The following is a 53,833-nucleotide window of genomic DNA, read 5'->3' on the forward strand; positions in this document are numbered from 1 at the left end:
CGATACCGAGCCCCGGGGCCTCGGGGACGCGCATCCGGCCCTCGCGCACGGGTGCCGGGTCGACCGCGAGGTCGGAGTCGAGGAGCGAGGCGGTCGCCAGCCCGTGGGCCCGGTCGCCGGGGAGCGACGCCGCGACGTGGAGCGCGCCGAGTCGGGCGACGACGGCGTCGATGGTGGTCGTGACGACGACGTCGACGCCGGCGTCGTGAGCGCGAGCCGCGAGGTCGCGGACGCGGTCCGGGCCCCCGAGCGCCATCGGCTTGCAGACGAGCACGTCCGCCGCGTTCGAGGCGAGCGCGCGTTGCGGCGGGACCGCCGCCAGCGACTCGTCGAGCGCGATGGGCGTGTCGTGGAGCCGCCGGAGGACGGCGTGGCCGTCGAGTTCGTCGGCCGGGAGCGGCTGTTCGAGGTAGTCGAGGTCGAGGTCACGTTCCTCGACCGAGTCGAGAAAGCGGTCGGCGGTCCAGCGGTCCCACGCGGCGTTCGCGTCGGCCCGCAGCGACACGTCGGGACCGACCGCCTCGCGGACGGCCCGGAGACGCGCCACATCGTCGGTCGGGTCGCGCGCGCCGACCTTCAGTTTGAGGCAGTCGTACCCCGATTCGACGGCGGTCTCGGCGGCCTCGACGGTCGCCTCGGGACCGTCGTCGCCGAGGGTCGCGTTCACCGGAAGCGAGGTGTGCGAGTCGGTGGCTAGGGACGCGGCGAGCGGTCGGTCGGCGGCGCGAGCGCGGGCGTCGGAGACGGCGAGCGAGACGGCGTGTCTCGCGGCGGGCGCGTCTGCGAGTGTCCCGTCTTCCAGTGCGGACTCGGGATTGGCGTCGGCCACGGCGTCGCCTTCGGCGAGGTCGGCGAGCGCGTCGCGGCAGTCGGCGAGCGACTCGGTCCAGCCCGGAAGCGGCGTCGCCTCGCCGACGCCAGTCTCGCCCGCAACGTCGACCGCGACGAGAAGTCCCTCGCGGCGCTCGATGTCGCCCTTGGCGGTCGAAAGCGGCGTTTCGAGGTCGACGGCGAACTCGCGGAGACGCATCGTCACGCGAGGACGAGGCCGACCGAGAAGAGGACGGCGTAGAGGGCGAGGAGTTTGCCCGTGTCTTCGAGCGCGGGGTTGAGCTTCTCGCCTTTCGTCTCGGTCACGACGGTCCGCGCGATGCGGGCCGCGACGGGCATCGAGAACATGGGCAGGAGGACGAACCAGTCGAAGCCCGCGCGGGTCCACAGGTAGGCGGGGACGACGTAGGCGAGCGCGAGCATGGCGACGTACTCGGCGCGGGCGAAACCGTAGCCGAACCGGACCGCGAGGGTCCGCTTGCCCGTGGTCGCGTCTTCCTCCTTGTCGCGGACGTTGTTCACGACGAGGATGTTCGTGGAGATGGCCGCGATGGGGAGGCTGGCGAGGACGGCGACGGCCGTGACGGTCCCCTCCGGAATACCGACGGTGAGCGGGGCGGCGAGGACGCTCGCGGCCTGCACGTAGAAGGTTCCGACGACGGCGACGAGGCCGAAGAAGACGAAGACGAACAGGTCGCCGAGACCGTGGTAGCCGAGGGGGTACGGGCCGCCGGTGTAGGCGATGCCCGAGGCGACCGAAAGCAGGCCGATGACGAGGATGGGCACGCCGCCGACGTAGACGAGGGAGGTGCCGAGGAGGACGGCGGCGGCGAAGGTGAGGTACATCGCCCGCTTGACCTCGGCCGGCGGGATGAGCCCGCCCGCGGTGACGCGGGTGAACCCCTCGCGGGCCTCGGTGTCCGCGCCCTGCACCGCGTCGTAGTAGTCGTTGGCGAAGTTGGTCCCGACTTGGATGAGAAGCGCGCCCACGAGCGCCGCGAGCGCGGGGAGCGGGGCGAACAGGTCGGCGTGGACCGCGACCGCGGTGCCGACGACGACCGGCGCGGCGGCCGCCGGGAGCGTCTGCGGCCGCGACGCCATCACCCACGCCCGCCTGCGAGAGATGTCCTGCGTGCTCATTGTCTGCATACGAGGGCCGAAGCAGTGAGTAAGTTCCTATCCGAAAGCGCGCGACGCCGAGGCGGTGGGTGGGAGACGGCGGCCCCCCGGCGTGCGCGTCGGCCCCGACGAGGGAGAGCGCCCCGACGTCGGCGACGACGTGGTCATCGCCGTCGCCGACGGTGAGGTGTCGATGACTCGCTATTCGGAGTCGGAAGCGGAATCAGCGGCGGGACCGGAATCGGCGGCGACGCCGAGATGATCGGCGAGTCGCTCGCGACCGCGCTCGGCCCGAGCTTCGACCGCTTCCTCGGAGATGTACATCTCGCGCTGACGCTCCACGTCGGCCTCGCGGAGTTCGCGGAGTCGCTCCTCGGCGAGGTCGCAGTCGTCGGGGACTCGGCTGTCGAACCGCTCGCGCCAGTCGTCGCGGGCGGTCTCCTCGCCGGCGAGTTCCGATTCGGGACGTATCCAGTCCCAGTGATGCGCGAGGGCCTCGGGATACCCCCGTTCGAGGCGGTGGTCGGTGATGACCGACCGGCCGACGCGCGCGCCCTGTCCGGCCGACATGATGGCCTGCACGTTGACCTCGCTCACCGGCGCGGCGACGTACAGCCCGTCGATGGCTGTCCGGCCCTCGATGTCGGCGTAGTCGCGGTCGAACTTCGTCCGCGTCTCGCCGTCGTACTCGTAGGTGACGAACATCTCGTCGTCGTCGAGCGGTTCGAGGAAGTCGCCGCCGTAGCGGGCGGCCGCGATGACCCGCCTCGCCGTGACGGTCTCGCCGTCCTGCGTCGTGACCTCGAAGCCCGGCCCGGCGGCGTCCGCGGTCTCGGTCCCGTCGCCGCCGGCGGGTTCGACCGCCTCGACGAGCTCCGGAACGAGGTCGCAGCCGGCCGCCTCGACGTGGTCGTGGATGAGTCCGTAGAACGTCTCGACGTCGACGCCGCCGGGGAAGCCGAGGTAGTTCTCCAGATAGGCACAGCGCTGGAGCGACGACCGGCCGCGGTCGAAGACGACGGTGTCGAGACCGTACCGACCGGTGAAGACGCCCGCCGAGCAGCCCGTCGGCCCGCCGCCGACGATGGCCACGTCGTAGTCGAACGCCGCCGTTTCGGGGTCGGTCGCTGTCGTCGTCGCCGTCCCCTCCGAGCGCTCGGCGTCCGCCATCTCAGAACTCCCCGTTGACGATGTCCGCGACGCGTTGGCGGTCGAACAGTTCGGCGTCGCCCGTCACGTCGCCGAACACGTCGGGGTACAACTGCTTCGCGGCGCGCTCGGTCAGGAACAGGTTGTGAATCGGCCCCTGGAACAGGTAGCCGCCGCGGTAGACCCGACCGTTCTGGACGGCCGCCAGTTCGCCGCCGACGGGGTGGTCCTCCATGTACGCGAGGACGGTGTCGCGGAACTCCTCGGGCGTCTTGCGCTCGTGGCCGCGGACGAGAATCACGTCGGGGTCGATTTCGAGGAGGTTCTCGTAGTCGAGTTCGCCGCGGTTGGTCGTGCTGAGGTTCTCGATGTTGGTCCCCGAGAGCGCGTCGGTGACGCCGAGGTCGTTCCACTGCTTTTTGCTCGTGCCCTTGTCGTTGAGGCGGTACGGCGAGAACGTCTCGGGTTCGGTCGTCCCTTCGAAGGTGAGAAAGACGTTCGGGCGCTCGTCCGCGGGCGGCAGTTCCGCCTGTATCTCCGCGATGAACTCGTCGTGGAACGCCTCGAACGCCTCGTAGCGGTCCTCGCGCTGGAACACCTGCGCGACCTTCTCGAACGCCTCGTAGAGCGTGTAGTAGCGGTAGTCGTGCCAGCCGTCCGACCGGCGGAAGACGAGGTTGCCGACGAACGGGGCGACGTTCTCCGCGATTTCGTCCACGTCGGCTTGGTCCCAGTCGAACCAGTTGATGAGCATGTTCGGGTCGTAGAGGTGGACGTCGTTGTCGAGTTCGTAGAACTCCTCTTTCGTCCGGACCTCGGGGTACGCCTCGATTTGCTCGCGGTCGACGCTCACGCCGGGGAGTTCGTCGTAGACGTAGGTGTAGTACCGGCCCGCGCCGCCGACGCCGGTCAGCCCGTCGCCGACGCCGAGCGCGACGGCCATGTCCGCGTAGCCGCCGTCGTAGGCGGCCCACGACTCGGGAACCGAGTCGAACGTGACCTCGCCCATCGGCTCCATCGTCACCGAGTACGAGGAGTCCGCCTCGGTCGTCTGGGTCTCCGTCTCGGCGCTCGTTTCGGTGGCTGCCTCGGTCGTCGTCTCGGCCGCCGTGGTCGTCTCGTCACTCCCCGACGAGTCCGACGTACAACCGGCCAGCATCCCGGCACCGAGAGCCGTGCCGCCGTACCGAATGTAGTTGCGTCGCGTGAGTCCCTCCTGCCCGGTGGATTTCTCTTCCATGGGGTTTAGGCTAACCTAAATGTATAAGAGCGTTCCTATTTTTCGGCCGGCCTAAACCTTGGCGAGGCGACGTGTTTCGGCCCGACGGGAGGGGCCGCATCGCGGTTGCGGGTCCGGCGTCCGGCGAGAGCCGGGGTCAGGCCCTCAGTAGTGCCACGGGTAGTCGCGGAAGCGGGGTTCGCGCTTTTCCAGGAAGGCGTCGCGGCCCTCTTGGGCCTCCTCGGTCATGTAGGCGAGCCGGGTCGCCTCGCCGGCGAACACCTGCTGGCCGACCATGCCGTCGTCGGTCATGTTGAAGGCGTACTTGAGCATGCGCATGGCCGTCGGCGACTTCTTCGTCATCTCGTCGGCCCACTCCAGCGCCACGTCCTCTAGCTCCTCGTGGGGAATCGCCTCGTTCGCCATGCCCATGTCCACGGCCTCCTCGGCGGAGTAGGTCTTGCCCATGAAGAACACCTCGCGGGCCTTCTTCTGGCCGACCTGCTTTGCGAGATACGCGGAGCCGAAGCCGCCGTCGAAGGAGGCCACGTCGGGGTCGGTCTGGAGGAACTTCGCGTGCTCCTCGGAGGCGAGCGTCATGTCGCAGACGACGTGCAGGGAGTGGCCGCCGCCGACGGCCCACCCCGGCACGACGGCGACGACGGGTTTGGGCATGAAGCGAATGAGCCGCTGGACTTCGAGGATGTGCAGGCGACCGGCTTTCGCCTCGCGGACGAGCGGGTCGTCGGAGGCGCCGGCCTCGTCGTCGTCGCGGTACTCGTAGCCCGAGCCGCCGCGGACCGACTGGTCGCCGCCGGAACAGAACGCCCAGCCGCCGTCCTTCTCGGAGGGACCGTTGCCGGTCAGGAGGACGCACCCGACGTTCGCGCGCTTTCTGGCGTCGTCGAGCGCGGCGTAGAGTTCGTCCACGGTTCCGGGTCGGAAGGCGTTTCGGACCTCGGGGCGGTCGAACGCGATACGGACCGCCGGCACGTCGACGGCGCGGTGGTAGGTGATGTCGTCGAACTCGTCGGACCCCGGGACGGGCTCCCAGCGGTCGGGGTCGAAAATCTCCGAGACCATACCGAGTGGCGGCGCGGGCGGCGCAAAAAGATTCGCTTGCGGCGATGGTTCGGGGCCGAGTCCCGCCGCGTTCTCCGCTCGGCCCGGAACTATTTGTCAGTCGGCGAACTACTCTCGCGCATGTCGGCCGCGACCAGCCTTCTCGTCAGATTCGTCCACATCGTCGGGATGGCGCTCGTCTTCGGTGGCGCAGTGTTCGCGTGGACGACGCTCAGAGCGCCCGGTTCCGGGACCGAGGTCGCGGGTGACTCGGCCGGGGTCGTCGGCGACCCGTCGACTCTCGCGACCACCTACGAGTGGGTTTTCTGGGCGGCGATGGGCGCGATGGTCGTCACCGGCGTCGGCAACCTCGGCGCGCTCGGTCCGCCCGGCCCGTCCGGCCGCTGGGGAACGATACTGACGGTGAAGCTCCTCGCGGTGACCGCGTTCGTCCTCGGGTCGTTCGTCCGGACGCTCGTCGCGCTCAGGCTCCGACGAGACCACCCGGTGGGTGCCGGGCGCTCGCTCCTCGCGAAGAGCTACGGCGCGACCGCCGCCGCGCTTCTCGTCCTCGTCGCGCTCGCGGAGGTGTTGGCGCATGGCTGAGACCGCCGCCGGCCGCTTCGAGGCGTGGGTCGTCTCGTCGTTCAATCTCGTCGTCCTGAGTCTCGTCGGACTCCTCGCGGCCCACGCGAGCGGCGCGCTGGAAGGCGAACTCGCCAACTTCGGGACGCTTCCGGGCGTCGCCGCCTTCGCCTACCTGTGGCTCCTCACCGCGGCCGCGACCCGGTGGGCGCTGGCGGGCGGCGGGCTGGCCGACCTGCAGGACGGCCTCCGCGGACTGTGGCGACTCGTCCTCCGCGGGTTCGCGGCAGGCGCGCTCATCGGGGCGGCGTTCCTCCTCGGGGTGCTCCTCGTCGGCGCGATTCTGAACGGAGCCCCGCTCCTCTCGTTGGCGTTCATCGCGCTCATCGGCGTCGCGGCCGCGAGCGTCGTCGGCGGAGTCATCGGCGGCCTGTCTGTCGTCCTCGACGCCGGCTGTTACTGGGCCGCCGGGCGACTCGTCGGGCCGTGGGCGAAGTCAGATGTCTCGGACGACGCTTCCGACGCGGGGGGCTAGTCTCGAAGCGGACCGCGCGGACTCGTCAACCACGACGCCAGTCCGACGAGTACCGCGGCCGCGATGCCGACGAGAAAGGCGGTCGTTCCGGCCACGGAGCCGTAGGCGACGAGCCCCGTCCCGACGACCGCGGTCGCGAGCGACCGGCGGCGACCCATCGACTCGGGGTAGCCGCCGGCTTTGAACCGCGCGAGCCCCCACGCCACCACGGCGACGAGCGGCGCGAGGCCGAGGCCCGTCAGGGGCCGCTGGACGACGAACCAGAGGACGGGAAAGGCGACCACGACCGCGACGAGCGCGAGCGTCCCGCGGCGGCCGAGCGCCGGGGGATAGCCGCGCTCGGCGAGGTCCGAGAGAAGCACCACGCCGAAGACGACGGTCGCGCCCGCGAAGACCCCGGCGAGGGGTTCGTACGCGACGACGGTCGCGTAGGCGAACGCGAGAACGCCGAGGAACCCGGCGACGGCGTAGACGCTGCCGCGGTACTGGCGGAAGAGTGCGGAGGACATGTCGCCACGATTCGGAGCGCGGGGGAAAAGTCAGTCGGTCGACTGGTTCGGTCGGTCAGTCGGACAGTCGCTCTCTGGCGCGCTCGGCGATACGCTCGCGTACGCGGTGCGAGTCCTCGGCGTCGGTACGGACTTCGATAACGTCGGTGCCGTCGGTGGCGACCGACTCGGCGTAGGCGTCGCGGAAGTCGTCCGGGTCGACCGACGCGAACGAGAGGTCGTAGAGGTCCTCGGTGGCCGCGAAGTCGAGGCCGTGGGGCGTCTTGAACTGGTCCGTGAAGGGCGGTTCGTACTCCTCGATGGGGAGCATGTGGAAGATGCCGCCGCCGTCGTTGTTGACGAGGACGATGGTCGCGTCCACGCCGAGGCGACCGAGCGCGAGCAGGCCGTTCATGTCGTGGTAGTACGCGAGGTCGCCGGTCAGGAGCGTCAGGTGGTCGGTCGCCGCGGAGCCGGCCCCGAGCGCCGAGGAGACGATGCCGTCGATGCCGGACGCGCCGCGGTTGCCGAGGACCGTCCGGGACTTCGTCGAGGGTCGCGCGAAGCGGTCGAGGTCGCGGACGGGCATGGAGTTCGAGACGAACAGCGTCGAGGGCTCGGGCGCGAGGTCGGCCACGTCGGCCGCGAGCCGGCCCTCGAAGGCGTCGGTCTCGTCGTCGACGAAGCTCCAGTAGGCGTCCTCCGCGTCGGTCCACCGCGCGTTCCAGCCCTCGTCCGGGCGGTTGCGGATGAGTTGCGAGAGCCGCCACGCGAGCACCGAGGGCTCGGCCTCAACGAGGTCAGTCGCGCCGAACTCGGCCTCGCGCCAGCGGCCCGTCGGGTCGACGAGGTACTGCCGGGCGTCGGTGCGCGCGAGGTACTTCCGGAGCGCCTTCGAGGTCGGCGACGCGCCGATGCGGACGACAACTTCGGGGTCGGGCCAGTCGGCGGTGACGCGCTCGTCGAGGTAGGCGTCGTAGCCGCCGAGGACGGTCGTCGTCCGGGTGTGACCGCCGAATCGGAGCCCCGAAAGCGGGTCGGCGACGACGGGGAAGCCGGTCGCGTGGGCGAACGCGGCGACGGCCTCGGCGTTGAATCCCGGCGGGTCGGCGGGACCGGCGACGATGAGTCCGCGGTCGACCGCGAGGTCGTCGGCGAGCTTTCGGAGGTGGTCCTCGGAGAGTTCCGGCGCGCCCGCGGTCGTCTTGACGTAGGGTCGGCTCCCGCTCCGGCCGTCGAGCGCCTCGGGGTCGAGGTCGGCGGGCACGTCGCCCTCGACGTACGTCGGTTCGAGCGGCTTTCTGAAGGGGAAGTTGAGGTGGACGGGACCGGCGTCGACGCCGGTTGCCTCGGAGACCGCGCGGCCGGCGGTGGTTCGGAGGCTCCGGAGCTTCCTGTCCGTGGCCTCCGGTTCGGGCATGTCCTTGTACCAGCGGACGGCGTCGCCGTAGAGCTTCTCTTGGTCGACGGTCTGGTTGGCTCCGCTGTCGCGGAGTTCCGGCGGTCGGTCGGCCGTGAGGACGAGCATCGGCACGCGGGCCTGCGACGCCTCGATGACCGCGGGGTGGAAGTTGGCGGCGGCGGTGCCCGAAGTGCAGAGAATGGGCGTCACCTCGCCCGTGCGCCGGGCGCGGCCGAGCGCGAAGTAGGCCGCCGAGCGCTCGTCGAGGTGCGAGAACGTCTCGATGTCGTCGTGGCGGTCGAACGCCTCCGTGAGGGGCGTCGAGCGACTGCCGGGTGCGATGCACACCGCGTCGATGCCGGTGCGTGCCAGTTCGTCGGCGAAGGTCCGTGCCCAGAGGGCGTTTCGGTTCGGTGCTGTCATCTCGTCTGGGTCGTCAAATCGGATTGAATCGAGTCGAGTCGAAGTCGGTCGTCAGCTACGATGTCGGTCGCCGGCTACGGCGTCAGTCGTCGCGTTCGAGTTCGTCGAGGATGGGTCGGTACTTCAGTTGCACCTCGTCCCACTCCGCGTCGGGGTCGGAGTCGGCGACGAGGCCGACGCCCGCAAAGAGCGTCGCCAGCGTCTCCTCGACGATGGCCGAGCGGAGGGCGACCGCGAAACTGCCGTCGCCGTCGGCGTCGAACCAGCCGACCGGCGCGGCGTACCAGCCGCGGTCGAACGGTTCGGTGTCGCGAATCACGTCGAGGGCGGCTTCCGGCGGGAGGCCGCCGACCGCGGGCGTCGGGTGGAGCGCGTCCACGAGCGAGAGGACGTGTTCGTCGCGTTCGAGCGTCGCGTCGATGGGCGTCCAGAGGTGCTGGACGGTCGCCAGCTTCCGAATCCCGCGGTCGCCGACGCGAATCTCGGCCGAAAGCGGGGCGAGCTGTTCCCGAATCGTCTCCGCGACGAGTTCGTGTTCGTGGTTGTCCTTCTCGCTTCCGAGCAGTTCGTTCGCGAGCCACTCGTCTTCGTCGTCGGTGTCGCCGCGGCCGGTCGTCCCGGCGAGCGCGCCGGTCTCGACCTCGCGACCGCGGAGCGAGACGAGTCGCTCGGGCGTCGCGCCGAGGAAGCTCGCCCCGCCGTTCGGCTCGACGAGGAAGCGGTGGCAGTCGGGGTACGTCCGACCGAGGCGGGCGAGCAGGTCGGGCGCGGCGGCGGGGCGGTCGAGTTCGACTTCGAGCGCCTGCGCGAGGACGACCTTCTGAAGGTCGCCGGCGCGGATGCGAGAGACCGCGGCGTCGACGCTCTCGTGCCACGCCTCGACCGAGGTCGTCCGGTGGCGGTTCGAGACGCCCGGCGGTCCCTCGGGGGGAGCGTCGTCGAGCGATTCGAGCGTCTCGCGGACCTCGTCGAGTCGGTCGCCGACGGCCTCGGGGTCGGCGTCCGCGCCGACGGCGGTGACCGTGAGCCACGCGTCGTCGCCGTCGAAGGCGACCTGCACCTCGGGGACGACGAAGCGCGCGGCCGGGAAGTCGGCCCACGGGTCGCGGCCGGTCGCCTCCTCGTGGAAGGCGAGGCCGCCGAAAAATCGCGGGCGGGCGACGTCGGGGGCGTCAACGTCAGCGCCGTCGAACAGCGACGTGGCCGACTCGCGGACGCGCGCGAGTCGCTCGGGGCCGTTGGCCTCGACGGCCACGGCGACGCCGCCGCCGACGACTGTCGGCTCGTCGGGGGCGGTCCACAGCGCCCGCGGGCGGCGCATCGTCGCGAGCGACGCCGAGACGGGCGGCGCAGACAGTCGAACCGACCTGCTGACGAGATGGGTCCCCATCTCGTCTGTCCGCAACGGTTCCATCGACCGTGGGTCAGGACCGGGGACGCTTGAAACTCTCCCTTCTGTCCCGCGCGCCGCCCCGGGGAGTCGGCGGAACGCGCACATCTGTCCACCGAACGACAACGCTGGTGGCTCGGACGCGAAGCGACCGCCGAAAACGCTGGAAATCAGCTCAGTTGTACCGCTCTTCGTTCCACGGGTTCGCCGTGTTCGAGTACCCGCGTTTCTCCCAGTAGCCGCGTTCGGGCTCGGTGAGGAATTCGACGCCCGAGACCCACTTCGCGCCCTTGTAGGCGTACTTGTGCGGGGTGACGACCCGAAGGGGGCCGCCGTGGTCGGCTGGCAGGTCCTCGCCGTCGTAGCCCCAGACGAACATGACCTCGTCGCGCATGCACTGGTCGAGGGGCAGGTTCGTGGTGTAACCGTCCATGGCGTGGAACATCACGTGGACCGCGTCGTCGTCGACACCGACCGCGTCTGCGAGCGTCGGGAACGTGACGCCCTCGAACTCGCAGTCGAACTTGCTCCAGCCGGTGACGCAGTGGAAGTCCTGTACCTGCGTCTCGGAGGGGAGGTCTCGGAACTCGTCGAACGAGAGATCGAGTTCGGTCTCGACCGCGCCCCACGCCTCGAACGACCACGTCTCGGGGTCCCACGAGGGCGTGCCGCTCTTGGAGAGCACGGGAAACCGCTGGGTCTCGCGTTGGCCCGGCGGGAGTCGGTCGTCGCCGAACTCCTCGTAGAGGTGGGTCACGTCGTTGGCCATGGTCGAATCTTCGGCCCGACGCACCTATCACTAACGACTCCGGACACCCGTCGGCGACAGGGGCGGCAGCCGCACTAACCGAACGTAAACGGAGATTCGCGTTCGCCGGAACGACCTTCGGAAAACCCGATTATTTCCCCGGTAGAGTTATATACGGCCCTTCCAAAGCGACGGACGTTCAGATGCCCAAAGTAGAGATTACCGTGCCGGAACACCTGGAGATGCAGATCGTCCAACTCGTCGAACAGGGCGAGTTCGTCAACCGCGACGAGGCCATCGAGGACCTGCTGTCGACCGGTATCCGCGCGTACAAGACCAGCGGTCCGATGTCCGACGAGGACCGCGCGTACGAAGACGACGGAATGATGGGCCACGAAGACGAGTACGTCTTCTGAGCCGAGTGACAGTATCCCCCAATAACGCTTAAACCGCCCTCGCGCCTAACCAACGCTCATGCACAAGGACGAACTGCTGGAGCTGCACGAACAGATGGTTATCATCAAGGACCACTTCTCGGCCCGCGACCACGTCGATTCGAGCCTGTTCGACCCCTACGACGAGCTCGCCGTCGAGCCCTCCCACGTCCACAAATCGAAAAGCGAGCACAAACACGCCGTGTTCGTGCTGGGGAACGCCCTCGCGACCGCGATGAGTGACGACGAGTTCTCCAGCGCGGGCCGCGTCGGCAAGCGCATGGAGGAACTGGCCGACGACGCCGAAGGGAAAATCTGAGCGGCCGTCCGCCGCAGCGCGCCCCGCGACCGACCGCCCGACGCTGAGCCGTCATCCGCCGTCGGATTCGTGTCGCCCGCTAGCACTTCTCAAGCAGTTCTCCGCGGGTTTCTTTATCACCCGTTCGCACGACACAGGTAGCTAATGCTAGAGATACCGGGCTGGATACCGTTCCAGCGGCTCGCCGCGCTCCTCGCGCTCCTCGCGGCCGCCGCCGCGCTCGCCGTCGTCGACAGGCCGACTCGCCTCTCGGTGGCCCTCCGGCGGCGCTTCCTGTTCGGCCTCCCGCTCGGAACGCTCGTCAGCGTCGGCGGCGTCCTCCTCGTCTATCTCGTCGTGCAGGACGGCTGGTCGTCGTGGTACCGGCCCGTCGTCATCCCGTTCCGGGCGTGGTCGTACTTCTACCCGACCGGGATGCTGACCGCCGCGTTCGCCCACTCCAGCGCCGGCCACCTCGTCGGCAACCTCGTCGGCACGCTCACGCTCGCGCCGGTCGCGGAGTACGCGTGGGGACACTACCCGACGCGCCGCGGGTCCACCTCGTTCGGGTCGGCCCGCGAGAACCCCTACGTCCGGTCGCTCGTCGTCTTCCCCGCGGCCGTCGCCGGCGTGGGGCTTCTGACCTCCGTCTTCGCACTCGGCCCGGTCGTCGGTTTCTCCGGCGTCGTGTTCGCGTTCGCCGGCTTCGCGCTCGTCTTCCGGCCGCTGGCGACCATCTTGGCGTTCGTCTCCGGGCGCGTCGTCAGCCTGTTTTACAACGCGATGCTGTCGCCCGAAGTCGTCTCGTCGGCCCGCCCCATCTTCTCGACGCCGTGGTGGTCCCAAATCGCCATTCAGGGCCACGCCATCGGCTTCCTGTTCGGCGTCCTCCTCGGCGTGTGGCTGTCTCACCGCCGCGAGGGGTCGAACCCGCCCGCCCTCCGGAGCTTCGCCGGCGTCCTCCTGTTTTCCGTGAGCGAGTCGCTGTGGGCGGTGTACTGGTACCGCGGCGGCGAGACCTACGTGCTGTTTCGCGCCGTCGGCTTCGCGCTCGTCGTCGCGCTCGCGACCATCGTCGCGCTGACCGTCGCGGCCTCCGACAAGCCGCTCCGCGAGTACGCGCCCGACAACTCGGTATTTTCGGCCCGCCGCTGGCAGGCCGGCCTCGCCGTTCTCCTCGTCGTCGTCGCGGCCCTGTCGGGACCGGCGATGCTGTACAACACGTTCACCGCGAGCGGCGACGATCTGCCGGGCGAGAGCGTCTCGGTCAGGGACTACGACGTGACCTACGCCGAGGACGTGCCGAACGGCCTGACCGCCGTCTTTGACATCGAACTGTTCGGCGAGTCGACGACGACCAACACCTCCGGGGTCATCGTCAGAAGCGAGCGGCGCGGTATTTGGACGACGGCCGTCTCCACGAGTCGGCTGGCGTTCGACGGGGAGTCGGCGGTCAGGCTCGGCGGCCTCGGCTGGCGCGACCAGGTAACGGCGGTCCGCGACGGCTACGTCGTCTCGGGCGCGGGAACCGCCTACCGGGTGTTCCTCGTCGCCGACGGCGAGGCGCGACTGGCCTACGAGACCGGGCCGGTCCGAGCCGAACCGGTCGTCGCCCGGCGGAACATCTCGGTCGTGCCGACGGCGGCGGGCTACGACATACAGGTGTCGTCGGACAGCGGGACCGTCAGGGGACCGATGCCGACGAAGAATGCGAGCACGACGCTCGACGGCATTCGATTCGTCCGCGAGAAGTCGTTCGTCTTCGCCGAGTCGCGGGGGACGAAAGTCCGCATCGCGCGACAAGAGACGTACAATTAGGCTGGGTCGGGGGTCGACGCGCGCGCTGACGACGGCGCGGTCACGGCCGCCTCACCACTCGATGCGGAACACTTCGGCGTCGAGCTGTCGGCGGTCCTCGTCGTGGAAGTCGAACTGGCGGTCGAGGTCGAACGTCGCCCGGAAGGCGTCGGTGAGGTCGCCGCCCGCGTCGGCGACGAACGACTCGACGAACTCCTTGCTCCCCTCGTTGTGGACCGAGTAGGACACGTCGGCGACCGACGCGACCGATTCGAGGAACGCGCGGTCGGCGTGTTCGTTGCCCCGCTGCGCGCCGAACGGCGGGTTCATGAGCACCGTGACCTGCCGGTCGTCGGGGAGACAAAGCGGCAGGCGGGTCGCGTCGGCGCGAATCCAGTCGATGGGGGCGCTCGCGCCGACGCGGCGAGCGTTATCGGTCGCGGTGTCGAGCGCCGCGTCGTCGAGTTCGACGCCGACGACGCGGGCGGGCGAGCGGAGCGCCGCGCCGAGTCCGAGCATGCCGGTTCCGGAGCCCAAATCGAGGACCGTCGCGCCCTCGATGTCGCCGCGGAGGTCCGCGAGGTGGACGAGGTGCGCGGCGAGGTCCGGCGGCGTCGGGTACTGTTCGAGCGAGACCTTCGGGTTCTCGAAGCCGGCGACCACCGCCAACTGCGCCTCCAGCGCGGCCTTGGTTGCCATCAGCCGTCGATGGAACCTCGAAGCTCAAAAGCGACACCCTCGCGCCGGGCGCGCTCGCCGAGCGCCGCGAGCGCAGACTCGGCGTCGTCGGGGCGACAGCACTCCGCGACGTCGACGGCGACGCGCCCGACGCCGAGGAACGCGGCGGCGCGGACGTACTCGCGGAGGCGGTCGGACTCCGACTGCACCGCGAGGGGGTCGTCCTCGCAGAAGCGGGCTTCGACGGTGAGTTCGGCGGGGAGGTACCCCTCCTCGGCGAGTTCGGTCTTCAGGTCGCGGAGGTGCGCGGGAGCGGTCGACTCCAGACCCGCGGCGTCGAGGACGACGGGGGTCAGGTCGGCGGGACGGCCGGCGACGAGTCCGGCTTCGACGGACGAGGATTCGAGCGTGCTCATGTTGCACACACATTTCCTTTGGTTATGTATATATCTTTGTAAATGCCTAGTAGTAATTTCTGTGCGTGAAATCCGCTGATGGCACGGGGGTTCGCCGCGCAGATATGACAGCCTAGAGAGTAATGTCCGTTGGTACCGTACTGCTCGTGGGGGCACACGCTCCACCCCCATTCCCCCTGACCCCGCGGGGCGGTTCCGCCCGGAGCCGGCGACTCTACTCGTACGTGTACGCGAGCACTTCGGTTCCGGCGGCGTCCCGAATCGTGACCGTGTCGCCGCCGTTGTTCCACACCGCGCCGCCGCGACCCCAGTAGACGTCTTCATCGGTGTCGGTTCCCGAGCCCGTGTGGAGCGTCAGCGACGCGCCGGGGTCGAGTGCGGTCCCCTCGGCGAACGTGTAGGTCGCGCCCGCCGCGTCGGAGACGGTCCACCCCGAGAGGTCGACGGGGTCGTCGCCGTCGTTCCGGAGCGTGACGTACTCCTCGTTCAGGTTGTCGTTGTCGTTGCCGGGCGCGTCGGCGACGACCGAGACGGAGAGGCCGTCGTCGGTGGTCGCGTCCGCACCGCCCGCGGCCGCGCCCTCGGTCGCGCAGGACCAGAGGCCGACCCCGCGCTCTCTGGCGTCGCGCTCGGCGCGCTCGTAGCGCTCGCGTTCCTCGAACGAACTCTCGTAGAACCGGGCGTGGCCCTCGGCGATGAGGTCGTAGTTGAACTCCGCGCCGTCGACGACGACGTACGCGAGGAGCCGGCCGTAGTAGCCGCGCTCGCCCGCCTTCTCGTCGTACCGGAGTTCGACGGTCCGGTCGGCGAGCCGGGACTTCGCGTAGGCGCTCGCGTCCTCGCCGGCCGCGCGGAGGCAGGTCCGCCCGGCCTCGGTCTCGGGGACGCCCTCGAACTCGTCGGGCGTGTTCTCGGCGTGGACCTCCGGCGTGTCGACGCCGAGGAGCCGAACCGTCTCGCGCGCGCCGTCCGGCATGACGACCTTGATGGTGTCGCCGTCGACCACCTCGACCACCTCGACTGTCACGTCGCCTTCGGCGGCCGCGGTCGTCGGCGACCCCGACTGCGCCGTCGGCGATGCCGTCTCTGTCGCGGTCGATTCGACCGTCGTCGCCGCCCCCGCGCCGCCTCCACCGAGACAGCCCGCGAGGACCGCGAGAACGACGACAACGAGTGTCGCGGTAGCACGTCTGACCATTCGATTCACCGTTAGTCAGGGAACTGTATAAGTAGCTGCGTCCGAATCCCCCGAATCCGAGCTCGTCGAATCGCCAGACAGCGGCCTTTATCATATTTCTGTTACAAAGGTTTAAATTCACGCTCCACCAGAAACCTTTTAATGGAACGTCCGAGCCGGCAGCGTCAGCGAGAGGAGGAGGCAACGGCACAAGAGGACGAGCAAGTCAACTGTCCGGAGTGTGGCTCTGACCAGATCGTCACGGACGCAGACCAGGGGGAGCTGGTGTGTGACGACTGCGGACTCGTCCTCGACGAGCGACAGATCGACCGCGGCCCGGAGTGGCGGGCGTTCAACCACTCCGAGCGGCAGTCGAAGTCGCGCGTCGGTGCGCCTATCACGGAGACGATGCACGACCGGGGGCTGACGACGACCATCGACTGGAAGGACAAGGACGCCTACGGTCGCTCGCTTTCGTCCGAGAAACGCTCGCAGATGCACCGCCTGCGCAAGTGGCAAGAGCGCATCCGGACCAAGGACGCCGGCGAGCGCAACCTCCAGTTCGCCCTCAGCGAAATCGACCGCATGGCCTCGGCGCTCGGCGTCCCGCGGTCGGTCCGCGAGGTCGCTTCGGTCATCTACCGCCGCGCGCTCAACGAGGACCTGATTCGCGGGCGCTCCATCGAGGGCGTCGCCACCTCGGCGCTCTACGCCGCCTGCCGTCAGGAAGGTATCCCGCGCTCGCTCGACGAGGTCGCGGAAGTGTCGCGCGTCCCGCAGAAAGAAATCGGTCGCACGTATCGCTACATCTCGCAGGAACTCGGCCTCGAACTCAAGCCCGTCGACCCCAAGCAGTTCGTCCCGCGGTTCGCCTCCGCGCTCGACCTCTCCGAGGAGGTACAGGCGAAGGCGACCGAGATCATCGACGTATCCGCCGAGCAGGGCCTGCTGTCGGGCAAGTCGCCGACCGGCTTCGCCGCCGCCGCAATCTACGCCGCCTCGCTTCTCTGCAACGAGAAGAAGACCCAGCGCGAAGTCGCCGACGTCGCGCAGGTGACGGAAGTCACCATCCGGAACCGCTACCAAGAACAGATCGAAGCGATGGGCTTCCGCTGAGCGTCGGCCCGCCGCCCCGGCTCACCATCACCGACTGACGACGTCGACGACACTCAGTTTTTCACGAACACCACGACCGGCCGTCCCCAGAGGCCGGTGTCGTACTGGTGTGCGACGTAGCCGTCGAGGAGCGGCGCGACCGTCCCGCGCTCGTCGGCGGGCGCGATGACCACCGGCGGAATCGACGACCGGGCTTCGAGCGCCTCGGGCGTCGCCGCCGACGTCGAGTCGGCGCCGATTCGCTCGACGTACCACGCCATCGGGAGCTGTTCGCCCCACGAGTCGGGGACCGGCGGATAGTCGGCCGCGCCGTCGGCGACGTACATCGAACTCCCGTAGTAGAGCACGTCAGGCCCCTCGTCGTCGGTCGGGCCGACCCACGCCGAAAGGTTGTCACGGAACGACGAGAACTCGCTGGACGGCTGTGCGAAGTGCGCGAGTTCGGTGTCGCGGTCGCTCGGGCCGTACACCTCGGTCGTCGCCACCGCGCCGGTCTGGGCGACGAGCGCGAGTAGGACGATGACCGCGGCCGCGACGCGGGGCACGTCCCGCGAGTCGAACGCGCTGCGACCCCAGCGGACGAGCGCCGCGAGGCCGATACCCGCCGGGAGCGCGAGCGGGACGACGACGTAGACGCCGAGCCACGGCGCGGACACCTCGGTCAGCATGGGGACGAACACCAGCGACGCGCCGGCCCAGTAGACCGCCGCCGACACCTCCGACCGCGGCCCGCCGGCCGTGTAGCGGTCGACGAGGAAGACCGCCGCACCGAGGAGGACGACCGGGAGCGCCGCGAGCGCGAGCGCGCCGAGGAGGTCGCCGAAGTACGGGAGATACTCGTGGGTCCCCTCCGGGTAGCGGTCGACGACGCGGACGCCGACGAAGCGGCGAACCGAGTCGAACAGCGCCGCGTCGATTGCGCCGAGAATCGTCCCCGGCGCGTAGAGGCCCGCGCCGTCGGTGTCGCCCGCGCGCGGGGCGAACGCGAAGACGTGGAGCGCAACGAAGACGAGGAGCGCGCGGGCCGCGGGGGTCGCCGCGCCGCGGAGTCGGGCGGCGTACTCGCCGAGGCGCATCGCGGCCGGGCGCGCCGACGAGAGGAGCGCCGCGTGGTCGAACACCAAGAGCCCGGCGACGGCGAGACAGCCGAGCGCGACGAGACCGAGCCCCGACGAGGCGACGGCGAGCGCGACGGCCGCGGCGAGTCCGTAGGCGTTTCGCCGCCCCGCGCCGTCGACGAGACGGACCGCGAAGCCGAAGGCGACGAGCGCGAAGCCGACCGCGAGCACGTCGCCGCGGGCGAACCGGCCGTAGTAGACGAGAATCGGGTTCGCCGCGAGGACGGCCGCGAACCCGAGTGTCTCGTCGTCGGCGAGGCGGCCGCGGAAGAGGAGCGCGGCGAGCGGGAGGGCCGCGCCGAAGAGCGCAAAGGGGAGGCGGAGCGCGAAGTCGGTCGCGCCGAACAGCGCGAGCGACGGCCGCGAGAGGTGGTAGACGAGCGGCCCGCCGGCGACGGGGCGGTACGAGAAGAAGCCGGTTTCGAGCGACCGGAGGCTCCAGTAGCCGACGCGGGCCTCGTCCCAGTGGAGCGGCCGGTCGCCGAGTCCGACGAGGCGGACGACGAGCGCCGCGGCGGCGAGCGCGACGACGGCGAGCGTCGTTCGGTCGGGTCGCCGCCCGACGCGGGAGGGAATCATGGGATGACGTGGCGCGCCGGACGGCAGAAAGGTTACGACTTGGAAGGCCGGCGGCCCGCCCCTTCGAAAGCGTCATCCCCGCCGACCGGTAGCACTCGGATATGTCGCTCATCGAGTCGCTACCCGCTCGCCCCCTCGAACCGCAGGAGCTGACGTCTTTGAACCGCGCCGACGCGTTCGAACTCGTCGTCGCCGTCGAGGACGACAGCCCCGCCCGAAGCCTGCTTTTCGCCACCGAGGCGTGGGTCAAGGCCGCCGCCTACGAGGACGACGCCGGCTGGTCGGTCGTCGAGACGGTCGAACTCGACGAGGAGACCGAGCGAATCGACGGACTGCAGGCGTGCGAGGAGGCCATTCTGTCGTTCCGAGACGACGGGAACGAGGAGTAGTATTAACCGCGTTCCGAACTAAGTATAATTTGTCATGTACCGCGAAATCCTCGTCCCGACCGACGGAAGCAGGGCCGCCGAACGCGCCATCGACCATGCGCTCGACCTCGCGAAGACCTACGACGCGCGGATTCACGCGCTGTACGTCGTCGACACCAGCATCTACACCTCGCTCGACGCCGGCGCGGACGTGGTCATCGACGCCCTCGAACGGGAGGGCGACGCCGCGACCCGACACGTCCGCGAGGCCGGTGAGGAGGCCGGTATCGACGTGCAGGCCGAGGTCGTCACCGGGACCGCCTACCGCTCCATCCGGGAGTACATCGACGACCACGACATCGACCTCGTCGTCATGGGTACCCACGGGCGCACGGGGCTGAGTCACTACCTCCTCGGGAGCGTCACCGAACGCGTCGTCCGCACTTCGCCGGTCCCGGTGCTCACCATCCGGTTGGACGACGAAGACGAGGATGACGCCGCGGACGAAGAGACGGACGCCGAGGCCGAGGCCGAGGAGTAACTCGACCACGTCGGAGTCCGAACTCGGGTGCGGGCACGGGTCGCACGTTCCCGCCTTGCTCGGCAGCCTGCTTCGACCGCGCGGTCGGCGACGAGGTCGCCGCGACTTTGATAAACAGTTTTGGTGCGGTCGCTCATACGCCGCGGTATGACCGAGTACACCGTCGAGTTCGTCGGCACGGGCGAAACCATCACCGTCTCCGACAAGCAGACCATCCTCAAGGCCTGCATCGAGGAAGGAATCGCACAGGAGTACTCCTGCCGCGTCGGGATGTGCCTCGCCTGCTCCGCCGAGATTCTCGAAGGCGACGTCACCCAGCCCGCCGCCCGCGGGCTGACCGACGAGGAGGCAGAGCGGTTCGCCCTCACCTGCATGGCCCGCCCGCAGAGCGACCTCAAACTCGACCGCGGCGTCTACCCGCCGAGCATCGAAGGCGACGCCGCGGCCGCCGGCACCGCCGCGGACGACGACTGACGACGGGTACTCTCCGGGGCCGGCGCGCCGGCCCGCGTTTCTCCGTTTCGAACCGAGTCGCCGAGCTGACGCGCCGGACCGACGCGTCGGACCGACGCACTCGCTCGGCCCGCGGACCGCGCCTCACGCCTCGCTCGTCGCCGCGCAGTTGTTCGGCCCCAACTCGACTTCGAACGCCTCCTCGTCCGATAGCGAGTCCCGACCGAGGTTCGTCTCGATGATTCGCTCGTAGTTTGCCGGCCGCGGCGGCATGTCCGAACAGACGAACGAGACGAACGTCGCCTCGTCCATCGAGAGCGCCCCGAGTCGGTCCCGGAGCGTCCCGATTTCCGCGACGTACGCGCCGTTTTCGTCCGGGACCGTCCGCGGGCCGTGGTGGGCGGGCGCGACCAGCGTGTCGTCCGCGAACTCGCCGTACCGCTCCGTGAGCGTCGCGTGGAGCCGCCTCGCGGCGGCGGGCGCGCCCTCGTCGCCGTCTTCGAGGTCCGGGCGCGCGACGCTCTCTAGGAGGAGGCTGTCGCCCGCAAAGAGCAGGTCGCCGAGTCGGAACGCCGTCATCTCGGTCGTGTGTCCCGGCGCGTGGACCGCGACGAGTTCCGCGTCACCGACGCTGATGGTCTCGCCGTCCGCGACGAGTCGCGCGTCGAAGTCGAGGCCGCGGTCTGTCGCGCCCGCCGGGAGGACGACGGTCGCTCCGGTGCGCTCGGCGACGGCGCTGACGCCGCTGACGTGGTCGGCGTGGACGTGGGTGTCGACGGCGGCGACGACCTCAGCGCCGCACTCGCGTGCGTCTTCGACGTACCGCCCTGCGAACGCCCGAAGCGGGTCGATGACGACGGCCTCGTCGCCGGCGACGACGAGATAGGCGAGACAGCCGCTGGAGGGGCGGTCGTACTGGAGAACCGTCGCGTCCGCGGTTCCGACGGGGAGTTCGCGGGCGCGGTAGACGCGCGCCCAGCCGTCCATTCCCGTTTCGAGATTCTCCGCGGGGACGCCGGCCTCGGAGAGCACGTCGGCGACGTGCGCGCTCGACCGGCCCTCCGCGCAGACGACGACCACGGGCGAGGGAGCGTCCTCGAACGCCGCCGCGAGCTCGGAGACCGTCCCGCGAATCTCGGCCTGCGTGAAGCGAATCGCCGGAATCTGCGTCGCGGTCACGGCCGCGCCGTCGACGCGCCACGCCTCGAACTCGTCGCGGTCGCGCACGTCGAGAATCGCCGTCGGGTCGCCGCGGGCGAGTCGGGTCGCGAGTTCCTCGGGAGTCATACGCACACGGTACGCGCGCCGGCCGCAAGAACGCTACGCGGACCGAAGAGAGAACAGTGACGCGCTACTCCGACGTTCCGCCGTCGTTGCTCAGGCGTCTCGATGGCGGTTCGTCGAAGCCGGATTCGTCGCGGACGCCGGCCGGCGGGCCGTCGACACCACCGGTTGTCGGAGTGTCGGAGTTCGGTTCGAGGGGCGTTCCCGCCCCGCCAGCGCCGCCCGTTTCGCCGCCGCCGAGTCGCGCGGCCGCGTCGCGAATCGAGAGCACCTGTTCGGTCTGCGAGCGGTTGGCGTCGGCGATTTCGCCGATTTGGTCCGACACCGCGGTCGCGCGCTCCGTCGCGTCGTCGACCATGCCGGCGATTTGCTCGGCGCTCTCGGCCTGGTCGTCGGTCGCCGAGGCGACCTCGCCGACGCCGACGGTCGCCTGCTCGACCGCCGCCGAGATGTCCGAGAGACTGCGCATCACGTCCTCGCCGCGGTCGATGCCGTCGTAGAGTCGGCCGGTCGTCTGCGAGAGGCTCTCGATGGTCTCCCGCGCCTCGGACTGGATGTTGCCCACCGTGCCCTCGACCTCGGCGGCCCGGGCCTGCGACTCCTCCGCGAGGTTCTTGACCTCGCTGGCGACGACGGCGAACCCCTCGCCCGCGTCGCCGGCGCGGGCGGCCTCGATGGAGGCGTTGAGTGCGAGCAGGTTCGTCTGCTCCGCGATGTCGTTGATGGCGTCGAGCACCTCGTCTATCTCCGCGATTTGGTCGTGGAGTTGCTGGACGTCCTCGGAGGCCGTCTCGGCGGCCTCGCTCACGTCGCGCATCACGTCGATGGCCTCGTCGGCCGCGTCCTCGCCCTCGGCGGCGCGCGTGGCGGCGTCGGCGCTGGTCCGCTCGACCTCCTCCGCGGTCGCCGCAATCTCCTCGACGGTCGCGCTCATGTCCGACACCTCGGCGGCGACCGTCGCCATGTCGTCGGCCTGCGCCCGCGCCGTGGTCTCGATATCGTCGGTTCGCTCCGTGACCTCCTCGGAGGTCCGCAGGAGCGACTCGACCGGCTCGCTCACGTCGGCTTCGACCTCGTTTGCGAGGGCGCGTCGGCGCTCGGCCGCCTCCCGCGCTGCCTGACTGTACGAGTGGATGTACGTCTCCATCGCCACCTGCTGGTCGAGAGACAGGAGCTTCAGCACGGGGAGGATGCGCGCGACGACCTCGTCGACGGCGTCTTCGACCCGGTCGTCGCCGCCGCGGAGCCCACCTGAGACGCCGGCCGCGCCGCCGAAGAGCCCGGAAAGCAGACCGCCACCGTCCTCAGCGTCGCCCGCACCGTCGCCGTCTGCGCCGAACTCGTCGCCGACCGTCCGCCCGCCGCCGGTGAACTCGGCTTTCACCTCGTCCGCGACGGCACCGAGAATGCCCTCGTAGTAGACCGAGTACGCGCCGAGGTAGAACTTCGGCCCGAGGTCTATCATGTCGTGTAACTTCCCGATTCGCGCCCGCTTCGCGAAGTAGTCCTCGCCGTACTCCCCGCGGCCGAGTTCGCGGAGGTACGTCGCCTGGTCGGCCTGCAGCATCTCCGTGTTCTTCGTCGAGCGACCGAAGAACGTCGTCGCCGCCGCGTGCTCGCCGAGGTGGTCGTAGAACTCCGCGGCGAACTCGTCCGCGAACTCGTCGAAGAGCGGTTGGAGGTCGCTCAATCGTCGCTCGTCCGCCGCCGAGAGGCGGACGAACGACTTCCGGCGGTCGATTTCCGCCGCATCGATGTCCAGTTCTGAGAGTAGCGCATCCCCGTCGACACGCGCTCGCGCGTTGGCGTCGACTGGTGCCGAGGAGTTCGTCATACCCGTTCCCAATAGGTTCCAGTATTTCAAGTCTCACCGCGGAGTATCACGAATGATACCGGAGCTGATTGCCGTGAGAACCCCGCATTCGTGGACCGGTCCGAATGTTCAGGTGACTGGCGGACCGATGGGCGGTATGGACGCCGATTCGTTCCGCGAGTCAGTCGAGGCGGCGAAACGGACGCAACTCGACCGACTCGGCTCGTCGAAGCTCCTGTTGGCGCTGACCGATGCGGACCTCTCCGAACCGGCGGTGCTCCGCGCCGCCGCGTACTCCGAGCACGCGGCCCGCGGGACGTTCGAGGCGTGGGCCGACGACGAGCCCGACGACGACGCGAGAGCCGCCTTCGAGGCCACCGCGGCCCAAGAAGCCGAGCACCTCGACCGCGTCCTCGACGCGCTCGACGAGGAGGTCGATCTCCCGGAGGAACCGGGCGTAATGCACGCGTACCTCCGCGGGCGCGAAGACACGGTCGAGCGGGCCGCCGCCGGGATGGTCGGTCGCGGCCTCGTCTCGGTTCGGACCCACACGCAGGTCATCGGCTTCTTCGTCAACGAGGCCGACGAGCCCCGCGCCGACCTCTTCCGCGAGCTGAAAGCCGAGACCGAAGAGACGCTTGCGACCGGGCTGGACCTCCTCGCCGACCGCTGTGAGACCGACGACGACTGGGAGCGCGCCCGGATGGTCGCCGAGTACGTCGTCCAGCTGGCGTACGACGACTACGCCGACGGCCTCGCCGAACTCGGCGTCGACCCGAAGCCGCTCTGCTGAGTCGGCTCGGCGCTTCGGACCCCGGACTGCACCACCTCGCCTCACCGACCCAACCTATTCGTGTCCCGGAGTGGTAGCCGGAGGTATGACTTCCGAGGTCCGCGGACGCGTCGAGGCGCTGTACACCGCGCCGTCGAAGGGCGAACCGATGGTCTCCCACGAGACCGTCGCGGTCGCCGAGGCCGGTATCGAGAGCGACCGCTACTTCGACGGCTTCTACTCGGCGACCGACGGCTGTCAGGTGACGCTCGTCGACGCCGCGGTGCTGGACGACGCGAAGCGCGAGTACGACCTCGACCTCTCGGCCGGCGAGCACCGCCGGAACGTCGTCGTCCGCGGCGTCGACCTCGACGCTCTGCTCGACGCGACGTTCGAACTCGGCGGGGCCGAACTCCGCGGAACGAAGCGCAGACCGCCCTGCGCGCACCTCGCGGACCTCGTCGGCGACGACGTAGGCGACGCCCTCCGCGAGTCCCGCGGCGGCATCTGCGCGGACGTGCTTTCGCCCGGCCGGGTCGCCGTCGGCGACGACCTCCGCGTGACCGAGGCGAACCCGCGCGAACTGGGTCGGCAGATAGCCCAACGACTCGGCGGCGAGGCCGTCGCGGCCGACGAAGGCGGGACGAGTGCCGAGGAACCGCACGGGGACGGCCACGTATGACCGGCGACGACGATGCTGACGACGCGACCGCCGGAACCCCGGTCGAACGCGCGAAGGCTGCTCTCGCGGCGCTCAGCGCCGACGGCGACGCCTCCGATTCGACTTCGCCCCCGGAGCCGACCGAGCCTGCGAACCCAGTCGTCGCCGTCGCCCCCGGTCGCGTGAACCTCGTCGGCGGCCACACCGACTACAACGACGGCCTCTGCCTCCCGATGGCCGTCGACCGCCACGTCGCGGTCGCGGCCCGTCCACGAGACGACGACCGGCTCCGCGTCCGCGCCGCCGACTTCGACGAGACGGCCGAACTCGCCCCCGACGACGACCCCGATGGGTGGGCCGCCTACGTCGCCGCGGTCGCGCGCGTCCTCCGCGAGGACGGCCCCGTCGGCGGCGCGGGCCTCGCCATCGCCTCCGATGTGCCCACGGGCGCGGGCCTCTCCTCGTCGGCCGCGCTCGAACTCGCAGTCGGCCGCGTGCTTCTCGCAGTCTCCGGGCGCAACCTCCCGACCGCCGACCTCGCGCTGGCGTGCTGGCGGGCCGAGCGCGAGGGCGTCGGCGTCGAGTGCGGCATCCTCGACCAGTTCTCCGCGGCGCTGTGCGAAGCCGACTCGGCGCTCTTTCTCGACTGCCGAACCCGCGAGTTCGAGTCGGTGCCGGTCGGCGACGACGTCGGCGTCCTCGTCATCGACACCGGCGTCTCCCACGAACTGACCGAGTCGGGCTACAACGACCGCGTCCGCGAGTGCGCAGCGGCGCTCGACCGCCTCCGGGAGTGCGCCGACCGCGACCTCGACTCCCTCCGGGACGTGGACCGCGACCTCCTCGACGCCCACGCCGACGCGCTGGAGCCGGTACACCGCCGCCGGGTTCGACACGTCGTGACGGAAAACGAGCGCGTCCGCCGCGCCCGCGACGCGCTCGCCGCCGGCGACCTCGACCGCGTCGGCGACGCGATGCTCGCGGCCCACGAGAGCCTGCGTGACGACTACGAAGTGAGCTGTCCGGAGCTCGACGCGGCGGTCGAACTCGCCGCCGAAACGCCGGGCGTCTACGGCGCGCGGATGACCGGCGGCGGCTTCGGCGGGAGCGCGGTCGCGCTGGTCGACGCCGACGCGCTCGACCGGGCGGCGCGCACGATTCGAGACGCGGTCCCCGAGCGCGTCGGCCCCGACGCCAACGTGTTCGCCTGTCGCCCCTCCGGTGGCGTTCGGCTGGTCGACGAGGAGTGAGGAGACGAGCCGACGGCTCCGCGTTGAGCCTCGGAAAAAATCGAACGCGGGTCCGCGAGTTCGACTTCGGTTACGCCTCGTCGAACGAGGCGAATCGGAGATTCGCCGGCTCGCCGAAGCTTACGCTTCGTCGAACATAACAGACGCTACGCGTCTGTTGGCTTGACGAGTCGTTTCACTCCTCGTCGAATCGCGTCGAGCGAAGCTCGACTGATTCGACTTCGGCTTACGCCTCGTCGAACAGCGTCTCGCCGTCGACCATGTGTTCTTCGACGGTGTCCATGTCCAGCGTCACGCCGAGGCCCGGCTTCTCCGGAATCTCGATGTAGCCGTCCTCGATGACCGTCTCCTCGACGAGGTCGCCCCACCAACCCAGCTCGTAGGAGTGGTACTCGACCGCCAGCGAGTTCGGAATCGCCGTGCCGACGTGCGCGGAGGCCATCGTCGCCACCGGCGACGAGACGTTGTGCATCGCGACCGGCACGTAGTACTGGTTCGCCACGTCCGCGATTTTCTGCGTCTCGCGCATCCCGCCGACCTTCGGCATGTCGGGCGCGACGATGTCCACGGCCTGCTTCTCGATGAGCCGACGAAGCTCCGTCACGCGGTAGCGGTTCTCGCCGACCGTGATGGGCGTGAGCGTGGACTTCGTGACCTCCTCCTGCACGTCGAGGTTCTCCGGCGGCACGGGGTCTTCGAGCCACCACACGTCGTAGTCTTCGAGCGCGGCGGCGAGGCGCTTGGCGCTGCCGCCCGAGAACGTCCAGTGGCAGTCGAACGCCACGTCGGCCTTGTCCTTGACGCGCTCTGTCACCTTCTCGACGATTTCGGCCTTGTGCCGAATCTCGCCGGGGCGCAGGTGGCGGTTCGCGCGGTCCTTCTCGAAGCCCGACGGCACGTCGAGGTCGAACTTCAGTGCGTCGTAGCCGAGTTCGTCGACCACGCGCTCCGCCTCGTCGGCGCACGCTTCGGGGTCGGCCTCCTCTTCGGTGTGGCAGTCGCAGTAGACGCGGACCTTGTCGCGGTATTTCCCGCCGAGAAGCTGGTACGCGGGGATGTCGAGAATCTTGCCCGCGAGGTCGTGGAGCGCGATTTCGATGCCTGCGATGGCAGTGACCGTGACGCCCTCGACGGAGCCCTCACCGGACATCTTCTGGACGAGGTGCTCGTAGAGGCGGTCGATGTCGAGGGGGTTCTCGCCGATGACGAACGGCTTCATGCGCTCGATGAGTTCGGGTACGCCCGCGCCCCAGTAGGCCTCGCCGGTGCCGACGACGCCCGCGTCGGTGTAGATGCGGACGAGCGTCCACGGGAAGTTCCCGTCGACCATCGTCGTCTGCACGTCGGTGATTTCGACGTCGCGGCCGCCGCCGCGCTTGGCCGTCACGCCCATTGTCTCCGCCGACAGCTCTCGCATCGTGTACTCCGCGTTCGGATCGTGTAACTCCGCGTAGTTCTTACCCATGTGGAGAGGTTTACTCGTAGATTAGTAAAGTTTTCCGACCGAGACAGCCGTCGCTCGGTGACCCGCGGGGACGGAGTTAGACCGGCGCACGTCGGTCGAGCGTGTCGCGGAACGTCTCTCGGACGAGCGCGTCGAGGTCGGCGGGGAGGCCGAGTCGCCGGAGGTCGGTGTCGGGGTCAATCGCCGGATCGAGGTCGACGCCGCGGCGGCGGAGCGCGAGCAGTCGCCAGAGATACGCGAGCCTGAGCAGGCGCATCGCGCCCGGCACGTCGGCGGCGCTCCGGACGCGGTAGGTCACCCACGCCGAGTCGGGGAGCACGTGGTGGGGGTCCGCGAGGCCGTCGGTGAGGAGCACGTCGCGGGCGCGTTTCGTGAGCGCGAGGTCGACGACGCCCGCGTCGTGGACGTGGCCGATCTCCCGGCCGGCGACGAGGAACTCCGTTCCCCCGAAGCGGTGCGGCGCGGTCTCGACGCCAGGCCACCGCGAGACCCGTGAGACGATTCTGTCGATGGAGGTAGTCATTCGGTGAATGTACGCGTTCCGAGGAGATAACTGCGAAGTCGGACCGGCGGGAGGTGTCGGCTCAGACACCGTCCGTCAAACACTCCGTAGTCGGGCGATAACCACAGGATTTCCAGACATTCAGTTCACAGAGAGAGTCAATCGAAAATAGACACTCAGACCAGCGCGGTATTCGCGGATTAACACGGGTTAGGAACGCGAATTTTCGCGTCCCGCGACGACTTCGCGTCGGGGCCTCGTCGCGGGGCGCGCTCTCAGACCGACGGAATCCCGAACTACTGCGGTGTCCGGGGTAGACGATTCGTAACGAAAGCCTCGGGACGCAAATAACGGGACGAACCATGTCTCTGACTGCCACCGATGTACCGACACAGGGTCCCGACTTCGACTCCCGGGAGGCCGCGCGATGAACCTCGGCCAACTCGGCGTCGGTGCCGTCGTCCTCGTCATCGTCGTGTTCGCCCTCCTCTCCGGCGGCGTGAATACGCCCGAGACGCCCGCTCCCGCCGACGACGCCGACAGAAGTATCGGCGCCGACGTGACCGACCCCGCCGACGACGCGCCGGACGAGGACATCGAAATCCAAGAAGAGCCCGTCGTCGGCGACGACTCGGGTGACGCCGACGATACCGACGGCGGCTCGTCCGCGGACGACTCCGAGAACGCGACCGGCGCGTTCGAGACGGTCGAAACCGACGCTGCCGACGACGACACCGACTCGACGACGAAGAAGTCCTCGAAGAAACGCAGCAGTTCGAGATCGAACGATAACAGCGACGACTCGAACGACGACTCGAGTGACGACAGTTCGAACGATGACAACACCGACGACAGTTCGTCCGACGACAGTTCGAACGATGACAACACCGACGACAACTCGAACGACGACGGTTCGAACACCGACGACAGCGGCTCGTCTTCGGACGATTCGACCGACGACGACTCGGGTGACGACATCGGAATGTGCACGGTGTGAGCTGAGACACCGTGCGGCGCCCCACCCTCAGTCGACCAAGAGGTTGAGCGCGTAGGCCGTCCGGAGCACCGAGGCGGCGTCGCCGCGGGGAAACACCAGTTCGTCGGTCTCGCGAACGTGTTCGAGCACACCCGGAGAAGAGTGCTCGGGGGCGGCCGCGAGCCCGCACTCGTTTTCGGCGGCCCAACTCATCACGTCGAGGTCGGACTTCGAATCTCCCATCACGAGGACGAACGGGTCGTCCACTCCGAGCACGTCGAGCGCGGCGCGGACGCCCGCCGCCTTGTTCAGGTCGACCGCGGAGAGTTCCGCGGCGTCGGCGTGGTAGTACGCGACCGTCACGCGCTCCAGCGTCCGCCTCACGTCATCGGGAATCTCCGCCGCCTCCGAGGTGGGAAGCGCGTCGCGGTCGTCGAGCACGCCCGCTATCTCAGGGTCGCGCTCCGCGAAGTACGCCCGCGCCCAGTCGGGGCCGGCGGGGTCGTCGGTGAGCGCCTCGCCGAGGAGGTCCAGCAGATAGACGAGCGCGCCGTCGATGACTTCCTCGGCGTCGTCGCTGCCGGTCTCGAAGTTCGGCTTGAGCGTGACGTTGAACTCGTTGCCCTGCAGGTGAACGCCACCGCGGAGCGCGTCGGGGAGGTCGCTGATGACGCGCCCGCGAACCGACTCGAAGACCGACTGCACCGGGTCGTCGAGCGTCTCGTAGAGAAGGCGCTTCGTATCCGAGCCGTGGCCGGGCGTGAAGACGCCGGTGCCCGCCTCGTAGACGATGCTCACGTTCCCTGAGTGGACGAGTTCGTTGCCCAATCCCTGAATGGCGAAGCCCTTGACGTTCTCCAATGTCTGGCCGGTGCAGATGACGATGGGGACGCCCTCCTCGTGGAACTGGGTGAGGAGGTGCAGCACCTCGCGCGGAATCTCGTTGTCGGTCTGTCCCGCAGAGCGCAGCGTCTCGTCCACGTCGAGGACGAGCGCGTTCACGGCCCGGCCGTACTTCGTGTAAAGGTCGAGGGCGGTGAAGGCCTGGTCCCGCGTCGCGCGCGCGGCGAGTTCGGCGTAGCGGTCGCCGTCGGAGAGCGCCCGGCGGATGCGGTCTTTCTTCGCCGTGAGTTCGTCGTCGACCGCCTGCCAGTGCGACAGCGCCACCGGCGAGCCGAGCGGCGGCAAGAGGTCGACGAAGTCCTGTGCGTCCCGGACCGCGTCCGCGTCGAAGTTCCCGTACAGTCTGTACAGGAGGTCGTACCGCTCCATGATTCGGGGTCGTCACCCAACCGCATTAAACCCGCGTGGGAGGCAATCCGTCCCGGCGTCTCGTCGGCTGACTGGGACGCGGTCGCCTCCGCGGTCGGTCGCCTCCGGAGCCGGTCGGCCCCGCAACTCTGATACCGACCGGCCGACGACGTGTGCACATGGCACATTGGACCGACAGCATCGTCGGCGACCGGATGACGGTGGACCGCGAGTTCAACGAGCAGGTGATGAACTCCCGGTTCAACAGTCAGGAGTGGGGTCTCATCATGACGGCGACGGAGTTCGAAATCGAGAACGCGGACGACCCCGAGGAGGCGCGCATCGTCGCCGACACGGAGAAAGTCCCGCAGATAATCCCCGAACTCGACAACATCCGCAGCCAGATGGGCGCGATGGGCGGCGGCGGCGGAGGCGACTCGTCGTCCGGCGGCGGCGGCATCGTCGACTCCATCAAGGGCGCGCTCGGCATGGGCGGCGGCGGCAAGAAGGGCGAACAGGAGAAACTCGAGGACGCGGAACGACTCACACAAGAGTACGCGGACGCGCTCCAAGACCACCTCGAAAAGAAGGGCAAGTGGAATCAGGTCCGCGTCAGCTACCTCGAATAGCGGGCCGGGCGACCGGCCGCGACGGGAGCGCTCACCCGGTCCCGGTGTCGACATTCCGTTCGAGGGCCACAATTCGTAACAGGCGCGGGCGCAACGCCGCTGCTAGATGAGACCGTCAACGCTGATCTTCGCGTTCGGTGGACTCCTGTTCGTGCTTCCGATTCCCGGCACGTTTATCGCCGGCGCACTGGTGCTCCTCGCGGGAGCGCTCGCGCGGTGGCTCGGTTCGTAACGGACCACCGCGAGCGACCACGAACCGGTCGGACGGCCGAGCGTCGGCGGCGACGGCTCAGTACTCGTCGCCGGCGTGGAACAGCGTCCGCTCGCTCGCCTCGTAGATGTTCATCAGTTCGTTGATGAGGTCGTCGTACTCCTCGTCGTCCTCGCGGAGCGCGTCGAGTCGGGCGACCGTCTCGTCGTCGAGGTGAATCTGCGGCATACCTACACTCACGCCACGTGACACCTTAAGCGACGTGGGGCATCGAATTCGACTGCCGTCGAACCCCGAGAGCGCCGCCGCTGGGCGAGAAGCGTATCGAAACGAAGAGCCGGCGGAGTGCCGGGCGGAGACGACAACCGGGTTCCGGTCCGCCGTGCGGGCGCGGCGAACGCTCGACGGTGAACGAATCACCGCCCGCGCGGGTTACTTGAACAGGGACTGGCCGGCGCTGCCGGAGACCTCGGTCAGACCGGCGTGCACGTCGGCGATGCGCTCGCGGATGTCGCGACCGACGACGCGGGGGTCGAACACGTCCTTGTTCGGCGACCACTCCGTTTCGTTGAAGAACGTGTCGCGGGCGTCCTCGACGCCCTCCGGCGGGACGATGGCGTTGGGGTCCTCGCTGTAGAGGTCGTAGGCGGTGCGCGTGTACTCGTACTGGTAGCGGGTGTCCTTGTTGACCTTGCAGATGCCGTGTTTGAGCATCTCCTGCAGTTGGTCGGGCTGGACGCCCGAAGAGCCGTGGAGGACGAGCGGCGTGTCGAGGCCGTGGTCGCGCAGGGCCTGTCGGATGTCGTTTGCGAGGTCCGGGCGGAGTTCGAGGTCCTTGCCCTTGGCGACGCCGTGCTGCGTCCCGACGGAGATGGCGAGCAGGTCCGCGCCCGTCTTGTCGACGAACTCGACGGCCTGCTCGGGGTCCGTGTAGAACGCCTCTTCGGCCTCGATTTCGTCCTCGACGCCCTTTATCTGGCCGAGTTCGGCCTCGATGAGGACGTCGGAGTCCGCGGCCTCGACCATCTCGACGACCTCGCGGCTCGTCGCGACGTTCTCGTCGAACGGCTCGTGGGAGGCGTCGATCATGATGGACGACGGGATGTCAAGTTCGATCTGCTGCTCGATGAACTCGAGGTCAGTCTGGTGGTCCATGTTGAGGAAGACGCCGATGTCGTACCGCTCGGCGACGGTCTCGATGTAGTTCCCCATGGCTTTCAGGCCCGCGACGGCGTCGCCGTCACCGGCGAACCGACAGGCCCCGCCGCTCATCTGCAACAGGAGGTCCGAGTCCATCCGGTCGGCCCCCTCCATGAGACCCATCATAATGTTCGGCTCCGCGATGTTACTCGCGATGAGGCCGAATCCTTCGTCGAGCGCCTCGTCGTACACTGTGGCGAGTTCCTCCCCGCCGTAGAACGGCATTATGCGTTCACCTCGGTTTCGTCAACGACTGCGAGACTAATAATGTATGGGAAGCGAGTTTCGATTCTGCACGTTTTCGTTTGTTCGCGTTCGAGTTAATTTTCGGCGGCGGGCGGAGCGCCGCCGCTGACGGGCGAGCGAAAAACGAAGAGCCGGCGGCGGCGTTACGAGAACAGCTTCTTCAGCCGGGCGAACAGCCCCTTTTCGGGGTCGCCGCCGCGGCGCACGGGTTCGTCCGATTCCGCGGCGTCGCCGGACGAGTCGTCGGTGCCGGCGTCGGCGTCGGCGTCCTCGCCGTCGTCGCCGCTTCCGAACGTGACCGAACCGGTCTTGCCGGCCTCGGCGAGTTCAACCGCTTTCTTCACGACGGCCTCGGCGTTGTTGACGCCGTCTTTGACCGTCCCCTTGACGACGAGTTTGCCGTCGAAGCGGTCGCGGCTGACCGACGTGTCCGAGGTGATGATGACCGCGTCGGCCTCGGCGATGGCGTCCGAGGACAGTTCGTCCTGCGTGCCCATCGCGCCCTGGACCTCGACGTCGATGTCGTGGCCGAGGCGCTCGCCGGCCTGCAGGAGGTTCTCGGCCGCCATCTGGCTGTGTGCGATTCCGGTCGGACAGGATGTGACTGCGACGAGTTTCATTGGTCTAGTGTAAGGATTTCCGCGACTTCAGCCTTGGTGTCGGCCTGCAGGACGCGCTCCGCGAGTTCACGGGCGTCCGCGGTGTCGGTCTCCGCGACGGCCGCCTTGACCTGCGGCACCGTCACGGCGCTCATGCTCAGTTCGTCGAGGCCGAGCCCGACGAGCAGTTCGGTGAGGTCCGGGTCGCCGGCCATCTCGCCGCACATGCCGACCCAGCAGTCCTCGCCCTCGGTCGCCGAGACGGTGGCGTCGATGGCGCGGAGGACCGCCGGCTGTCGGTAGTCGCCGAGGTCGGAGACGCGCTCGTTGCCGCGCTCTGCGGCCATCACGTACTGCGCGAGGTCGTTCGTCCCGATGCTGAAGAAGTCGACGTGCGGCGCGAACCGGTCGGCCATGAACGCCGCGGCGGGCGTCTCGACCATGATGCCGAACTCGGGCAGTTCGTTTTCGACGCCCTCGGAGTCGAGGTCGGCTGCGACCGACTCGAACCGCTCTCGGCCGGCGCGAAGCTCCTCGACCGTCGAGACGAGCGGGAGCATCACCGACAGGTTCGCCCCGTCGGCGCTGGCCGCCGCGCGCAGAAGCGCGCGTACCTGCGTCTCGAAGAGGTCCGCGTCCGGGCCGAGCGACCGACGGATGCCGCGCTCGCCGAGGAACGGGTTCTCCTCGTCCGGCAGGTCGAGGTACGGGACCGGCTTGTCGCCGCCGATGTCGAGCGTGCGGACGACGACGCGGCCGTCCTCGAACGATTCGAGCGCCTCGACGTACGCCTCGTACTGCTCGTCTTCGTCCGGCGGCGACTCGCGGTCGAGGAAGAGGAACTCGGTGCGGAACAGGCCGACGCCGTCGGCCCCGCGGTCGACGGCCGGCCCGAGGTCCGCCAGCGTGCCGATGTTGGCCGCGACCTCGATGTCGACGCCGTCGGCGGTCTCGACCGACTCGTGTCGAATGTCCACCTCGGCGGCGGCCGCGGCGGCCTCCTTGCGCTCGTCGGTCGGGTCGACCACGAGGTCGCCCGACTCGCCGTCGACGACGACTTCGGTGCCGTCCTCGACGGATTGGAGTTCCTCGCCAACGCCGACGATGGCCGGCAGGGCGAGCGAGCGCGCGAAGATGGCCGCGTGGGAGGTGCGGCCGCCCGTCACCGTGACGAAGCCCGCGACGCGCTCGGGGTCGAGCTGCGCCGTGTCGCTCGGCGTGAGGCGCTCGGCGACGACGACGCTCCCCTCCGGCAGCGACGAGAGGTCGACCCGCTCGCCGTCCGAGAGGACGCGCACGAGCCGGTCGCGCACGTCGCGGAGGTCGTCGGCGCGCTCGCCCATGCGACCGCCCATGTTCTCGAACTGCTCGACGAACTCGGAGAACGTCTCCTGAACGGCGTGTTCGGCCGGGAGTCCGCCCTCGATGGCGTCGGTGACGCCGTCGGTTATCTGCGGGTCGTTGAGGAACTGGACGTGCGCGTCGAACACCGCGGCCTCCTCCTCGCCGACGCGTTCGGCGGTCCGCTCGCGCTCGGCTTCGAGTTCGTCTTCGGCGGCCGCGCGGGCGTCCTCGAAGCGCGCCAGTTCGGCGTCTTCGTCCACGTCTTCCGGTGCCGGCGGCTCGGGGAGGTCGGCGTCCGGTCGGTACCAGACGACGGTGCCGACGCCCGAAAGCGGTGTCACGCCGATGCCAGAGAGGGTTCGTTCGGTCATAGCTTACTGTTTGGCTTCGGGCGTCGAAAGGATGTCCTCTAGGGCGTCGAGTGCCGCTTCCGCGTCGTCGCCCTCGGCGACGAGTCGGACGGACTCGTCGTGGCCGACGCCGAGGCCGGTGACCGCGAGCATGCTGGCGGCGGGGACGAGGTCGTCCTCGTCGGCGCGCCCGAGCTGGATGTCGGCGTCGAACTCGTTCGCGGTCTCGACGAACTGCGAGGCCGGACGGGCGTGAAGCCCGTCTTCGGGGACGACCGTGACGGTCCGCTCCATCACTCGACCACCTCGGCGAGCACGTCCTGGACGGTCTGCTTGCTCTCGGCTTCGAGGAGCTTCTCGCGCACGTCCTCGTGCATGAGCGACCGCGAGAGGGCGCTCAGAATCTGCAGGTGGTCCTCGCCGCCCGCGGCGGGGACGAGAATCATAAAGAGGAGCTTCGCCGGCTTGTCGTCCATGGCGTCGAAGTCGATGCCCTCGGTCGAGCGAGCGAAGGCGACCGTCGGCTTCGAGACGGCGTCGGTCTTCGCGTGCGGGATGCCGATGCCGAAGCCGACGCCGGTCGTCGCCTCCTCCTCGCGTTCGAGGAGGGCGTCGAGCGCGGCGTCTCGGTCGTCGACGCGGCCGGCGTCGACCGCGAGGTCGAGGAGGAACTCGATGGCTCCCTCCTTCGTCGCCGGCGGCTCTTCGAGCGATATCAGTTCGAGCGGTGTGATGGTGCTGATGTCAGTGACGTCCATTGTATTGTACTTCGTTCGGGTCTGGAAAGATTAGTTCGGTGTGGTCAGTCGTCGGAGCTCTGGGCGGCCACCTTGGCGTCGAAGTTCGGCTTGATGGCCGTCGCGATGACCGCGGTGACGATGGAGCCCAGCAGGATGCACGCGATGAACATGAACGGCTGGTTCGATAGCGGAACCACGAAGATGCCGCCGTGCGGAGCCGGCATGTTCACGCCGAGCGCCATCGAGGCCGCGCCGGCGACGGCGCTGCCGGCGACGACGCTCGGGATGACGCGGGCCGGGTCGGCCGCTGCGTACGGAATCGCGCCCTCAGTGATAAAGGAGAAGCCGAGGAGCACGCCGCTCTTGGCGTTCTCGTACATCTCGGCCGCGTACTTCTGCGGCGCGATGAAGTTCGACAGCGCGAGGCCGATCGGCGGGACCATACCCGCGATCATGACCGCGGCCATCGGTGCGGTGACGCCCTCGGAGATGAGGCCGACGGAGAACACGTAGGCGACCTTGTTGATAGGGCCGCCCATGTCGGCCGCCATCATCGCCCCGAGGATGCCCCCGAGGAGAATCGCCTGTCCGCCGCCCTGCATGTTGCTCAGGAAGTTCGTGAGTCCCGCGTTCGCGATGGAAATCGGGACGCCCAGCACGAACAGCATGATGGGCGTGAGCACCGCGGTCGTCGCGACCGGGATGAGGAGCACGGGCATCATCGGTGCGATGAACTCGGGCACGTCGCGCTGCTTGAACCAGCGCGCGACGATGCCGGCGAGGAACCCGGCGACGATAGCGCCGAGGTAGCCCGCGCCGGCGGAGCCGCCCTGGAGACCGATGACGTCACCGGCCGCCTGCAGGACGTTACCCTGCTGGATGATGTACGACAGGATGAAGCCCGGTGCGAGGCCCGGACGGTCGGCGATAGCGTACGCGATGTACGCGCCGAGCACCGGAACCATAAGCGTCAGCCCAGCGACGCCGATCTGCGCGAGGAACCAGCCGGCGGTCCCCGTGCTGTTGAATACGTCTTGTACGTTGTTCGAAAGCGAGGCTACGGCGTAGCCCAGCGCCAGGAAGATTCCGCCGATAGTCACGAACGGAATCATGAACGATACCCCAGTCATGAGGTCCTCCTTCACCGAAGTGAGGTAGGACCGAACCGCGTCTTCTGCGTCGTTTGCCATAGTGTTGCCACCCCTACGAAAGAACATACGCAAATGTGCTCAAAAACCCTTTCGAATATGAACGTTACTGAGCGTTTCAGTCGTTAACAAACGTTCATCTGAGAATCATCGGCTCCGGACGGTCGTCACCTCGACGTGCGTTTCGTTCGTCAACACGTCTTCGAGGTTCGGGACGCGGGTGCCCGCGACCCCGACGACGCGGGACGCGGTCAGAACGCCCATTCGGAGGGCGTCGGCGTCCGAAAGGCCGTGTTCGCGCGCGGCGAGGAACCCGGACATGACGGCGTCGCCCGCGCCGACCGTGTCGACGACATCCACGTCGAGCGCGGGCGCGGAGAGGACTTCGCTGTCGGTGACGAGGAGCGCGCCGTCCGCGCCGAGCGAGGCCAACACGTACTCGAACCCGCGCGCGTGAAGTTCCTCGGCGGCCGCGATGGCGTCGGCTTCGGTCTCGACCGTTCGGCCCGTCGCCGCCGCGAGTTCGGAACGATTGGGTTTGCAGACGTAGTAGTCGGCGTCCAGTTCGGCGAGGTACTCGCCGCCCATGTCCACCGCAATCTGCCAGTCGCCCGCGCGGGCGAGTCTATCGACGTCGTCGAGGGACATCCCCGGCGGGAGACTGCCGCCGACGAGGAGCGTGTCGGGCTCGTTCGCCTGCGCGGTTTCGACGAGTTCGTCCACGTCGGCTGCACGAATCTGCGGGCCGTTGTGATTGAGTTTGTACTCGCCGTCTTCCGCGAGCACGGTCGTGTTCAGGCGCGTGTCCGCGTCGACGGTGACGAAGTCCGAGGCGATGCCGTCGGCGTCGAGTCGGTCGCGGACGAACTTCCCGAAGTGGCCGCCGAGAAAGCCCGAGGCGGTCGCGTCGGCGTCGAGCGCCGAGACGTACTTGGCGACGTTGATGCCCTTGCCGCCCGCGGTGAACACCGCGTCGTCGGTCCGGTGGACGACGCCGGGCTGAAGCGGTTCGTCGAAGTGAATCGTGTGGTCTACTGCTGGGTTCGGGGTGACTGTGAGAATCATCGTGCAACTCCGTCGACGACGGTGACGCCCGCGTTCTCTATCTCCTCGCGCGAGTCGGCGTCGAGCGTTCCGTCGGTGATAATCAGGTCGATATCTTCGAGCGATGCGAACTGGACGAAGCTCCGTCGGCCGAGCTTCGAGAGGTCCGCGACGAGAACGACCTTCGCGGCCTTCTCGACCATCAGCTCCTTCATCCGCGCCTCGTCCTCGTTCGGGGTCGTGAGGCCGGAGTCCACGTCCAGCCCGTTCGTACCGAGGAACAGCAGGTCGAAGTTCGTCCGCTCCATGAACGACTCCGCGGTCGGCCCCACGAGCGCCTTCGTCCGCCGCCGGAGCGTCCCGCCGGTGAGTTTGACCTCGTTGTCCTCCTCGTTCAGTTCGATGGCGAGCCGCGGCGAGTTGGTGACGCCGAGTATCGTCCCGTCCTTGGGGACCTTCCGGGCCACCTCCATCGTGGTCGTCCCCGCGTCGAAGAACACGACCTGTCCCTCGGCCAGTTCTTCGACCGCGCGGTCCGCAATCGCGCGTTTCCCTTCGAGATTCTGTACTTCCTTCTGCCCGTAGGTCTGCTCGCGCCCGACGGAGGTCACGGGGACGGCTCCGCCGTGCGACCGCTCGATGAGCCCACGGTCTTCGAGTTCGCGCAGGTCACGGCGTATCGTCGCCTTCGAATAGCCGAGGTGGTCGGACAGCGACTCGACCGACCGGCCGTCCGAGTCGGAGACGAGTTCGACGATGCGGCGTTTGCGCTCTGCTGGTAACATCGGTAGCGATTCCTCGTTAGGTGGAAGGTAGGTCGGGGAGTAGTGTTAATTGTTTATGTTGGATTCCGACCGTATATGCTCGAAACAGCCGAATCTCACACAAGAACGAACACGGGGTGCTCGACGGTGAGAAAACGATCAAAAACGAAAACGAGAACGCTCGAAACGAACGTCGAACCGTCGATTCGGTGGGCCGCCGACGCTCAGAGTCGGTCGAGAATCGCGGCGGTCACGTCCTCCGTGGAGGCGTCGCCGCCGAGGTCGGGCGTGCGCGGCCCGTCGGCGAGGACGCCTTCGACGGCCGACCGGACGCGGTCGGCTTCTTCCTCGTAGTCGAGGTAGTCGAGCAGCATCGCCGCGGACAGAATCGTCGCGGCCGGGTTGGCGATGCCCTCGCCGGCGATGTCGGGCGCGGAGCCGTGGACCGGTTCGAACAGCGCGGCGTCCGGGCCGATGTTCGCCGAGGGGAGCAGTCCGAGGCCGCCGACGAGGCCGGCGGCGAGGTCGGACAGCACGTCGCCCGCGAGGTTCGGACAGACGATGGTGTCGAACTGCGTGGGGTCGAGACAGACGCGCGTCGCGAAGGCGTCCATCAGGACTTCCTCGGTCTCGACGCCGCGGTCGTCGGCGACGGAGACGACGGCGTCGCGGAAGCGACCGTCCGTCTCGCGCATCACGTTCGCCTTGTGGGCGACCTGGAAACTGCCGCCCTCGCCGCCGACGTAGTCGCAGGCGTACTCGGCGAGTCGCTCGGACGCCGAGGTGGTGACCACGCGCGTGAGCGTCGAGAGGTCCTCGGAGAGGCGGTCCTCGTGACCGGCGTAGACGCCCTCGGTATTCTCCCGGAGGAAGACGAGGTCCGTCTCCGGGCGGAGCGCGTCGACGCCGGGGTAGGCCTTCGCCGGGCGGACGTTGACGAACGAGTCCACCGCGGTCCGAAGCGGCAGGATGACGTCCGCCGCGGTCTCGCCGGCCGCGCCGAACAGCGTCGCGTCGGCCTCTGCGGCGAGGTCGTAGGTCTCCTGCGGGAGCGCCTCCCCCGTGGCTTCTTTCACGTGGTCGCCCGCGTCGGCCTCGACGAACTCGAAGTCGCCGACGGCCTTCAGCACGTCAACCGCCGCCGGGATGACCTCCGCGCCGATGCCGTCGCCGGGGATGACGACGATTTCCTCAGTCATCGACGTAGGGCAGGGAAGCGGCTTTCTCGGCGACCGCGTCGGCGTTCGACTTCATGAGCGCCGTCGTGTCCCAGACGCCCTCGGTGAGCGCCTTTCGCTGTGCGTCGTCGACGGTCACGTCCACGGTCGTCTCGCTGTAGGTGACCGTCTCGTTTTCCACGTCCACGTCGATGTCTGCGTCCGGGTGCTCGTCGACCCAGTCCTGCAGTTCGGTGACCGTCTCGTGGTCCGCGGTGACCGTCGGGATGCCGAGCGCGAGGCAGTTGCCCGCGAAAATCTCGGCGAACGACTCGCCGATGATGGCGTCGATGCCCCAGCGCATGAGCGCCTGCGGGGCGTGCTCCCGAGAGGAGCCACAGCCGAAGTTGGCATTGACGACCATGATGGCGGCGTCCTGGAACTGCGGCTCGTTCATCGGGTGCTCTTTGGGTTCGTCGTTCTCGTCGTAACGCTGGTCGAAGAACGCGAACTCGCCGAGGCCGTCGAACGTGACGACCTTCATGAACCGCGCCGGGATTATCTGGTCCGTGTCGATGTCGTTGCCGCGGATGGGAACGCCGGAGCCGGACGCCGAGTCGATTTCGGGAATCTCGTCGGTCATGCGACGCTCACCTCCTTCAGTTCGCGCACGTCAGTCACGTGCCCGGTGACGGCCGCGGCGGCGACCATCCGCGGGTTCATCAGGACGGTGCGGCCGTCTTTCGACCCCTGCCGACCGATGAAGTTACGGTTCGACGAGGACGCCGAGGCCTCGTCGCCCTCCAGCTGGTCCTCGTTCATGCCGAGACACATCGAACAGCCCGCCTCGCGCCACTCGAAGCCGGCTTCCGTGAATATCTCGTCGAGGCCCTCCGCCTCCGCGGCGGCCTTGACGCGCTGACTGCCGGGGACGACCATCGCGCGGACGTCGTCGGCGACCTGTCGTCCCTCGACGACTCCCGCCGCGCGGCGGAGGTCGGGCATTCGGGCGTTCGTACACGAGCCGAGGAACGCCACGTCGATTTCGTAGCCCTCCATGGTCTCGCCGGGCGTGACGCCCATGTGTTCCTGCGCCATCCGGGCGGTGTCCTGCTTCTCCTCGGGCAGCTCCTCGGGGGCCGGAATGGGCTGGGTGATGCCGACGCCCTGTCCGGGCGTGGTCCCCCACGTGACGACGGGTTCGAGTTCGGAGCCGTCGATGGTGACGACGTCGTCGTACTCGGCGTCCTCGTCGGAGCGGATGGACTCCCAGTACGGCTTGAGTTCGTCGAACCGCTCGGGGTTCTCCTGGAAGTACTCGGTCTCTTTCAGCCAGTCGTAGGTGGTCTCGTCGGGGTTGACGTAGCCCGCGCGAGCACCGCCCTCGATGGACATGTTACAGATGCTCATCCGACCCTCCATGTCGAGGTTCTCGATGGCCTCGCCGGCGTACTCGTAGACGTAGCCGACGCCGCCTTCGGTCCCGAGGCGACGGATGATTTCGAGGATGACGTCCTTGGCCTCGACGCCGGGGCCGAGTTCGCCCGTGACCTCTATCTTCCGGACCTTCTTTTTCTCCATCGCGACCGTCTGAGTCGCCAGCACGTCGCGAATCTGGCTCGTACCGATACCGAACGCGAGCGCGCCGAACGCCCCGTGGGTCGAGGTGTGGCTGTCGCCGCAGACGATAGTCATGCCGGGTTGGGTGAGTCCCTTCTCGGGCCCGATGACGTGGACGATACCCTGTTCGCCCGAGGTCGGGTCCGAGAAGTTGATGCCCGCGTCGCGGACGTTCTGTTCGAGTTCGGCCATCATCTCCTCTGCGGCGTCGTCGCGGAACGGCCGCGACTGGTCCGACGTGGGTACGATGTGGTCGACCGTCGCGTGCGTCCGGTTCGGGTAGGCGACTTCGAGGTCGCGTTCCTGCAGCATGCCGAACGCCTGCGGGCTCGTCACCTCGTGGATGAGGTGCAGGCCGCAGAACAGCTGGGTCTGGCCGGTCGGAAGCTCCGAGACCGTGTGTTCCTCCCAGACCTTGTCGTACAGCGTTCCCTCACTCATGTCCGTCACCCGGTACGACGCGGTCGTCGCGGCCGCGTTCCCAGACATGGTTCGCGCCCTCGCCGTTGCGGGGCGTGTGATCCACGTCGCCCATCGTCTCGGTCTCGGTCTCGGTCGCGTCCGTGTCCGTCGTCGCGGGCGTCGCGTCGCTCCGACCGCCGTCGGTGACGGCCGGGCCGCGCTCGTAGACCGTGGTGAACGTCTCGCCCGTATAGGGGTTCGTGTGGCTGATGTCTCGCATTCGGTCGGTCGTGTCGTCGCGTGTCATTGGTGTCGTGTTCAGTCGTCCGCCGGTGCTTCGGCTTTCTCCGCGTCCGCTTCTTCTTCTTCGTCGTCGGCCCACGCGAACAGGTCGCGCAGCGGCGCGCCGACCTGTTCGATGTGGTGGTTCTCTTCTGCGTCCTTGAGCTGGGAGTACGACGGCCGGCCCGCCTGGTTCTCCAGAATCCACTCGCGGGCGAAGGTGCCGTCTTGGACCTCCTCCAGAATCTCTTCCATGTTCTCGCGGGCGTGCTCGTCGACGACGCGGTCGCCGCGGGTCAGCCCGCCGAACTCGGCGGTGTCAGAGACGGAGTCCCACATCTCGCCGAGTCCGCCTTCGTACATCAGGTCGACGATGAGCTTCAGTTCGTTCAGGCACTCGAAGTACGCCATCTCGGGGGAGTAGCCCGCGTCGACGAGCGTCTCGTAGCCCTGCTTGACCAGCGAGGTGACGCCGCCGCAGAGGACGGCCTGCTCGCCGAACAGGTCGGTCTCGGTCTCTTCTTGGAACGTCGTCTCGATGACGCCCGCACGGGTGCAGCCGAGGCCGTGCGCGTAGGCCAGCGCCTCCTCCTTGGCGTCGCCCGTCACGTCCTGGTAGACGGCGATGAGACCCGGCGTCCCCTCGTTCGCCTCGTAGTTGCGGCGGACGAGGTGGCCCGGCGACTTCGGTGCGACCATCGTCACGTCGACGTTCTCCGGGGGCCGAATCTGGTTGTAGTGGATGTTGAAGCCGTGGGCGAACTGGAGCGTGTCGCCGGCCTCAAGGGAGTCTCGAATCTCCTCGAACACCGCCGGCTGGACGGTGTCGGGGACGAGCACGGAGACGATGTCGCCCTCGGCGGCCGCCTCGGCCGGCTCTTTGACGCAGAGGCCGTCGGCTTCCGCGGCGTCGCGGGACGAGGAGTTCGCGCGGAGGCCGACGACCACGTCGACCCCGCTGTCGGCGAGGTTCTGCGCGTGGGCGTGGCCCTGACTGCCGTAGCCGATGACGGCTACGGTCTTGTCGTCGATCTGGGAGCGGTCGGCGTCGTCGTCGTAGTAAACTTCCGTGGTGAGTTCTGTCATTGCGTGTTCGTGTTTGGTTTGGTGGGTTCGCCGGAGGTTCCGGGTTCCTCTCCGGGGACGGTCTTCTTCGAGCCGTGGGCGAGCGCGGTCTGTCCGGTCCGAGCGATTTCGATGATGCCGAACCGCCGGAACGCGTCCACGGCGTCGTCTATCTTGCGCTCGTCGCCGGAGAGTTGGACCGTGATGGTCTCGGGGCCGGCGTCGAGGGTGCGGCCGTCGTACATCTCCGTGATGGCGTGGACCTTGTCAGGGTCCTCGCCGCGGACTTTCAGGAGGACGAGTTCCGCGCGGACGGCGTCGTCGTCCAGCTCGCCGACGGAGATGACGGGCTTGAGCTTCGCAAGCTGTTTTTCGATCTGGTCGATGCCCGGTTCGGGCTCCTCGACGACCATCGTGATACGGGAGTGGCCCTCGACGGTCGTCGGGCCCACGGTGAGGCTCTCGATGTTGAACTGGCGGCGGGCGGCGAGGCCGGCGACGCGCGAGAGCACGCCGGGTTCGTCCTCGACGATGGCCGAAAAGACCGTTCGCCGCGGTTCGTGTTCCGATTCCGCTTCGGGGTCGATGCGGATGCCCTGCGCGTTGCGTCGGCCGTCGGGGTGTGGCCGCTCGTCGGGCGCGGGGCCTTGCAGTCCTGTCCGATTGTCGCTCATAACTGGTCCTCCGAGAGTGCGAATTTGCCGTTCGCGCCGCCCGAGGAGACCATCGGGTAGACGTTCTCCGCCGGGTCGACGTGGAAGTCGATGACCGAGGGGCCGTCGTACGCGAGCGCTTCCTCGATGGCGCCGGGGACCTCCTCGTAGGAGTCGACGGTCCAGCCGCGCGCGCCGAACGCCTCGGCGAGCTTGTCGAACTGGGGACACCAGTCGTAGCCGGCGGCCATGCGTCGGCCCTCGAAGAAGGCGTCCTGCCACTGGCGAACCATCCCGATGTACTCGTTGTTCAGGATGGCGACGGTGATGTCGAGATTCTCGCGGACGGCGACCGACAGCTCCTGAATCGTCATCAGGAACGAGGCGTCGCCGTCGACGCAGACGACCGTCTCGTCGTCGTCGGCCGCGACCCGCGCGCCGATTGCGGCGGGCAAGCCGTAGCCCATTGTGCCGAGACCGTGGGACGAAACCCACCGCCGCGGCTCGGTGAACGTCCAGTACTGGGCGGCCCACATCTGGTGTTGACCGACGCCGCTCGTGACGATGGTCTCGTCGGGCGTGGCCTCATCGAGCGCCTCGACGACGAACTGCGGCTTCAGCGGCTCGTTGTCCGGGGCCGCGTAGTCCATCGGGTACTCCTCCTTCCAGGTGAGACACTGTTCGACCCACTCGCGCGCGTCGGGACTCTCGCCCAGTTCGGCGTCGACGCGCTCGATGGCGCGACCGGCGTCGCCGACGACCGGGTAGTCCGCGTGGACGTTCTTCGAGATTTCCGCCGGGTCGATGTCGATGTGGACGATTTCGGCCTCGGGCGCGAACGTGTCGATACCGCCGGTCAGGCGGTCGTCGAACCGCGTGCCGACCGCGATGAGGCAGTCGGTGTGCGTGATGGCCATGTTGGCGTAGCCGGTGCCGTGCATCCCCGCCCACGACAGGCAGAGTTCGTGGTCCTCCGGCATCGCGCCGATTCCGGGCATCGTGGTGACGACCGGAATCCGGTGCTCGGTCGCGAACTGCCGGGCGACCTCGGTCGCGTCGGCCTTGACGACGCCGCCACCGAACAGCAGGAGGGGCTTCTCCGCGCGCTCGATTGCGCGCGCGGCGGCCTCGACCTGCGAGTCGGCCGGGTCGGTGCGGGCGCGACACGTTTCGGGTGCCTGCGCCGGACCGGGCTCGCGGTCGGTCTCGTTGAGCGAGACGTCCTTCGGGAGGTCGACGAGCGTCGGGCCGGGTCGTCCCTCCGCGGCGAGCGCGAACGCTTCGCCGACGGTGTCGCCGACGGTGTCGGGCGACGAGGCGAAGTAGTTGTGCTTCGTGATGGGCGCGGTGACGCCCGTGGTGTCGGTCTCCTGGAACGCGTCGGAGCCGACCATGTCGGACGGGACCTGTCCCGTGAGCGCGAGCACCGCGTCGGAGTCCATGTTCGCGTCGGCGATGCCGGTCACGAGGTTCGTCGCGCCCGGACCGGACGTGGCGAGGCAGACGCCGGGGTCGCCGCGAACGACGCCGTACGCGTCGGCCGCGTGCGCCGCGCCCTGCTCGTGGGCCATCGTCACGTGACGGATGTCAGAGTGGTACAACGCGTCGTAGATGGGCATTATCGCCCCGCCCTGCACGCCGAAGGCGGTCTCGACGCCGGCGTTTTCGAGGGCGCGGACGACTGACGTCGAACCCGAGGTAATCTCGGTCGGCGTCTCGGTCGAATCGTCTGCCCCGTCGGTCGCGTCGGGGTCGGTCGTGGCTGCGGTTCGTTCGCTCATGTGTGGGCTCCGTGGTGTGTGGTCGGTCGTCGATACGGACTGTCTGGTGACTGCGTGTGGTGCTGGTGCGCCATTGTGGGGACTGCGGACGTGTCTGAAAACGGTGCGAATACGCGGGACGGAGAGATGGTGTGGTAGGGGGCTATGCCCCTACAATAATGAGCGACCGAATCGCACCGACGGCGGCGGCGCTGGCCCCGGCTTCCGAGGTCGCGCGAACCGCGTGTTCGTCGTGCGAGGTCATCGTATGCCACACGTCCGTCCCGGCCGTAATAATGCTTTCGCGGCGGGCAACGATTGCACGCCGCGCGGGAGGTCGGACGCGAGCAGGGCGGTCGCCCCGTAGGGCCACAGCCCGGCGCCATCAGGCGCGGACCTCCTCCTCCGTGTCGTCCTCGTGGGTGATACCCACGTCGCGGGCGAACACCTCGAGCGTCGCGTCGTCGACGCGTTCTTTCTCCGCGCCGTGGTCTTTGACGCGGCGGGTGACCTCCCGGACCTCGGCGTCCGAGGGTTCGAACCCGATATCTGCGAGGCGCTTGCGTACCGAGTGCGTCCCCGTGTGCTTGCCGAGTACGAACTCGCGGGTCGCGCCGACCATCTCCGGGGTCATGACGCCCGGTTCGAAGGTGTCGGCGTTCTCGATGACGCCGGCGGCGTGAATACCGCTCTCGTGGGAGAAGGCGTTGCGGCCGACGACCGGCTTGTTCGCCGGGACCGGGATGTCGGACGCCGCCTCGACGACGCGAGCCAGCTCGGTTATCTTCGTCGTGTCGATGCCGGTGTCGACGCCGTAGAGGGATTCGGCGGCCATGACGACCTCCTCGTAGGCGGCGTTACCGGCGCGCTCGCCGATGCCGTTGACCGACACCTGCGCTTGTGCGGCGCCGGCTTCGAAGCCGGCCATCGCGTTCGCCGACGCCAGTCCGAAGTCGTCGTGCGCGTGCACGTCGATTCTCGCGTCGGTGTGCTCTCTGACCGTCGCCACCATGCGGGCGAAGCGAGTCGGCGTCGCCACGCCGCAGGTGTCCGGCAGGTTGATCCAATCGACGCCCGCCTCGGAGACGGCCTCGACGACTTCGATGAGGAAGTCCTCGTCCGTTCGGGTGGCGTCCATCGGTGAGAACATTACTTCAACGCCCGCGTCGCGGACGTGTTCGACACTGCGGACGGCCCGCTCGACGGCTTCCTCGCGGGAAGCGTGCATCGAGTCGGCCAACTGGACGTCGCTGGTGCTCACGAACGTGTGCACCATGTCCACGCCGGAATCCAGCGCGGCTTCGATATCCTTGTCGACGACGCGGGCCAACCCGCACGTCGTCGCGTCCGTCGAAGCAGCGATATCTGCGACTGCTTCGAACTCCGCTTCCGAGTTCACCGGGAACCCGGCCTCGATGACGTGGGTACCCATGTCGTCGAGGGTTTCGGCGATGTCGCGCTTTTCCTCGTAACTGAACGAGGTTCGCGGTGACTGTTCGCCGTCGCGGAGTGTCGTGTCGAAGATTCGTACGTCTTCGATTTCAGATTGTTGGGCTAATGTGCCCTGGAAGAACTCGACCCGCCGGGGAACCCGACGAATCCTCCGTGTCGTTGTGAGACATCGTGTCAGTGACGTGCCCGAACTCCTATTTAAACGTTTCTCCCCGACAGTATCACGAACGTTCAGCGGGTGTTGCGTGACAACCACTTTCGGGGCTAATCGCTGTACCTAAACGTCCTTATATGATATCATGACATATGTTGACTTGATATGTCTGCTCGTCGTTCGATAGCTTCTGAGTAATAATATAACTAAATAGAGTTTAGAAACAAAATTTAGCACCCGGTGCGCGCACTCTCGACTGGACAAACGTGGAGCAAACTGCGACTGTCGTGTGAAACGTGATACCAATGTGCGTGTTCGTGCCGTCGAGGCCGTTCACTGCTCGACCGAACCCTTTTCTCGTCGCTCGACAACCGAGCGGGTATGGGCGATTTCAATCTCAACTTGCAGACGGCCGAAGAACACCTCGACGAGGACGACGCCGAGGGTGACGTGGTCCTCGGCGTCCTCGACGGGTCGACCCCGTCCGAGGAGTGGGTCCAGTCCGTCGCCCGCGGAAACGTCCTCTTTCTCGCCATCGAGGGCGACCTCAACAAGCTCGCGTCGGGCTTCGCACGCGACATCAAGGATATGGGCGGCCAGCTGATGCACTTCCGGAAGTTCCTCGTCGTCTCCCCGCCGGGCGTGGACATCAACACGGACGACCTCTGACCGGGCGGCCCGCTTCGCGGTCTCCGCGGTCCCGACGAACGGAACGAACCGACCAGAACCGGGCGCATCGGCCGCGGGGAGAGTTCTTATGCGCCGCGCGCCCCACGATACTGGCATGCCGATGAAAGGTCGCGGTACCTCCGACCTCCGCGAAATCGACCGATGGGACCACGGCGTCGGATGGCTCGCGTACCCCGACGAGACGATGCAGCGGGCCAGTCACGCCGTCGAAGTCGACGGCGACGTGTGGCTGTTCGACCCCGTCGATGCCCCCGGCGTCGACGACCTGTTCGCCGAATTCGGCGACGTGGCCGGCGTCGTGGTCGGACTCGACCGACACAAACGCGACTCGGCGGCCATCGCCAACCGCCACGAAGTACCGGTCTACGTCGCCTCGTGGATGACCGGCGTCGCCGACGAACTCGACGCGACCGTCGAACGCTTCGGGGCCGACCTCGCCGACTCCAGCTTCGAGGCGTTCCGTCTCGTCGACCGCTCCGTCCCGCCGTGGCAGGAGGTCGGCTTCTATCACGACGGGTACGACCTGCTCGTCGTCCCCGAATCGGTCGGCACGGTCGGCTACTTCTGCGCCCGCGGCGAGCACCTCGGCGTCCACCCGATGCTCCGGCCGTTCCCACCGCGGCGCGTGCTCTCCCAGTACGACCCCGAGCGGCTACTCGTCGGCCACGGCGCGGGCGTACCCGTGAACGCGGGCGACGAACTCCGGACCGCACTCGGCAACGCCCGACGAAACCTCCCGAGCGCCTACCTCCGGTCGCTCACCTCGATGCTCTCGAACTGATGTCAGACGACACAACCGCCGTCGGCAACGAGACCACGCCCGGCACCGAGACTGAGTCTGACCGCGCGACCGATAGAGCGGTCGACGAGTCGGAGCGACAGCGAGTCCACGTCACGCGAGGGCTCGTCGACGTGCTGCTCGATATGGCCGAGGAGGCCGAGCCGGCGTCCATGAACCTCGTTCTCGCGCCGACGCCCGCCGGCGAATTCGACGACGACCTCGGTCTCGACCCGGAGACGCCGGTTCTCACCCACTTCTACATGGCCGAGGCCGGCCAGTCCGTGAGCGCCGTCTTCGGGATGGACCTCGGGACGCCGGCCGGCCGCGGCCGCGCCCGCTTTCTCACCCACCCGCAGGGGCCGTTCGAACTCACGGAGCGCGACGACCTCGCGGCCGTGGTGCTCCTCGCCGTTCCCCCGTGGGAGGGGCGGACGCTGGCCGCCTTCGACCGCGCCGGGCGGAAGTTGAAACTCGTCGTGCTCGACGCCGAACCGCCGCGGGAAGAACTCGACTGAGCCGACCCCGTTCGGCCGGCCGGCGCTGCCGGCCCGCGGGTGGCGGCCGCTCGCCTCGGCCGACTACCGCAGATAGCCGAGGTCGGTCAGCTGTTCCGCTATCTCCTGGAACTCCGACTCAGAGAGGTCGCCGCCGGAGCGCTCGTGTTGGATGACGATGCTGCGCAGGAGGAACCGGACGAGGTCGCTCGTACTCGAGAACGTGGTTCCTTCGAGTGTGTCGTCGACGCGAGCAGCCAACTCCTTCGGTATCGAGACCGTCGTGTACTCGGTCATGGCTCGAACGTGGCTCCGGGCGGGGTTAACCCCAACGGTGGGTCACGAACCAAACGCCCGTCGCGGTTTTTCGGCGCTCACCGGCGGTATCACCGAAGGTCGGGGGTTTTTCCATGCGGGACATCCTATACACGTTCGATGGCCGCGAGACCGCCCCAAAACGATACGTCAGAGCCGGACTCAATCGAATTCGGTATTGCTGCGCTCGCCGCCGACGTCGACGCCGCAGACATCGACTACCCGGCAGACGCAAGAGAGATTGCGCGGGCGCTCGACGACGTCGCCGTGCCGATAGACGCCGCGGGCAACACGGTCGCGATAAGCGACGCCCTCGCCGCCGCGCCGAAAGACCGGTTCGACTCCCGCCGCGACCTCTTGGAGACGCTCCACCCCGTGTTCGAGGAGTTCCGCGCCAAGGCGTCGAAGAGTCTGATGGGTCGGCTCCGTTCGCTCGTCCCGTTCTGAAGGCGGTCTCGGTCGATTCACCCGGTTCCGACGGCCCGGCGCGAGCCGACGCCGACGCTCACTCCAGTTCTTCGATTCGTTTCATCTGCTCGCGGTGTAACGAGAGGATGAGGTCCGAGAGCACGCCGAACATCAGTAGTTGCACGCCGAAGAGGATGCCCGCCGCGGAGACGACGGCGATGACCTCGTGGGAGATAGCGCGGACGAACCACTCGTAGGCGACGTAGCCGGCGAGGCCGACCCCGGTCGCGGTCGACGTGAGCCCGACGCTCCCGAAGTAGAAAAGCGGGTTGTTGGTCTTGGCGCGGCGGTACAGTTCGAGGAAGATGATACCGCCGTCGCGGACCGGGTTGAGGTTCGTGTCCGACCCGTTCGGTCGAGGGTAGTACGTCGTGGGGACGACCGTCGTCTCGATGCCGCGTTTCGCACACTCGACGGCCATCTCCGTCTCGATGCCGAAGCCGTCGGAGGTGAGGGTCATGTCGAGGAACGACTCGCGGGTGAACGCGCGGTAGCCGCTGAGGATGTCGCGGAAGTCCTGCCCGTGGATGAACGCGAACGCCCGGTTGATGATGCGGTTTCCGACCTTGTTCAGCCGCGTCATCGCGCCCGGCCGCATGTCGGCGAAGCGGTCGCCGATGACGTGTTCGTACCCCTCGGTGAGCGGGTCGAGCATCTTCGTCGCGTCGCCCGCCTCGTAGGTTCCGTCGCCGTCGAGCATCAGGACGTACGTCGCTTCGACGTGCTCTTCGACCGCCTCCCTGACCGCCTGTCCCTTCCCGCTCCCGCGCTGTACGACGACGTGCGCGCCGGCCTCCTCGGCGAGTTCCCGCGTCCCGTCTGTGGAGTCGCCGTCGATGACGAGGACGTTGTGGAACCCCTCGTCTCGGTAGCTGGCGACGACCTCGGCGATAGTCTCCGCCTCGTTGTAGGTTGGGACGAGGACGCAAACGTCCGCGTAGTCCATCAGCGGGACATCCAGCGGACAGTATAAAAGGACTTCTGGATGTGTCCCCGCGAATCCGCGGGGCGAGAGCAACCTACAGCACTTTTATTCTTGGTGGGAAAACCACATTCCATGCGCGCACGCCTCCGTCGCCTCCTCGTCGCGACGTTCGGACTCCTCTCTCTGACGGGGGTCCCCTACCTCGTCTACCTCGCGTTGCTCCGGGTCGTCGACACCTCGGGGTCGCCCGCCCGGAAGTCCCCGGACGAACCGACCGTGAGCATCGTCCTCCCGACCTACAACGAGGCGAGCATCATCGAGGCGAAGCTCGAAGACATCCTCGCGCTCGACTACCCGATGGAGAAAGTCGAGGTGGTCGTCGCGGACGCGAGCGACGACGACACGCCCGCGGTCGTCCGCGACTTCTTCGCTGGACGCGACGCACCCGAACTGACGCTCCTCCACGACGACGAGCGCCGGGGAGTCGCACCCGCCCTCAACGAGGCGTTCGCGGCGGCGAGCAACGAACTGGTCTTCCGAACCGACGCCGACTCGAAGCTCGCACCGGACGTGCTCCGGCAGGCGGCGGGGAACCTCTCGGACCCGACCATCGGCGCGGTGACGGGCCAACAGTCCGAAGTCCTCGGCGACAGCGAGGTCGAATCGGATTACCGCGGTATCCTCACGAAGATTCAGGGCCTCGAATCCCACCTCGACTCGACGTTCATCTTCCACGGCCCCTGCTTCGCGTTCCGCGCCGAGGACTTCGTCCCCATCGCCCCCGACTCCCTCGCCGATGACACCGAACTCGCGCTTCGCATCCGCCGGGCCGGTAAGCGCGTCGTGATGGACCCCGCGATGGCGTTCACCGAGTCCGGCGTCTCTAAGTTCTCGAAGCGCCGACAGCGCAAGGACCGCCGGGCGATGGGCCTGCTCAAACTCCTCGTCCAGAACCGAGACATGCTCGGCCGCTACGGGTTCTACGGGACCGTCGTCCTCCCGTTCAACTGGTGGTTCATGGTCGTCTCGCCGTGGCTGCTCGCGGCGACCGTCGTGCTGGCGACCGCTGCCGGCGTCCTCCTCGCGGGGCCGCTCGGCCTCGCCGTGCCGGGTGCCGTCGCCGCCTTCGCGTGGGCCGGCCAGTCCGAACGCCTCGGTCCGCTCCAGCCACTGTACGCCGTCTTCGACTCGCAGGTGTCGCTGCTCGTCGCCGCGGTCGAACTCCTCCGCGACGAGGGCGACGGCACGTGGGAACTCGACCGCGAGTCGAGGGAGTACTTCGAATGAACGTCCTCTACGTCACGACGCGGTATCCTCCGCACACCGGCGGCGTCGAGGCACACGTCGCCGAGCTCGCGACCCGGCTCGCAGCGGCGGGACACGACGTGACGGTCCTGACCGCCGACGCCGAGGGACTCACCCGCTCGGCGGAGTACCGAGACGGCGTCCGGGTGATTCGACACCCCGGCGTCGCCCCCGGCGGCGCGTTCCACGTCGCCCCGGAGATACTGGCGACCGTGCGCCGCCTCGCCCGCGGTGCCGACCTCGTCCACGCCCACAACTACCACTCGCTTCCGCTCCTGTTCGCGGCGCTCGGCGTCGCTGAGACCCCCTTCGTCGCCACGCCGCACTACCACGGCGGGAGCGCCTCCGACCTGCGGGACAAACTGCTGTCCGTCTACCGAGCCCCGGGCGGGTGGGCGCTCCGCCGCGCCGACGCCCGCATCGCCGTGAGCGACTGGGAGCGCCGCCAACTCGCAGACGACTTCGGGGTCGAGGCGACGGTGATTCCGAACGGTCTCGACGTGGCGCGGTTCGCCGAGGCGTCGCCCGACCCCGAGTGGGCGGACCGCGACTACCTGCTTTCTGTCGGTCGGTTAGCGGAGTACAAAGGCGTTCAGCACGTGATTCGAGCCCTCCCCGGCCTCGAATACGACCTCGCGGTCGCCGGCTCCGGCGACTACGGCCCGGAGCTGAAGCGACTCACCCGCGAGGTCGGCGTCGAAGACCGCGTTCACTTCCTCGGTTTCGTCGCCGACGAGGACCTGCCGGGGCTGTACGCCGGCGCGGCGGCGTTCGTGACGATGTCGGAGTTCGAGGCCTACGGGATGACGGTCGCCGAGGCGCTCGCCGCGGGCACCCCGTGCGTCGTCCGCAACGCGGGAGCGCTCGTCGACTGGGCGGACCGCGACGACTGCGTCGGCGTCGACCCCGCGGCTCTCGTTTCGGGCATCGAGCGCGCGGTCGACCTCGACGCGCCGGCGGAACCGCTTCCGGCGTGGGAGTCCGTGGTCGAGCGGACGACTGCGGTCTACGACACGGTCTGTCGGGGCGGCTGGAACGCGGCGCACTGAGAACCGAACCGGGTCGGGTCGGGTCGGGCTGAGTCGATGCGGCGGTCCTCGATGCCGGCGTCGCTCGCTTACTCGCCCGAGAGCCCGGGGACCGTGTTTCTGACCGTCTCGCGGAAGTGGCTGCTCAGTCCGAGGAGCGCCGTGAAGTATGCGACGGCACCGAACCCGACGACGAGCAGCAGCGAGACCCACCCGGTAATCGAGACGGCGTATTCGAGGACCGACCAGACGAGGGCAAACATGACCGCGCCGGCGACTGTCTGTTCGAGCATCGGACGCGTGAACACGACGCCGCCGAACTCGCGGTGGGCGACGTACTGGAAGACGGCGTGTCGAACGACCTCCGCGGCGACCGTGCTGGCGACGACGCCGACGAGCCCGTAGACGCTCCCGAGCACGACCGCGGCCGGGAGGTGCAGGAGGACGATGAAGCTGTTCACCCGGAAGACGAGCTCCGGGCGGTCGGTGCCCTGTAGGACGGCCTCGAAGGGGTGGCGGTAGGCATTGCCGATCTGGAACAGGGTCATTCCGACGACCACGAGTACCGGCGTGTTGGCGAAGTCGCTACCGAACAGCGTCGTCACCAACTCCTTCGGCATCGCGGCCGCGCCGAAGAAGACCGGAATCGCGATGAGCCCCGCGTAGGAGATGGAGTTTATCAGGTCGAACCGCACGTCGCCGCCGACGGAGTCGACGCCGCTCGACTTGACGTTCAGCACGTTTCCGATGGTCGTCGCGAACATCGCCCCGGGCTGGGCGAGCTGAATCGAGACCGAGTAGTACGCGACCGAGGCCGGGCCGACGAACGCCTGGATGATGAGCACGTCGGCGCTAGAGTAGAAATTCGACAGCATCGAGGTCGGAACGCTCCACCGGGCGAAGTCGTAGATTCGCTCTGCGACCCGTTTCGTCGGGCGCGCGGGGAGGACGCGCGAGAGGACCGCGGCGAGGACGGCCGTTCCGACCGTCGCGATGGCCAGACCGAGAACGAGCCCGAACGCCTCGAAGCCGAGCCAGTAAAAGAGCAGCTGGAGCGCGATGGTCAGGAGGCTCCGGATGCCGTCGACCCACGAGGAGACCGCCGGG

General features: G+C 68.4%; 59 protein-coding genes (2 of these 59 only partly in view). 21 read left to right on the forward strand and 38 right to left on the reverse strand.

Going from position 1 to position 53,833, the window contains the following annotated elements:
* The 5 genes from menC to C5B91_RS05765 all read right to left on the reverse strand — a co-directional run.
* On the reverse strand, positions 1-1,030 hold the 5' portion of the coding sequence (menC, locus tag C5B91_RS05745; RefSeq protein ID WP_115819214.1) for an o-succinylbenzoate synthase. 23 nt of this gene lie to the left of the window's left edge; the window shows 1,030 of its 1,053 coding nt (coding positions 1-1,030); it begins with the start codon at positions 1,028-1,030; its stop codon lies beyond the left edge, outside the window.
* Between the two features lie 2 nt (positions 1,031-1,032).
* Entirely contained in the window at positions 1,033-1,971 is a 939-nt protein-coding gene (locus tag C5B91_RS05750; RefSeq protein ID WP_115819215.1) for a 1,4-dihydroxy-2-naphthoate polyprenyltransferase, read from the reverse strand.
* A gap of 180 nt (positions 1,972-2,151) precedes the next feature.
* Positions 2,152-3,120: an NAD(P)/FAD-dependent oxidoreductase gene (locus C5B91_RS05755; protein ID WP_049968449.1), complete on the reverse strand. Its 969-nt coding sequence runs from the start codon at positions 3,118-3,120 to the stop codon at positions 2,152-2,154.
* A gap of 1 nt (position 3,121) precedes the next feature.
* Positions 3,122-4,339 (reverse strand): ABC transporter substrate-binding protein, encoded by a 1,218-nt coding sequence (locus C5B91_RS05760; RefSeq protein ID WP_115819216.1) that lies wholly within the window; start codon positions 4,337-4,339, stop codon positions 3,122-3,124.
* Positions 4,340-4,483: 144 nt separating this feature from the next.
* Entirely contained in the window at positions 4,484-5,401 is a 918-nt protein-coding gene (locus C5B91_RS05765) for a 1,4-dihydroxy-2-naphthoyl-CoA synthase (RefSeq protein ID WP_115819217.1), read from the reverse strand.
* A gap of 120 nt (positions 5,402-5,521) precedes the next feature.
* On the opposite strand from C5B91_RS05765, the gene C5B91_RS05770 reads away from it, so the two are divergent.
* Both C5B91_RS05770 and C5B91_RS05775 read left to right on the forward strand, forming a co-directional pair.
* Entirely contained in the window at positions 5,522-5,986 is a 465-nt protein-coding gene (locus C5B91_RS05770) for a hypothetical protein (protein ID WP_115819218.1), read from the forward strand.
* The gene (locus tag C5B91_RS05775) at positions 5,979-6,500 is read left to right on the forward strand and encodes a hypothetical protein (RefSeq protein WP_115819219.1); all 522 of its coding nucleotides are present in this window, start codon (positions 5,979-5,981) and stop codon (positions 6,498-6,500) included. Before C5B91_RS05770 ends, C5B91_RS05775 begins: the two co-directional genes overlap by 8 nt.
* Here C5B91_RS05775 and C5B91_RS05780 read toward each other — a convergent pair.
* From C5B91_RS05780 to C5B91_RS05795, 4 genes are all read right to left on the reverse strand, one after another.
* Positions 6,497-7,009, reverse strand: a complete 513-nt coding sequence (locus C5B91_RS05780) for a hypothetical protein (RefSeq protein ID WP_049968453.1) — start codon at positions 7,007-7,009, stop codon at positions 6,497-6,499. The genes C5B91_RS05775 and C5B91_RS05780 overlap by 4 nt on opposite strands.
* A gap of 55 nt (positions 7,010-7,064) precedes the next feature.
* Positions 7,065-8,813, reverse strand: coding sequence for a 2-succinyl-5-enolpyruvyl-6-hydroxy-3-cyclohexene-1-carboxylic-acid synthase (menD, locus tag C5B91_RS05785; RefSeq protein ID WP_049968454.1), 1,749 nt, complete (start codon positions 8,811-8,813; stop codon positions 7,065-7,067).
* An 82-nt stretch (positions 8,814-8,895) separates the two neighbouring features.
* A complete protein-coding gene (locus tag C5B91_RS05790) occupies positions 8,896-10,227 on the reverse strand; it encodes an isochorismate synthase MenF (RefSeq protein WP_115819220.1) in 1,332 nt (443 codons plus the stop codon).
* 151 nt (positions 10,228-10,378) lie between these two features.
* Entirely contained in the window at positions 10,379-10,972 is a 594-nt protein-coding gene (locus C5B91_RS05795; protein ID WP_115819221.1) for a sulfite oxidase-like oxidoreductase, read from the reverse strand.
* A 182-nt stretch (positions 10,973-11,154) separates the two neighbouring features.
* On the opposite strand from C5B91_RS05795, the gene C5B91_RS05800 reads away from it, so the two are divergent.
* The 3 genes from C5B91_RS05800 to C5B91_RS05810 all read left to right on the forward strand — a co-directional run bounded on the left by C5B91_RS05800 (position 11,155) and on the right by C5B91_RS05810 (position 13,501).
* Positions 11,155-11,367, forward strand: a complete 213-nt coding sequence (locus C5B91_RS05800) for a ribbon-helix-helix domain-containing protein (RefSeq protein WP_004043463.1) — start codon at positions 11,155-11,157, stop codon at positions 11,365-11,367.
* Positions 11,368-11,425: 58 nt separating this feature from the next.
* On the forward strand, positions 11,426-11,704 hold the full coding sequence (locus tag C5B91_RS05805; protein ID WP_004977032.1) for a UPF0058 family protein: 279 nt from the start codon (positions 11,426-11,428) through the stop codon (positions 11,702-11,704).
* Positions 11,705-11,848: 144 nt separating this feature from the next.
* Complete coding sequence (locus C5B91_RS05810) at positions 11,849-13,501, forward strand: rhomboid family intramembrane serine protease (RefSeq protein WP_115819222.1); 1,653 nt, start codon at positions 11,849-11,851, stop codon at positions 13,499-13,501.
* Between the two features lie 51 nt (positions 13,502-13,552).
* On the opposite strand, the gene C5B91_RS05815 is transcribed toward C5B91_RS05810, so the two are convergent.
* The 3 genes from C5B91_RS05815 to C5B91_RS05825 form a co-directional block, all read right to left on the reverse strand.
* Positions 13,553-14,179 (reverse strand): METTL5 family protein, encoded by a 627-nt coding sequence (locus C5B91_RS05815; protein ID WP_008093331.1) that lies wholly within the window; start codon positions 14,177-14,179, stop codon positions 13,553-13,555.
* The gene (locus C5B91_RS05820; protein WP_008093333.1) at positions 14,179-14,574 is read right to left on the reverse strand and encodes a hypothetical protein; all 396 of its coding nucleotides are present in this window, start codon (positions 14,572-14,574) and stop codon (positions 14,179-14,181) included. Before C5B91_RS05820 ends, C5B91_RS05815 begins: the two co-directional genes overlap by 1 nt.
* A gap of 214 nt (positions 14,575-14,788) precedes the next feature.
* The gene (locus C5B91_RS05825; protein ID WP_115819223.1) at positions 14,789-15,772 is read right to left on the reverse strand and encodes a lamin tail domain-containing protein; all 984 of its coding nucleotides are present in this window, start codon (positions 15,770-15,772) and stop codon (positions 14,789-14,791) included.
* 141 nt (positions 15,773-15,913) lie between these two features.
* On the opposite strand from C5B91_RS05825, the gene C5B91_RS05830 reads away from it, so the two are divergent.
* Positions 15,914-16,867 carry a transcription initiation factor IIB family protein gene (locus C5B91_RS05830; RefSeq protein ID WP_004043457.1) on the forward strand — a complete coding sequence of 318 codons (954 nt, stop codon included), beginning with the start codon at positions 15,914-15,916 and terminating at the stop codon, positions 16,865-16,867.
* Between the two features lie 53 nt (positions 16,868-16,920).
* Here the strand turns inward: C5B91_RS05830 and C5B91_RS05835 are convergent, their stop codons facing one another.
* Positions 16,921-18,564: a flippase activity-associated protein Agl23 gene (locus C5B91_RS05835; RefSeq protein ID WP_049968457.1), complete on the reverse strand. Its 1,644-nt coding sequence runs from the start codon at positions 18,562-18,564 to the stop codon at positions 16,921-16,923.
* A gap of 101 nt (positions 18,565-18,665) precedes the next feature.
* Here C5B91_RS05835 and C5B91_RS05840 point away from each other — a divergent pair, with 101 nt between their 5' ends.
* The 3 genes from C5B91_RS05840 to C5B91_RS05850 all read left to right on the forward strand — a co-directional run bounded on the left by C5B91_RS05840 (position 18,666) and on the right by C5B91_RS05850 (position 19,947).
* Positions 18,666-18,953, forward strand: a complete 288-nt coding sequence (locus C5B91_RS05840) for a hypothetical protein (RefSeq protein WP_008093341.1) — start codon at positions 18,666-18,668, stop codon at positions 18,951-18,953.
* A 34-nt stretch (positions 18,954-18,987) separates the two neighbouring features.
* A complete protein-coding gene (locus C5B91_RS05845; protein ID WP_008093343.1) occupies positions 18,988-19,473 on the forward strand; it encodes a universal stress protein in 486 nt (161 codons plus the stop codon).
* 147 nt (positions 19,474-19,620) lie between these two features.
* Positions 19,621-19,947: a 2Fe-2S iron-sulfur cluster-binding protein gene (locus tag C5B91_RS05850; protein WP_004969999.1), complete on the forward strand. Its 327-nt coding sequence runs from the start codon at positions 19,621-19,623 to the stop codon at positions 19,945-19,947.
* Between the two features lie 123 nt (positions 19,948-20,070).
* Here the strand turns inward: C5B91_RS05850 and C5B91_RS05855 are convergent, their stop codons facing one another.
* Both C5B91_RS05855 and C5B91_RS05860 read right to left on the reverse strand, forming a co-directional pair.
* The gene (locus tag C5B91_RS05855) at positions 20,071-21,213 is read right to left on the reverse strand and encodes an MBL fold metallo-hydrolase (RefSeq protein ID WP_115819224.1); all 1,143 of its coding nucleotides are present in this window, start codon (positions 21,211-21,213) and stop codon (positions 20,071-20,073) included.
* Positions 21,214-21,277: 64 nt separating this feature from the next.
* Positions 21,278-23,044 (reverse strand): globin-coupled sensor protein, encoded by a 1,767-nt coding sequence (locus C5B91_RS05860; RefSeq protein WP_115819225.1) that lies wholly within the window; start codon positions 23,042-23,044, stop codon positions 21,278-21,280.
* 136 nt (positions 23,045-23,180) lie between these two features.
* Here C5B91_RS05860 and C5B91_RS05865 point away from each other — a divergent pair, with 136 nt between their 5' ends.
* From C5B91_RS05865 to galK, 3 genes are all read left to right on the forward strand, one after another.
* Positions 23,181-23,816, forward strand: a complete 636-nt coding sequence (locus C5B91_RS05865) for a rubrerythrin family protein (RefSeq protein ID WP_115819226.1) — start codon at positions 23,181-23,183, stop codon at positions 23,814-23,816.
* 85 nt (positions 23,817-23,901) lie between these two features.
* The gene (locus C5B91_RS05870; protein ID WP_115819227.1) at positions 23,902-24,477 is read left to right on the forward strand and encodes an MOSC domain-containing protein; all 576 of its coding nucleotides are present in this window, start codon (positions 23,902-23,904) and stop codon (positions 24,475-24,477) included.
* On the forward strand, positions 24,474-25,706 hold the full coding sequence (gene galK, locus C5B91_RS05875; protein WP_115819228.1) for a galactokinase: 1,233 nt from the start codon (positions 24,474-24,476) through the stop codon (positions 25,704-25,706). Before C5B91_RS05870 ends, galK begins: the two co-directional genes overlap by 4 nt.
* 226 nt (positions 25,707-25,932) lie before the next feature.
* Here galK and C5B91_RS05880 read toward each other — a convergent pair whose 3' ends face one another.
* Both C5B91_RS05880 and C5B91_RS05885 read right to left on the reverse strand, forming a co-directional pair.
* Positions 25,933-27,171 (reverse strand): mandelate racemase/muconate lactonizing enzyme family protein, encoded by a 1,239-nt coding sequence (locus C5B91_RS05880; protein WP_004977018.1) that lies wholly within the window; start codon positions 27,169-27,171, stop codon positions 25,933-25,935.
* Between the two features lie 76 nt (positions 27,172-27,247).
* Positions 27,248-27,694, reverse strand: coding sequence for a luciferase family protein (locus C5B91_RS05885; protein WP_008093355.1), 447 nt, complete (start codon positions 27,692-27,694; stop codon positions 27,248-27,250).
* Positions 27,695-28,100: 406 nt separating this feature from the next.
* Between C5B91_RS05885 and C5B91_RS05890 the strand changes: the two genes are divergently transcribed.
* Entirely contained in the window at positions 28,101-28,670 is a 570-nt protein-coding gene (locus C5B91_RS05890) for a hypothetical protein (protein ID WP_115819229.1), read from the forward strand.
* Between the two features lie 27 nt (positions 28,671-28,697).
* On the opposite strand, the gene C5B91_RS05895 is transcribed toward C5B91_RS05890, so the two are convergent.
* Entirely contained in the window at positions 28,698-29,921 is a 1,224-nt protein-coding gene (locus C5B91_RS05895; protein WP_008093357.1) for an HAD family hydrolase, read from the reverse strand.
* A 158-nt stretch (positions 29,922-30,079) separates the two neighbouring features.
* Here C5B91_RS05895 and C5B91_RS05900 point away from each other — a divergent pair, with 158 nt between their 5' ends.
* On the forward strand, positions 30,080-30,529 hold the full coding sequence (locus C5B91_RS05900) for a DUF5799 family protein (RefSeq protein ID WP_049968466.1): 450 nt from the start codon (positions 30,080-30,082) through the stop codon (positions 30,527-30,529).
* Between the two features lie 106 nt (positions 30,530-30,635).
* Positions 30,636-30,761: a hypothetical protein gene (locus C5B91_RS22965; protein WP_255409903.1), complete on the forward strand. Its 126-nt coding sequence runs from the start codon at positions 30,636-30,638 to the stop codon at positions 30,759-30,761.
* Positions 30,762-30,818: 57 nt separating this feature from the next.
* Here the strand turns inward: C5B91_RS22965 and C5B91_RS22325 are convergent, their stop codons facing one another.
* From C5B91_RS22325 to C5B91_RS05980, 17 genes are all read right to left on the reverse strand, one after another.
* On the reverse strand, positions 30,819-30,968 hold the full coding sequence (locus C5B91_RS22325) for a hypothetical protein (RefSeq protein ID WP_004043442.1): 150 nt from the start codon (positions 30,966-30,968) through the stop codon (positions 30,819-30,821).
* A 204-nt stretch (positions 30,969-31,172) separates the two neighbouring features.
* The gene (fba, locus tag C5B91_RS05905; protein ID WP_008093360.1) at positions 31,173-32,165 is read right to left on the reverse strand and encodes a class II fructose-bisphosphate aldolase; all 993 of its coding nucleotides are present in this window, start codon (positions 32,163-32,165) and stop codon (positions 31,173-31,175) included.
* Positions 32,166-32,329: 164 nt separating this feature from the next.
* Positions 32,330-32,806, reverse strand: a complete 477-nt coding sequence (gene ptfB / locus C5B91_RS05910) for a fructose PTS transporter subunit IIB (RefSeq protein WP_049913440.1) — start codon at positions 32,804-32,806, stop codon at positions 32,330-32,332.
* A complete protein-coding gene (ptsP, locus tag C5B91_RS05915; protein WP_049968467.1) occupies positions 32,803-34,500 on the reverse strand; it encodes a phosphoenolpyruvate--protein phosphotransferase in 1,698 nt (565 codons plus the stop codon). Before ptsP ends, ptfB begins: the two co-directional genes overlap by 4 nt.
* A 3-nt stretch (positions 34,501-34,503) precedes the next feature.
* On the reverse strand, positions 34,504-34,773 hold the full coding sequence (ptsH1, locus tag C5B91_RS05920) for a phosphocarrier protein HPr (protein ID WP_008093366.1): 270 nt from the start codon (positions 34,771-34,773) through the stop codon (positions 34,504-34,506).
* The gene (gene ptfA, locus C5B91_RS05925) at positions 34,773-35,237 is read right to left on the reverse strand and encodes a fructose PTS transporter subunit IIA (protein ID WP_004970773.1); all 465 of its coding nucleotides are present in this window, start codon (positions 35,235-35,237) and stop codon (positions 34,773-34,775) included. Before ptfA ends, ptsH1 begins: the two co-directional genes overlap by 1 nt.
* Before the next feature lie 44 nt (positions 35,238-35,281).
* Positions 35,282-36,409: a fructose PTS transporter subunit IIC gene (gene ptfC, locus C5B91_RS05930; protein ID WP_004977002.1), complete on the reverse strand. Its 1,128-nt coding sequence runs from the start codon at positions 36,407-36,409 to the stop codon at positions 35,282-35,284.
* 105 nt (positions 36,410-36,514) lie between these two features.
* The gene (pfkB, locus tag C5B91_RS05935; RefSeq protein ID WP_008093369.1) at positions 36,515-37,432 is read right to left on the reverse strand and encodes a 1-phosphofructokinase; all 918 of its coding nucleotides are present in this window, start codon (positions 37,430-37,432) and stop codon (positions 36,515-36,517) included.
* Positions 37,429-38,196, reverse strand: a complete 768-nt coding sequence (glpR, locus tag C5B91_RS05940; protein WP_008093371.1) for an HTH-type transcriptional regulator GlpR — start codon at positions 38,194-38,196, stop codon at positions 37,429-37,431. The genes pfkB and glpR overlap by 4 nt, the downstream gene beginning before the upstream one ends.
* Positions 38,197-38,399: 203 nt before the next feature.
* Positions 38,400-39,374, reverse strand: a complete 975-nt coding sequence (gene leuB / locus C5B91_RS05945) for a 3-isopropylmalate dehydrogenase (RefSeq protein ID WP_004976994.1) — start codon at positions 39,372-39,374, stop codon at positions 38,400-38,402.
* On the reverse strand, positions 39,367-39,975 hold the full coding sequence (gene leuD / locus C5B91_RS05950) for a 3-isopropylmalate dehydratase small subunit (RefSeq protein WP_115819230.1): 609 nt from the start codon (positions 39,973-39,975) through the stop codon (positions 39,367-39,369). Before leuD ends, leuB begins: the two co-directional genes overlap by 8 nt.
* Positions 39,972-41,393 carry a 3-isopropylmalate dehydratase large subunit gene (leuC, locus tag C5B91_RS05955; RefSeq protein WP_049968468.1) on the reverse strand — a complete coding sequence of 474 codons (1,422 nt, stop codon included), beginning with the start codon at positions 41,391-41,393 and terminating at the stop codon, positions 39,972-39,974. Before leuC ends, leuD begins: the two co-directional genes overlap by 4 nt.
* Positions 41,386-41,661, reverse strand: a complete 276-nt coding sequence (locus tag C5B91_RS05960; protein ID WP_008093378.1) for a hypothetical protein — start codon at positions 41,659-41,661, stop codon at positions 41,386-41,388. Before C5B91_RS05960 ends, leuC begins: the two co-directional genes overlap by 8 nt.
* An 11-nt stretch (positions 41,662-41,672) precedes the next feature.
* Positions 41,673-42,722 (reverse strand): ketol-acid reductoisomerase, encoded by a 1,050-nt coding sequence (gene ilvC / locus C5B91_RS05965; protein WP_115819231.1) that lies wholly within the window; start codon positions 42,720-42,722, stop codon positions 41,673-41,675.
* Positions 42,719-43,375 (reverse strand): acetolactate synthase small subunit, encoded by a 657-nt coding sequence (ilvN, locus tag C5B91_RS05970; RefSeq protein WP_008093383.1) that lies wholly within the window; start codon positions 43,373-43,375, stop codon positions 42,719-42,721. The genes ilvC and ilvN overlap by 4 nt, the downstream gene beginning before the upstream one ends.
* Positions 43,372-45,135: a biosynthetic-type acetolactate synthase large subunit gene (gene ilvB / locus C5B91_RS05975; protein ID WP_008093385.1), complete on the reverse strand. Its 1,764-nt coding sequence runs from the start codon at positions 45,133-45,135 to the stop codon at positions 43,372-43,374. Before ilvB ends, ilvN begins: the two co-directional genes overlap by 4 nt.
* Positions 45,136-45,499: 364 nt before the next feature.
* Positions 45,500-46,744, reverse strand: a complete 1,245-nt coding sequence (locus C5B91_RS05980; protein ID WP_231608308.1) for a LeuA family protein — start codon at positions 46,742-46,744, stop codon at positions 45,500-45,502.
* 357 nt (positions 46,745-47,101) lie between these two features.
* Here C5B91_RS05980 and C5B91_RS05985 point away from each other — a divergent pair, with 357 nt between their 5' ends.
* From C5B91_RS05985 to C5B91_RS05995, 3 genes are all read left to right on the forward strand, one after another.
* Positions 47,102-47,389, forward strand: coding sequence for a DUF5779 family protein (locus C5B91_RS05985; protein WP_008093389.1), 288 nt, complete (start codon positions 47,102-47,104; stop codon positions 47,387-47,389).
* Between the two features lie 115 nt (positions 47,390-47,504).
* The gene (locus C5B91_RS05990) at positions 47,505-48,191 is read left to right on the forward strand and encodes a hypothetical protein (RefSeq protein ID WP_115819232.1); all 687 of its coding nucleotides are present in this window, start codon (positions 47,505-47,507) and stop codon (positions 48,189-48,191) included.
* The gene (locus C5B91_RS05995) at positions 48,191-48,706 is read left to right on the forward strand and encodes a hypothetical protein (RefSeq protein WP_008093392.1); all 516 of its coding nucleotides are present in this window, start codon (positions 48,191-48,193) and stop codon (positions 48,704-48,706) included. Before C5B91_RS05990 ends, C5B91_RS05995 begins: the two co-directional genes overlap by 1 nt.
* A 63-nt stretch (positions 48,707-48,769) precedes the next feature.
* Here the strand turns inward: C5B91_RS05995 and C5B91_RS06000 are convergent, their stop codons facing one another.
* Entirely contained in the window at positions 48,770-48,982 is a 213-nt protein-coding gene (locus C5B91_RS06000; protein WP_004976972.1) for a ribbon-helix-helix domain-containing protein, read from the reverse strand.
* A 138-nt stretch (positions 48,983-49,120) separates the two neighbouring features.
* Between C5B91_RS06000 and C5B91_RS06005 the strand changes: the two genes are divergently transcribed.
* Positions 49,121-49,447 carry a hypothetical protein gene (locus tag C5B91_RS06005; protein WP_008093396.1) on the forward strand — a complete coding sequence of 109 codons (327 nt, stop codon included), beginning with the start codon at positions 49,121-49,123 and terminating at the stop codon, positions 49,445-49,447.
* A 58-nt stretch (positions 49,448-49,505) separates the two neighbouring features.
* Here the strand turns inward: C5B91_RS06005 and aglJ are convergent, their stop codons facing one another.
* Positions 49,506-50,414 carry an S-layer glycoprotein N-glycosyltransferase AglJ gene (aglJ, locus tag C5B91_RS06010; protein WP_008093398.1) on the reverse strand — a complete coding sequence of 303 codons (909 nt, stop codon included), beginning with the start codon at positions 50,412-50,414 and terminating at the stop codon, positions 49,506-49,508.
* A gap of 111 nt (positions 50,415-50,525) precedes the next feature.
* Here aglJ and C5B91_RS06015 point away from each other — a divergent pair, with 111 nt between their 5' ends.
* Together C5B91_RS06015 and C5B91_RS06020 are read left to right on the forward strand one after the other, a co-directional pair.
* Complete coding sequence (locus C5B91_RS06015; protein ID WP_008093400.1) at positions 50,526-51,680, forward strand: glycosyltransferase; 1,155 nt, start codon at positions 50,526-50,528, stop codon at positions 51,678-51,680.
* Entirely contained in the window at positions 51,677-52,747 is a 1,071-nt protein-coding gene (locus C5B91_RS06020; RefSeq protein WP_115819233.1) for a glycosyltransferase family 4 protein, read from the forward strand. Before C5B91_RS06015 ends, C5B91_RS06020 begins: the two co-directional genes overlap by 4 nt.
* Positions 52,748-52,815: 68 nt before the next feature.
* Here C5B91_RS06020 and C5B91_RS06025 read toward each other — a convergent pair whose 3' ends face one another.
* Positions 52,816-53,833: the 3' portion of a lipopolysaccharide biosynthesis protein gene (locus tag C5B91_RS06025; protein ID WP_049968472.1), read on the reverse strand. It continues 425 nt past the right edge of the window; the window shows 1,018 of its 1,443 coding nt (coding positions 426-1,443); its start codon lies beyond the right edge, outside the window; its stop codon occupies positions 52,816-52,818.

Origin of the sequence: Haloferax sp. Atlit-10N, from assembly GCF_003586325.1 — an archaeon.
In the GTDB taxonomy this organism is placed as follows: domain Archaea; phylum Halobacteriota; class Halobacteria; order Halobacteriales; family Haloferacaceae; genus Haloferax; species Haloferax prahovense.

Coding starts and splice junctions, on each gene's coding strand:
- C5B91_RS05850 (WP_004969999.1), top strand. CDS start 19,621: ATGACCGAGTACACCGTCGAGTTCGTCGGCACGGGCGAAACCATCACC.
- C5B91_RS05880 (WP_004977018.1), bottom strand. CDS start 27,171: ATGGGTAAGAACTACGCGGAGTTACACGATCCGAACGCGGAGTACACG.
- C5B91_RS06020 (WP_115819233.1), top strand. CDS start 51,677: ATGAACGTCCTCTACGTCACGACGCGGTATCCTCCGCACACCGGCGGC.
- leuB (WP_004976994.1), bottom strand. CDS start 39,374: ATGACTGAGGAAATCGTCGTCATCCCCGGCGACGGCATCGGCGCGGAG.
- leuD (WP_115819230.1), bottom strand. CDS start 39,975: ATGACCGACGAGATTCCCGAAATCGACTCGGCGTCCGGCTCCGGCGTT.
- C5B91_RS05790 (WP_115819220.1), bottom strand. CDS start 10,227: ATGGAACCGTTGCGGACAGACGAGATGGGGACCCATCTCGTCAGCAGG.
- ptfC (WP_004977002.1), bottom strand. CDS start 36,409: ATGGCAAACGACGCAGAAGACGCGGTTCGGTCCTACCTCACTTCGGTG.
- C5B91_RS05990 (WP_115819232.1), top strand. CDS start 47,505: ATGCCGATGAAAGGTCGCGGTACCTCCGACCTCCGCGAAATCGACCGA.
- aglJ (WP_008093398.1), bottom strand. CDS start 50,414: ATGGACTACGCGGACGTTTGCGTCCTCGTCCCAACCTACAACGAGGCG.
- galK (WP_115819228.1), top strand. CDS start 24,474: ATGACCGGCGACGACGATGCTGACGACGCGACCGCCGGAACCCCGGTC.
- C5B91_RS05765 (WP_115819217.1), bottom strand. CDS start 5,401: ATGGTCTCGGAGATTTTCGACCCCGACCGCTGGGAGCCCGTCCCGGGG.
- glpR (WP_008093371.1), bottom strand. CDS start 38,196: ATGTTACCAGCAGAGCGCAAACGCCGCATCGTCGAACTCGTCTCCGAC.
- ptsH1 (WP_008093366.1), bottom strand. CDS start 34,773: ATGGAGCGGACCGTCACGGTCGTCCCCGAAGACGGGCTTCACGCCCGT.
- C5B91_RS05860 (WP_115819225.1), bottom strand. CDS start 23,044: ATGACGAACTCCTCGGCACCAGTCGACGCCAACGCGCGAGCGCGTGTC.
- C5B91_RS05865 (WP_115819226.1), top strand. CDS start 23,181: ATGGACGCCGATTCGTTCCGCGAGTCAGTCGAGGCGGCGAAACGGACG.
- C5B91_RS05885 (WP_008093355.1), bottom strand. CDS start 27,694: ATGACTACCTCCATCGACAGAATCGTCTCACGGGTCTCGCGGTGGCCT.
- C5B91_RS06000 (WP_004976972.1), bottom strand. CDS start 48,982: ATGACCGAGTACACGACGGTCTCGATACCGAAGGAGTTGGCTGCTCGC.
- ptfA (WP_004970773.1), bottom strand. CDS start 35,237: ATGGACGTCACTGACATCAGCACCATCACACCGCTCGAACTGATATCG.
- C5B91_RS05755 (WP_049968449.1), bottom strand. CDS start 3,120: ATGGCGGACGCCGAGCGCTCGGAGGGGACGGCGACGACGACAGCGACC.
- C5B91_RS05760 (WP_115819216.1), bottom strand. CDS start 4,339: ATGGAAGAGAAATCCACCGGGCAGGAGGGACTCACGCGACGCAACTAC.
- C5B91_RS05795 (WP_115819221.1), bottom strand. CDS start 10,972: ATGGCCAACGACGTGACCCACCTCTACGAGGAGTTCGGCGACGACCGA.
- C5B91_RS05845 (WP_008093343.1), top strand. CDS start 18,988: ATGTACCGCGAAATCCTCGTCCCGACCGACGGAAGCAGGGCCGCCGAA.
- C5B91_RS05780 (WP_049968453.1), bottom strand. CDS start 7,009: ATGTCCTCCGCACTCTTCCGCCAGTACCGCGGCAGCGTCTACGCCGTC.
- C5B91_RS05890 (WP_115819229.1), top strand. CDS start 28,101: ATGAACCTCGGCCAACTCGGCGTCGGTGCCGTCGTCCTCGTCATCGTC.
- C5B91_RS05830 (WP_004043457.1), top strand. CDS start 15,914: ATGGAACGTCCGAGCCGGCAGCGTCAGCGAGAGGAGGAGGCAACGGCA.
- C5B91_RS05835 (WP_049968457.1), bottom strand. CDS start 18,564: ATGATTCCCTCCCGCGTCGGGCGGCGACCCGACCGAACGACGCTCGCC.
- C5B91_RS05960 (WP_008093378.1), bottom strand. CDS start 41,661: ATGACACGCGACGACACGACCGACCGAATGCGAGACATCAGCCACACG.
- ilvB (WP_008093385.1), bottom strand. CDS start 45,135: ATGAGCGAACGAACCGCAGCCACGACCGACCCCGACGCGACCGACGGG.
- menD (WP_049968454.1), bottom strand. CDS start 8,813: ATGACAGCACCGAACCGAAACGCCCTCTGGGCACGGACCTTCGCCGAC.
- C5B91_RS05750 (WP_115819215.1), bottom strand. CDS start 1,971: ATGAGCACGCAGGACATCTCTCGCAGGCGGGCGTGGGTGATGGCGTCG.
- fba (WP_008093360.1), bottom strand. CDS start 32,165: ATGCCGTTCTACGGCGGGGAGGAACTCGCCACAGTGTACGACGAGGCG.
- C5B91_RS05870 (WP_115819227.1), top strand. CDS start 23,902: ATGACTTCCGAGGTCCGCGGACGCGTCGAGGCGCTGTACACCGCGCCG.
- C5B91_RS05800 (WP_004043463.1), top strand. CDS start 11,155: ATGCCCAAAGTAGAGATTACCGTGCCGGAACACCTGGAGATGCAGATC.
- C5B91_RS05900 (WP_049968466.1), top strand. CDS start 30,080: ATGGCACATTGGACCGACAGCATCGTCGGCGACCGGATGACGGTGGAC.
- C5B91_RS05815 (WP_008093331.1), bottom strand. CDS start 14,179: ATGGCAACCAAGGCCGCGCTGGAGGCGCAGTTGGCGGTGGTCGCCGGC.
- C5B91_RS05995 (WP_008093392.1), top strand. CDS start 48,191: ATGTCAGACGACACAACCGCCGTCGGCAACGAGACCACGCCCGGCACC.
- ptfB (WP_049913440.1), bottom strand. CDS start 32,806: ATGAAACTCGTCGCAGTCACATCCTGTCCGACCGGAATCGCACACAGC.
- C5B91_RS05810 (WP_115819222.1), top strand. CDS start 11,849: ATGCTAGAGATACCGGGCTGGATACCGTTCCAGCGGCTCGCCGCGCTC.
- leuC (WP_049968468.1), bottom strand. CDS start 41,393: ATGAGTGAGGGAACGCTGTACGACAAGGTCTGGGAGGAACACACGGTC.
- C5B91_RS05895 (WP_008093357.1), bottom strand. CDS start 29,921: ATGGAGCGGTACGACCTCCTGTACAGACTGTACGGGAACTTCGACGCG.
- C5B91_RS05985 (WP_008093389.1), top strand. CDS start 47,102: ATGGGCGATTTCAATCTCAACTTGCAGACGGCCGAAGAACACCTCGAC.
- ilvC (WP_115819231.1), bottom strand. CDS start 42,722: ATGACAGAACTCACCACGGAAGTTTACTACGACGACGACGCCGACCGC.
- C5B91_RS05770 (WP_115819218.1), top strand. CDS start 5,522: ATGTCGGCCGCGACCAGCCTTCTCGTCAGATTCGTCCACATCGTCGGG.
- C5B91_RS06005 (WP_008093396.1), top strand. CDS start 49,121: ATGGCCGCGAGACCGCCCCAAAACGATACGTCAGAGCCGGACTCAATC.
- C5B91_RS05840 (WP_008093341.1), top strand. CDS start 18,666: ATGTCGCTCATCGAGTCGCTACCCGCTCGCCCCCTCGAACCGCAGGAG.
- C5B91_RS06015 (WP_008093400.1), top strand. CDS start 50,526: ATGCGCGCACGCCTCCGTCGCCTCCTCGTCGCGACGTTCGGACTCCTC.
- C5B91_RS22965 (WP_255409903.1), top strand. CDS start 30,636: ATGAGACCGTCAACGCTGATCTTCGCGTTCGGTGGACTCCTGTTCGTG.
- C5B91_RS05855 (WP_115819224.1), bottom strand. CDS start 21,213: ATGACTCCCGAGGAACTCGCGACCCGACTCGCCCGCGGCGACCCGACG.
- C5B91_RS05820 (WP_008093333.1), bottom strand. CDS start 14,574: ATGAGCACGCTCGAATCCTCGTCCGTCGAAGCCGGACTCGTCGCCGGC.
- C5B91_RS22325 (WP_004043442.1), bottom strand. CDS start 30,968: ATGCCGCAGATTCACCTCGACGACGAGACGGTCGCCCGACTCGACGCG.
- C5B91_RS05805 (WP_004977032.1), top strand. CDS start 11,426: ATGCACAAGGACGAACTGCTGGAGCTGCACGAACAGATGGTTATCATC.
- ptsP (WP_049968467.1), bottom strand. CDS start 34,500: ATGACCGAACGAACCCTCTCTGGCATCGGCGTGACACCGCTTTCGGGC.
- ilvN (WP_008093383.1), bottom strand. CDS start 43,375: ATGAGCGACAATCGGACAGGACTGCAAGGCCCCGCGCCCGACGAGCGG.
- C5B91_RS05825 (WP_115819223.1), bottom strand. CDS start 15,772: ATGGTCAGACGTGCTACCGCGACACTCGTTGTCGTCGTTCTCGCGGTC.
- C5B91_RS05775 (WP_115819219.1), top strand. CDS start 5,979: ATGGCTGAGACCGCCGCCGGCCGCTTCGAGGCGTGGGTCGTCTCGTCG.
- pfkB (WP_008093369.1), bottom strand. CDS start 37,432: ATGATTCTCACAGTCACCCCGAACCCAGCAGTAGACCACACGATTCAC.